This is a genomic window from Shimia sp. NS0008-38b (assembly GCF_040370365.1).
Taxonomy (GTDB): Bacteria; Pseudomonadota; Alphaproteobacteria; order Rhodobacterales; family Rhodobacteraceae; genus Shimia.
In genome coordinates, this window is sequence record NZ_BAABWQ010000003.1 from 114,827 (window position 1) to 171,636 (window position 56,810).

Genomic DNA, 56,810 nt, shown 5'->3' on the forward strand with positions numbered 1-56,810 from the left:
CAACAGGGTGATGCCATCATCACCGGGGAATGGCGCGTCCCAAGTACGGATATCGGTGAGCCACGTGCCTGACATCAGATCAGCGCCGATGGCAGGGATAACGGCAATGGGTGCGCCCGCAACCGGCACAATCAGGAACCATGGGCGGGCGGGACTTTCCCAAAAACGGGTGAGAAAGCCGGTGACATAGAAGATATCCGCAGCGGAGGTCAGAAGGAGCGCCGATTGATCGGCCTGTGCCATGGCCGCTTGCAAACGGGTGACGCGGGCTAAGAACTCTGTGTCCGGGAAACCGCGCTTAGGCATCTTCGGGGCCTTCGCTGACAAATGTGAGCACGCGCGCGTCAGGCCCCAGATTGGGGCGTTTGAGAAGGGCGGCGGCGACACCGGCAACACCCGAAGGGGTGCTGGCGATGCCTTGCGCCTTCAGGGTTTGCACAGCGTCGTGAGCCTCGTGTTCGGAGATGGTCACAAAGCTGTCAGCATCCATGGCCAAACCGTTGAGCGCCACCATTGAGGCGGTTTTGCAATCCAGCCGCCCCATGTCGGACACTGGTCCTGAGGTGTCGACCAACGCACCGGCACGGATGGCCTCGATGAGCGCCGGGGCGGCTTCGGGCTCCACCACAGTGATCTGCGGTGCATCCCCCCATGTGGCGCGCGCATAGGCGGCGACAGCGGCGGCAAGCCCCCCCACGCCCGCCTGCAAGAAAATATGTGTGGGCGGGCGTGGGATTTGGGAGGCGGCCTCAGATGCCATTTGAAGATAGCCCTCCATCACGCGAAAGCCTGACATTTCGTAGCCGTCCCATGTGCTGTCAGAAAGCAGCGTCCATGCGTTGTCAGCAGCCGCTTTTTGGGCGGCCACCATGCTGGCTTCGTAGTCGTCACCTGCCCAGGCAACCTGCGCGCCTTGCGCTTCCAACCGAGCCCCGAACGCCTTGGGCACCGTATGAGACAGGTAGATGACAGCCTTTGCACCAAAGACACGCGCACCGGCGGCGACAGACATGCCGTGGTTGCCAGCTGATGCGGTGACATAGGTGCGGCCTGTCAACGCCTGCGCCCAATCGTCAGGTTCTGTGCGGGCCGCGTCGTGCGCGATCGCATAGGCGGCACCGAGGGCTTTGAAAGAGCCGAGCCCCATACGGGAGCGCTCGTCTTTGATATGAAAGCTGGCGACACCCATTGTGGTGGCGAGCTCGGCCATGTCTCGCAGCGGCGTTTCGGCGTGTGCGGGACAAAGCGCAAGCAGTTTGGCAACGGCAGCGGCATCGCTGCTGGGCAGCGTGTCAGACAATCGGTTTGGCAGCCCGGTGCCGCGGTGGGGGTTTTGTAGCGTTTCAGTCATGGCTCGGATTGGCTCTCTAGTAAGGTTTTGAGGCGGGAGACTTCCCCCGCACGCATGCGTCCGTCACGCTGTTCAAACAGCGCTCGCACCTCCGTGCCCTCAAACGCCAGAGCGTCACCCACATAGCCGTGATGGATCAGCCGGTAGGATTTGGCCGACCAGCTGGTGATTTCCATGCGAATGGTGAGCGCGTCGCCATCCGTGAGCGGGCGGCGGTATTTGGCGTGGGTTTCCATCAGGCCAAGCCCCACGGCATCCAGCTTTGCACAGACTGCGGCGTGTCCGCCGTAGGACTGCAGAAACCTTTGAAAAGTGCCATCCATCCAGCGATAGATATTGGGATAGTAGACAATGCCCGCCGGGTCACAATCGCCAAAGACAACGTGGTGGTGATGCGTAAAGGTGAAGGACATAGCGTGGTTCCGTGTGTGGCTTTGGTGTGGGCCAGCTTGGGGGCGACGCGCGCAATTGGCAATGGGGCGCAGTGGGTTGACAGGTGAGGTTCACCCACACAGGGTAGCGCAAGGATTTGGGCAAAATGCTCTGATGTGACCCCAAGCCGTGCATTTTACCCTCAAACCAACTCAGGACGCCCACTATGATCAATGATTTGGATGATATTGACCGGCGGTTGTTGGCGGCGGTGCAAAAGAACAACCGGCTGACGGCGGATGAGTTGGGGGACATTGCGGGCGTGTCACGCTCTGCCGTACAACGTCGGTTGAAGCGGTTTCGCGAGGACGGGATTGTGGAGGCGGATATCTCTGTGGTCTCCGCCAAAGCGGTGGGGCGGCCGATGACCTTTGTGGTGGAGGTTGAGATGGAGCGGGAGCGCACAGATTTGCTCGACGAATTTCGCCGCTCCATGCTGCAGCTCGATGATGTACAGCAATGTTATTATGTGACTGGACAGGCCGATTTCATTCTGGTCGTCACCGCGCCGGACATGACGGCCTATGAGGAGTTCAGTCGGCGGGTTTTTAACGACAATCCCAACATTCGACGATTTCACAGCAATGTGGTGATTGATCGGGTGAAGGTGGGGTTGCAGGTGCCGGTGTAACTGGCTTGACCGCACCGATTGACGGTCCTTCTACGTGTCAAATCAGGGGCCAATGATCACCGTGTTTGGCACCGCCCTCAAAACAACAAAGGCGCCGCCTATGGCAATACCCATTAAAGTGGCTGCGACCCACAGGTCGCGACACCAGGCATGTTTGAGGCAGTAGTTTTTTAGGAATTCCATGGAGGTTCTCGCGTAAAAGATGCAGCTGACACATATGTCTTTGCGCAGAGAGCACTTTGAGAATTTCAGACAAGAACTTTGGTGTCCGCGCCAAAGAAACAGGCGCGCCATTTATGAGATGCTTTTGCCCAGCCGATCCATAAGGGAATTGCCTGAGCCGTTGGTGGAGAGCCCGTCGAATATGGTGTCCGATCACTGGTTTTGAATGCTTTTTGACAATAGACGCCATACAACATCCTCCCTCATGGGTCAGAGTTGGAAGAATGCGGGTTTGACTGGCGTCTTATGAGGTGCTTGCACGCCCCTGTCACACCGGATTGGTCGCAGTTTTCTTCTCTGGGAAGTTTTGCGAACCCGCCATTGGTGCGCTGTACAGCGTTGGCCCCCTGAGCTCGGGTCGGTCGCTGGCTCTGGATCAAAATACTCGGAACAAAAACGCCGCCCATTTCTGGACGGCGTTTAAGTTCTCGTGCGGTCTCAGCCTCAGCCGATGATCGCGTTCAATGTCGCGCTTGGGCGCATGACTTTGGCTTTCAGCTCGACACTTGGGCGGAAATAGCCTGCGATGTCGGCAGCTGGGCCTTGCACGGCGGCGAGTTCGGCGAGGATGGCCTCTTCACCCTCGGCCAGAGCTTTGGCCACTGGGGCAAACTCTGCGGCGAGGTCAGCGTCGTCGGACTGTGCTGCCAGCGCATCGGCCCAGTAGCGGGCAAACCAGTAGTGGCTGTCACGGTTGTCAGGCTCGCCAACTTTGCGTGATGGGCTGCGGTTGTCGTCCAGAATGCCTTGGGTTGCGGCTTCTGCTGCGACACCAAGAACACCCGCTTTGGCGTTGCCTTTGACGTCTGCAAGGAAGTTCAGGCTTTCGCCCAGTGCGCAGAATTCACCCATGGAGTCCCAACGCAGGTGGTTTTGCTCCACCAGCTGCTGCACGTGTTTTGGGGCAGAGCCACCCGCGCCGGTTTCAAACAGACCACCGCCCTGCATCAGCTTCACGATGGAGAGCATTTTGGCAGAGGTGCCAAGCTCGAGGATCGGGAAGAGATCGGTCAGATAGTCGCGCAGCACGTTGCCGGTGATGGCGATGCTGTCGTTGCCGGCGGTGATGGTTTTCAGCGACTGCGCCGTGGCCTCACGTGGGGCGAGGATTTGGAACAGATCTGCTTTGCCTGCGGCCTCAAGTGCCGGGGTGACGTATTTGATCAGCTCGGCGTCATGTGCACGGTTGGCGTCGAGCCAGAAAATCGCCTCAGAGCCGGTCAAACGCTGACGGTCCAGCGCCAGTTCGATCCAGTTCTCGATCGGGGCCTGTTTCACGGTGCAGGACCGCCAGATGTCGCCAGCTTCCACAGCATGGGAATGCAGTGTTTCGCCGTTTTCCAGCACGATGCGAATGGTGCCGTCGGCTGGAGCTTCAAACGTGGTTGGGTGAGAGCCGTATTCTTCGGCCTTTTGCGCCATCAGACCCACGTTGGCCACAGACCCGGCCGTTGCCACATTAAGGGCGCCATTGGCTTTGAAGAAGTTGATGCTTTCGTCATAGACAGTCGCGTAACAGCGATCCGGGATCACACAGTTGGTGTCCCCTTTGTTGCCAGCGGCATCCCAGCCTTTGCCGCCTGCGCGGATCACGGCAGGCATAGACGCGTCGATGATCACATCAGACGGCACGTGCAGGTTGGTAATACCTTTGTCGCTGTCCACCATGTACATGCCGGGGCGCTCCGCGGTCACAGCCTCGATGGCGGCCATGATGTCAGCGTTGCCGGACACGCGATCCAGCAGATCCCCCATGCCAGAGTTCGGGTTCACACCCAGCGCGGCCATTTCGGCGCCGAATTTTTCAAACACAGGCGCAAGCCAAGCTTTCACAGCGTGGCCAAAGATGATTGGGTCAGAGACCTTCATCATGGTGGCTTTCATGTGCAAAGAGAACATGGTGCCGTCGGCTTTGGTGTCTTCAATCGCAGCAGCAAGGAAGGCGCCCAGCGCTTTGGCAGACATGAAAGTCGCGTCAGCGATGGTGCCAGCGGCCAGCGGGTAGCTGTCTTTGAGAACCGTCACAGCCCCGTCGGCGGCGACAAATTCGATTTTTGCGTCACCGGCTTGCGTATCAGTGATGGTCGCGGATTTTTCATTGGCGTAGAAGTCATTGCCCGGCATGGAGCTGACTTTGGTTTTGCTGTCAGACGCCCAAGTGCCCATGGAGTGTGGGTTGTTCTGAGCAAAGTTTTTCACGGCACGGGCGGCGCGGCGGTCAGAGTTGCCTTCGCGCAGCACGGGGTTCACGGCGGAGCCTTTGATACCATCAAAACGTGCGCGGATCGCTTTCTCTTCGTCGGTTTTTGGCTCTTCGGGGTAGGATGGGATCGCGTAGCCCTGCCCTTGCAGCTCTTCAATTGCGGCAACAAGCTGTGGCACGGACGCCGAGATGTTTGGCAGCTTGATGACGTTGGCGTCTGGTGTTTTCACCAACTCACCCAACGCGGCCAGATCATCAGATTGGCGCTGTTCGGCGGTCAGGTTCTCTGGGAAGGTCGCAATGATGCGGCCTGCGAGGGAAATGTCTGGTGTGCCGACGGTGATTCCAGCTGCGGATACAAACTTGCGAATGATCGGCAGGAAAGACGCGGAGGCCAGCTCCGGCGCTTCGTCTACAATGGTATACAATATGTCGGGCGTTTTGTTCTCAGCCATTTTTCTCACAACCTTTTTTTGCGTCAGGGGTGTCTGTGACTTTCGGGGTCAGACCCGAAGGCCTGAGGAAATATGATGGTCCGTCTTTGCCATCGAAAGGACTCAAAAGCCTGCACGACGGCATCGTGCAGGCTCCCTATAGGCCGCTGAGGCCCAAAGATCAATTGTGGGTTCCGCCTCACACGGAGGCTTTTTGCCGCGCCTGTTGCATGTAGTCGCCGATGGCCGCAATTTGCGCAACGTTAAGGCGCAGACCCAGTTTAGAGCGACGCCACACCACGTCTTCGGCGGTGCGGGCGTATTCCTTGGCCATGAGCCAGTCCACCTCAGCGGCGCTCAAAGTTGCACCAAAGTCCACGCCGAGATCAGATGCGGATTTTGCTGTGCCCAAAATCGTTGGCGCCTCTGTTCCATACGCCCGGATCAATCGTTTGGCCCAAGCATCATTCAAGAACGGGTAGTCGCGCTGAAGGTTGACAATTTTCTCACCCACTTCATGCACCTCAAAATCACCGCCCGGCATCGCCACCCCTGCGGTCCATGGCGCGGTGGCTTGTGGGAAGAACGGAACGATCTTTGCCATCGCGGCCTCCGCCAGCTTGCGATACGTGGTGATCTTGCCGCCAAACACGTTGAGAACCGGCGCACCGGCATCCTCTAAATCCAGCACGTATTCACGGGTGGCCGCCTGCGCAGAAGACGCGCCGTCGTCATAGAGCGGACGCACACCAGAATAGCGCCACACGATGTCATCCATCGTGACAGCTTTATCAAAGTAGTTCGACGCAAAGTCACACAAGTATTGCGCCTCATCGTCGGTACAGACCGGGGCCACGTCCGCATCGGTGTGTTCCTGATCGGTGGTGCCGATGAGCGTGAAATCTTCCTGATAGGGAATCGCGAAAGTGATCCGGCCATCTTCACCTTGGAAGAAGTAGCAGCGGTCGTGGTCAAACAGGCGTTTGGTCACGATGTGACTGCCACGCACCAGACGCACCCCGGCGGAGGAGTTTTTCTGCATGACGCCACGAATGACGTCGGCCACCCAAGGCCCTGCTGCATTCACCAGCGCTTTGGCACGTGTCATGTGGCGCTCACCGGTTTCCACATCTTCCATTTCGATGTGCCACAGCCCGCCCTCGCGTTGGGCGGAGATCACTTTGGTGCGGGTGCGAATGGTTGCGCCACGGGCCTGCGCATCACGGGCGTTGAGAACAACCAGACGGCTGTCCTCAATCCAGCAGTCAGAATACTCGTAGGCCTTGGCGAATTTTGACTTAAGTGGCTTGCCCGCTTCATCTTGGGTCAAATCCACCGTGCGCGTGCCGGGCAGTATTTTGCGCCCGCCGAGATTGTCATACATGAAGAGCCCCAAACGGATCAGCCAGCTTGGGCGGCGGCCTTTCATCCAAGGCATCACAAAGCTCAGCACACGGGATGTGGGGGTTTCGCTGTCAAAGCGCATGTCTTTGTGCATCGGCAGCACAAAGCGCATCGGCCAGCTGATGTGCGGCATGGCACGCAACAAGGTTTCGCGCTCAATCAACGCCTCGCGCACAAGGCGGATTTCGAAGTACTCCAGATAGCGCAACCCGCCATGGAACAATTTGGTGGAGGCCGAAGACGTGGCCCAAGCCAGATCGTTCATTTCCGCCAATTCAACAGACAGACCTCGCCCCACCGCATCGCGAGCAATGCCACAGCCATTGATGCCCCCGCCGATCACAAAGACATCTACCGGATTTTCTGTTTGCGTTTCCATTGGAACACCTTCGAACATTTTCGCGCCTTTACGAACAAAATTTTGTTCGCAGGTCAAGGAAATTCGCCACAAACGCATAGGTTTTCATTGTAACTTCACAAAAATCCTGCCACGCCTTAGAGACCTGAAACGAAAAAATACGAACATGCGCAACAGTTTTCGAGAACGAGAAATCCTTGAAATTGCCCGCAGCAGCGGCAAGGTCACCGTTGATGGTTTGGCAGAACGGTTTGATGTGACCGTGCAAACCATCCGCCGAGATTTGACACAATTAGCCAACGCGGGCCGCTTGGAGCGGGTGCATGGCGGGGCGGTTTTGCCTTCAGGTGTGCGCAACATTGCTTATGAAGAGCGCAGCCGGGTCAATGCCGAGGCGAAAGCCGCGATGGCTGCGGCCTGTGCGGCTCAGATCCCAAATGGCTCCTCCCTCTTTATCAACATTGGCACCACCACCGAAGCATTGGCCAGCGCGCTTTTGGGCCACGATGGCCTGTTGGTGGTGACCAACAACCTCAATGTGGCGCAGATTTTAGCCGGCAATGCGCGCTGTGATGTCTTGGTGACCGGCGGACGTCCGCGCCCCGAGGACGGCGGCTTGGTGGGGCCCATTGCAGTGCGCATGGTGCAAGACTTCGCCTTTGACTTTGCGATTCTGGGATGCTCCGCGATCTCAAAAGATGGCGCGGCCTATGACTTTGCTATGGATGAAATTTCTGTATCGCGGGCCGCGCAAGGCTGCGCGCGCGAAACATGGCTTCTGGCGGATCACAGCAAATTTGCGCGCAACGCCCCGGCGCGCATTTTGGATTTTGAAGACGTTGACCGATTGTTCACCGATGTTTTGCCTGAGACGTTTGATGCGATTTGCACTCAGAAAGCCACGCGAGTTACGCACAGCGCAGAACGCCGCTAATTTTCGCACCCACGGCGTTGACAAGCGCAGTGCGCTGTATGAAAGGTGGCGGCGCAGGCCACGGCATGCAATGGCCATTTGGCGATGGCCCCTTAGCTCAACTGGATAGAGCAGCTGACTTCTAATCAGCAGGTTGAGGGTTCGAGTCCTTCAGGGGTCGCCATTCTTCCCCCCCCCTGACTCTTTGAACGTGCTTCGGACCGATCGCGCGCGTTACAGCGCAAATACCGCTTGGCCATTGGGAATGCCGCCTGATGGCAGAGCGCACCAAAGCCAGGGCTGGCGCACGCTCAGGCATTGCCAACGCACTGAGGCGTATCCTTGGAGGAGCAGGGTTTTGGTCGCCCATCGGGACGGAGTCGCCAGCAACTCAGCGGCAGGCCAGCCGCGAAACCTGCCATTGGTGTGACGCGCACTCTTCGAGAAAGGATTTCGCAGAAATCCTGTTTTTGGGTCTTGTGTCCCCTGTGCGCCGCAAATATACGGGTCGACGGAGACGTGGCCGAGTGGTCGAAGGCGCTCCCCTGCTAAGGGAGTATACCGGAAACGGTATCGAGGGTTCGAATCCCTTCGTCTCCGCCACTAGGCCTTGATTTTGATGAAAAAAACACGCAGCGCCGCCATTACCCGCCAAAAAACCCGCCAAAGCCAAAAAGGCTTCCATCTATGGCCTGTATCGCCACTTTCGGAACGGCCCAACTTCCATAAACGGACAGTTGTTTCCTGAGTAATCGGTCCGAACAATCTTGTCGTTCTGGTCCACTTGCAAAATTCGTTTACAGTTTACAAGATTTCCAAATCCATGGCTGTCGTCGTGCCAAGTATACAGCTTGCGCCCCGCTATTGTTTTCTCTTCAGCAGGAAACCCCCATTGGTCAATTGCTTGACCGAGGTTCGCTCCCAGCCAGGATTGCATAATGCTATCCATCAATCTGTTTGCGGAAGCCGGTTCTCCGAAACCCAAAAAGCTGGCGCACGCAGCAGCACATAAAATAGCTGGTTTAGCCATGGTCTCCCCTTTCAAATGAATTTAGGCCAATGCCTTCAGAAAATTCGGCCAAATGGGAACGCTACCCAGTTTTGCGGCGTACGGTATTAGGAACTAAGTCAATAACGGCAAGGTAAAGGCAAGGATAGCCCAGCAAAATAGTGTCGACATAGGTTGCGTCGTTTTCGCCGCACATATGTAACTATAGACCTCTTGCGGGGAGATAAGCGCAATTATTCTCTGAGCGGGCAATCAATCGTTGGGGCGCTAGCAGGCAAAAACCTTTGCCGTGTTTTGCAGCTCTGTGCGACTGCACCTGCTGAATCAGCCCGGCGTTTTCCAAGGTTCTTCTAGCAGCCAAAAACTTGCGCTCAGACAGATTGAGCAATCCGGCACCGCGCATCGCCACACCATTCAATCGAAAGACGGTTTCCGGCCTGTGACCATGAGCCTCGCACAAACAAGTGTACAAGGCCAACGCTTCGGCAAAATTGCGATATTGCCGCAGTGCCGCCATTGCCAATCGATTGATTTCAAACACACTGTTTTTTCTTTCAAAAAGGCGGTTTTCCAACCGAAGTTTCCAAGCCCAGCTTGAGATGCCCTCGACTTCCTTGATCGTTATCGTTTCTGGCGACGAGCATTCCTCAGTCCTGTCCCACTCAAGGTTTCCATTCAGTTCTTCTAGAGTATCAACTGACCGCGCATACATGAGGGCACGGCTGAGTAAGAATTCGTGCCTCTGCCCCATTGGTACCTTTGGGTGACCTTGTGGCGCGGTGCGAGACACCTGATCCGGCTGCTCAAGTGGATCTAGCCGTGTTTCACCAAGATACCCTGCAAGTTGCGAGTACTTTCCTCCATCCGCTCGAACCGAGGTTGGCCCCAACACATATTCATTGGGGCCGGTTTTCACGTCCACCGGCAAGCCCTCAGACTTCAGGTTCAGTCGGTACGGTAATTTTCCCCCGTAGTAGAGGTGCGCCCCTCTAGGGGACTTCACCGTGACTGTAGACCATCCAAATCTGTTCTGGAGTCGGTCAAGCAGGCTCTGGTCGTACACATCGCAATCCAGAACCGTAACTGCATCTAAGCGGACGCCATAGGCCGTCGAACCAACTCCGACCATTGGCCCCATGACTTGTGAAAGGGTAAGTCGCCTATCAGCCCAACCCTTTGTTATTGGAGCCTTCCCCGAAGCCCCTCCAACAGGCAAAAGCGAAAATCCTTTCCGCGACAGGAACGCAATTTGATCCGCGAGTTCGTCGCTTACTCTTTTTCTCTGCTTCATTTTGCGCCCCCAATCGAGAGGGCAAGGCACTTCAACACATACCGCGCATGAGTGCCGGGGAAGTCGCCTTTGTGCGGCTCGTGCCGTGTTTCAATTTCGACGCCCATGTTGCGCAAATTGTGAATATAGGCTGACCAGCGCACGGCGGGGTAGTCGAGGCTTGAACAGCCCACATCGCCAGCTTCGATCAGGCATTCGAGCGCCCATCGGTTCCGGCCTGACACAAAAACATCGATTTCGCGGCCATCGGTCAGAATGATTGCAAAGCCTTTTTGGTTCCATTGTTGTGTAGTCATAGCAAGGTCGTCCTCTTGCAAAGCCATGCAAGAGCGGTAAGCTCAATTCGTGCTGTGAATTTTGGAGCCGCCGCCCTTGTTGGGTGGCGGTTTCTTCTAAGTGGTGGTCGCGGCTTTGGCCGCTTCCCACGCTTCGATTTCAGAGAGTTTCCAGCGGGTACAACGCTCCGAAAGTTTTACCGGCTTCGGGAAAGTCCCAGCCTTAGCCCAAAGCCAAGGGGTGGTACGATGAACACTCAAGCGCGTGCTGATCTGTCGATCTGATAGGTAGGTCTCTGGCATTTCATTGCTCCAGTCGTTTCAACTGGTGTCAATGATGCGCGACAAGCTTCACATTCTCAGGTCTCACGTTAATCCGCTACGCGAGACCCAGAACCACCAGTTACTTCGTGTCTTTGAAAACATTGGCATGACCAAGGTTGTGAAAATACCTTTGCGCCCACTTCCTGACCTCCTTGTTCACCCAAGTCGATTTGACAGCTTTTGGCGTCACTTCGTGCCGACCAGCCTTTATGAAGGCTGCTGAGATTATGTCTTGCCCTCTTTTCTCACTGTCAGCGCAGCTGTGTTTCTTTTCATCATTTCGGGTGGGGCGAATATGAAAATTGTCTCTCAGTTCCACCAACAAGAGGACTATGAAAAAATTTCGGTCCCAGTTTTCTTCGAAAGCAGAACCCCTTTTTCGCTTAATTTTCGGCTCCCAATCGCCGCCTAAAACGCGAGTTATAAACCGCCGTTCCCACTCATTCAGAGGGTGCGCCAAATCAACTTTGGTCGAAACAACTTGCCGATAGAGGCGTTCAATATCCCAATGTTCTTCCGCCTCCCAATAGAAGGCTTCTGCATACCGCCCTTCATCATAGAATTGGGCACTCTGAGCGGCTTCCGGTGTAAGTCTAACTTTGAAGATTTGTTGGGCTAGAAGGTGTCGTGGTCCAAATTCAGACTGCTCTTTCGCTTCTTCCACATACTCCAAGACTTCACCGTCAATGTAGCGTTGGATATCAGCCAGTTTAGAGTTTGTCACAGGGTCACCACGTTGTTTTTGCCCTGCTCATTGCTAACCAAAACATCCGACCAACAATCCATCATGCGCCGCCGCTTTTCGATCATGTCACCGCGCCGATACGCAGCCTCCACCAAATTGCTGATTTTGTGCCCAAGCGCGACTTCAGCCATTTCACCCGGAAACTTGGTATGTTCGGCTACCCAATCCCGAAACGTCGAGCGCAAGCCGTGCGGCACCGCCGCCTTGCCGCTTCTGGCATCCACAAAACCGCCCTCTTCTGCTTCGTGTATACGCCGCATTGTCGCGGACAGTGTCATGTCCGACAGCTGCCCACCGCGAGAGGCAGGAAAGACAATCTCCTGCCCCTCAAATCGCGGCAAATCGCCCAAAAGCGCCAACGCGTTTTGAGACAGCGGAACGCGATGCTCTTTGCCAGTCTTGGTGCGCTGGGCCGGTATGGTCCAAATGGCGCGTTCAAGGTCTATCTCATTCCAGACTGCGCCGCGAACCTCGCCTGAACGCGTCGCGGTCAACGCCAAAAGCTCCAAAGCCCGCGCGCCCATACCTTTGCGCTTCCTTAGTGCTTCAAACCAGTGTGGCGCATCTTCGATTGAAAGAGCCGCATGGTTTGCCTGCCCCTTCACCTTGTTCGGTGCTGGCAAAAGCTCTTTGAGGTTGCCCGCCCAGCGCGCGGGATTGTCGCCAGATCGGTGCCCTGCCACGGTGGCCCACGACAGGACAGCCTCTATGCGACCTCTTAGCCTTGAGGCCGTTTCTGTCTTTGAAAGCCAGATCGGCTCTATGACCCGCAAAACGTCTTGAACGGCAATGTCGTTTACAAACGTAGAGCCTAACTCTGGCACCGCGTATGTTTTAAGTGTCGCGGCCCATTGCTTGCGGTGCTTATCGTTTTTGAATGCATCCAGCTTAGAAGCGAGGCAACGCTCAACCGCTTCCTCAAAGGTCAAATTCATGCGCTGGGCGGCTGTGATTGCGCTTTTGGCCGCTTTACGCTCCGCAACTGGGTCTATGCCGCCTTCGATGCCTAGTCGCACCTCACGCGCTTTCTCACGCGCCTGAGCAAGTGTAACGCTGGGATAGCCGCCCAAACCGATTTCTCTACGCTTGTCGCCCACCTTTGTTCGCAACACCCAAGACCGCCCACCGTTGGGTGTGATCTGCAACAACAACCCCGAAACACCGCCCACAGCAAAGGTCGCGTTTCGCCCCTTGCCGGGGTGTTCCAGCCGCTTCACTTCGAGCGAAGATAGCTCTTTTGCAAGTTTCGGCATGGCGTCGGCCTCCGCATACCCATCATCCTACCCGCCATAAGATATGCAACCCATCGCAACGCAATTCAACACCTTCCGAATGCAAATCCTCGTATTGCGTATAAATTCAAAGATTTGCAGACTTTTGGCGTCTCTGCGCAACAGCAGAATGGCGGCCTTCGTCTCCGCCACCCACCATTTTCATTCAATTCTGTTGGCACTCATTCAACCCCTTATGGGGCTGTTTTGGTTGATTTGTCTGCATTCATTGTTGCTATTGGATTTCTTCGATTAGACTTGCTCCTATGCAATACGTGGTATGATTTCTGGTGGTTTCGAGGATCAGAGACCTACAAGCAGACGGTAAATCGATCAGACATAGAGATGATGTTCTCGCCAGCAAGACATGCGGCTGCTTCTCCTGCCAGATTGTATTTGCACCTGAGAAGATAGAAGTGTGGTGTGACGATCAATGGCATCCTGTCGGCGCGACAGCTCTCTGCCCCCGCTCAACGCTGGATCGTGCGGGTTACTGTCAAAGGGCAGCGCTTGCGAAAAATTCTGAAATGGCCGCCGTTTGGGGGGAGAGAGGTCAGCGAACGATCAACATAAGGGAGAGTGTCCTTCGAAGACATCGGTCGGACCGGTCACGTTCATGGAGCGAGCTACGATTTCAAAGTGTCGCAGCGGCGCGGCTGGCCTGGTCGTAGTGGCCGGACAAGGCGCGTAGCATGCGAGCCAATTCACGCAGGTCTGCACCACTCATTTCCGTAGGTGACAGCCCGTCAAGCAAACACTGCCGCCGCACATCGCGGTAGGCTTCACACAGCGCAACCCCATCCTCCGACGTGCGATAGAACACTTCCTTGCCCCTTTTTTCTGACACCAGCAATCCGGCCTTGAGCAATTTGCGCAGGGCATAGTTTACCGTATGACTGTCTTCGATGTTCAGCAGAAAGCTGATGTCGGAGAGCCGCTTGTCCCTGTCCCGATGGTTGACGTTGTGCAGGATCAGAATTTCGAGAGGGCTGAGGTCGGGGTGACCCGCAGCGGCCATGCAGCGTGTCACCCATCGCGAAAAGGCGTTGAACCCAACGATCAAGCCAAACTCGAGCTCTGACAACTCCCAGCCGCCGCCTTCGGCCAGATGGCGAGAGGAGACGATTCGGCGGTCAGCGGGGGTTTTGTCGGTCATTTCCAGCTCTCTTCCTGCGCAATTCGCTGATATTTTCCGCATAAGATGCCGATATTTCCTCAACATTTCAATAGTCGCGACCAACTTTGGCACCCAACAATGATAAAACGTTGACGAAATGTAAGTGTAATGTAAGCCTAGTTCAATCTAACAAAACAGGGAGAGCACAATGCTCATTTCACGAATTATTGGCGGGACAACCGCTGCTCTTGCGGGTCTGGCCATCGGTGCACAGGCTGAAACATGGGACATGCCAACACCGTACCCAGACGCAACCTTCCACACGGTCAACATCTCCGAATTTGCCGCTGATGTGGCCACTGCAACAGAGGGCGCGCTTGACATCAAAGTTCATTCGGCAGCATCGCTCTTTAAACACCCCGAAATTAGCCGGGCTGTTCGCAGCGGTCAGGTGCCCATTGGCGAATTCTTCCTGTCACTTCTGGCCAATGAAGACCCCGCTTTTGGCGCGGATTCACTGCCTTTCCTCGCGACGAACTACGAAGATGCAGAACGGCTTTGGGCTGCACAGAAAGACGCGATTTCTGCGCTTCTGGAAGAACAGGGCATGATGGTTCTCTATTCGGTGCCATGGCCGCCGCAGGGACTTTATACCAACAACGAAATCACCTCGGTTGAAGATCTCGCAGGGTTGAAGTTCCGCACCTATAACGCCACCCTCGAAGAATTCGCAAACCTCGCAGGCGCCGCGCCAACACAGGTCGAAAATCCGGATATTCCGCAGGCTTTCAGCACCGGTCGTGTTGAGGCGATGATCACCTCGCCTTCGACCGGCGTGAATTCCAAAGCGTGGGACTTCCTGACCCATTACACCGACATTCAGGCCTGGATCCCGAAAAACGTCGTGGTGGTGAACACCCGTTCGTTCCGCCGTCTGGACGACGCGACACAGGCCGCGGTTCTTGAATCAGCCGCCGCTGCGGAAGCGCGTGGTTGGGAAATGAGCCGTGCCGAAACCAAGGCGCAGACTGCGGTTCTGGCGGAAAACGGCATCATCGTCGTCGAGCCTTCCGAAGAACTGATGACAGGGCTGCGCGAGATTGGTGCGCAAATGCTGGAAAACTGGACCGCCGAAGCAGGTGACGCCGGTGCCGCACTTCTGAGCGCCTACGGGCAGTAACCACGCGAGGCCGGGCGCGCACCACACCGCGCCCGGCCTAATACACACCTGACCTGTAAGGAGGCAGCCATGCGGCACGCCTTGAACACTATCTACCGATTGGCCGGCGGGCTGGCTGCGTCTTTCATTGTCGCCATCGTGGCCATAGTCTTCGTGCAGGTTTGCCTGAACCTAGCAGACAAAATCGCCGCCGCCTTCACTGGAACCGGTCTTGGGCTGACAATCCCGTCTTATGCGGATTTCACCGGCTTTTTTCTGGCTGCTTCTACCTTTCTTGCGCTGGCCTATGCGCTGCGGGCGGGCGGGCATATCCGCGTCACGCTCCTGCTCAGCCGCCTGCCGACGCGTGCGCAGCACGGCTTTGAAATCGCCGTCGTCGCAATTGCCTTGGCGATGAGCGCCTTTGCAAGTTGGTATATCATCCTGCTTGTCTATGAATCTTTTGAATATGGAGATCGGTCGTCTGGCATGGTCTCTGTTCCGCTTTGGTTGCCGCAACTGCCCGTCGCGTTTGGCCTGATCATTCTCACAATTGCCCTGCTCGACGAACTGGTCGGTCTTTTGCGCGGTCGCACCGCGTCTTGGGACGGCAAGGGCGAAAACTTGCTGAGCGAATAGGAGCCCAAGCCATGTCTATAGCCGTCCTTTCGATCATTCTCATTGTCCTTCTTTTTGCCTTCCTTGGTGCGGGGCTTTGGGTTGCCTTTTCGCTGCTGGGGGTGGGCATTGCCGCAATGGCATTGTTCAGCAACGCGCCCTTGGGCCTTGTTATGGCGACAACCATGTGGGGCCATTCGAACTCCTGGGCTTTGGCCGCGCTGCCGCTGTTCATATGGATGGGCGAAATCCTGTTCCGGTCGCGCCTCAGCGATGACATGTTCACTGGCCTTTCGCCATGGATGAACCGCCTGCCCGGGCAGCTGTTGCATGTCAATGTCTTCGCCTGCGGGATCTTCGCGGCGGTGTCCGGGTCGTCGGCGGCAACGGCTGCCACAATCGGCAAGCTTTCGATCCCTGAACTGTCGCGGCGCGGCTATCCCGAAAAGATGGTGATCGGGACGCTGGCCGGTTCGGCGACGCTGGGGCTGCTGATTCCGCCGTCGATCATCTTGATCGTTTATGGTGTGGCAACCGAGCAGTCCATTGCGCGGCTGTTCATCGCGGGGGTTCTGCCTGGACTTCTGCTGATGACCCTATTCGTGGGATATGTCGCTGTCTGGGCCATCTTGAACCGCGACAGTCTCCCTATGGAGGACATCTCTGCCACCTTCCGTGAGAAGCTGCGTCGTTCCCGTCGTTTGCTTCCGGTGATGTTGTTGATCGGCGGGGTGATCGGCTCGATCTATGCTGGCATCGCCTCGCCCACGGATGCTGCGGCGGTTGGGGTTGTTCTCGCGCTGATCCTGTCGTGGAGTTCCGGCACGCTGACCCGTGCGAGCTTTGTTGATGGCTTGATGGGTGCAACTGTGACGTCCTGCATGATCGGTTTCATCCTTGCGGGCGCGTCTTTCCTTACCGTCGCTATGGGCTTTACCGGCATCCCCCGCATCCTTGCCGAATGGATCGGCGGGCTTGGTCTGTCGACATTTACCCTCCTGGCGGCGCTGACGGTGTTTTTTGTGATCCTTGGCTGCTTCCTTGACGGGATTTCGGTTGTGGTGCTGACCGCCTCGGTCATTATGCCGATGGTGCAGCAGGCCGGAATTGATCCGCTGTGGTTTGGCATCTTTCTGGTGATCGTGGTTGAAATGAGCCAGATCACCCCGCCGGTGGGCTTCAACCTCTTCGTGCTGCAATCCCTGACCGGGCGCGATATTCTGACAGTTGCCTATGCCGCGCTTCCGTTCTTCTTTTTGATGATTGTTGCGTTGGTTCTTATCGTGATCTTCCCCTCAATCGTGACCTACCTGCCGGAGCAGATGTGACCCACCCCTCCCCTGAATTCCCCATGATCCGCACCGGAGGTGTGGACGGTCTTCTTGTCAGCTTTGGCGACAGATTAAGCGAAGCTGCCAACCGCGCTGCGCTTGCGTTTCGTGTTGCCGTCGAAGCCGAAGGCTGGGACGCGATTGAAGAAACGTCGTCCACCCTGGTGTCCTGCTTTATCCGCTTTGATCCTTTGCAGCTGCCGCATGAGATTGTGAAAGCGAAAGTCGAAACCTTGGTCAAAGGCCGCAACTGGTTTGACGCAGCCTTACCAACGGGGCGGCGGTTCTGGCGCATTCCAACAGTTTATGGCACCGAATTGGCCCCGCAACTTGCGCAGGCCGCCGCGGCAGCGGGGATGACCGAAGCTGAGGCGGTCACATCCCTATCAGGCGCGCGCGTGCGTGTGCAGGCGCTCGGTTTTGCGCCCGGTCAGCCCTATCTTGGGGAATTGCCGGAAGCGTGGGACATTCCCCGCCAAAGCCAATTGACGGACCGCGTCCCGCAAGGTGCGCTTGTCGTGGCGATCCGGCAATTCGTGCTGTTTGGCGTTTCGGCACCAACCGGCTGGCAGCATGTCGGCCAGACGGCAATCAATCTGTTCCAACCCAAGGCGGACGAACCGATCCTTTTGCGGCCCGGTGACGAGGTGCGCTTCATTGCCACTGATCCCGCGTCATTGAACAACATGCGCAGCGATCCCAATGGCGGCGCGACCTACGAGACAATCAAATGAACGCCAAACTGACGATCTTACGCGCAGGTCCCAGCATGACATTGCAGGACATGGGGCGCCCCGGCCATCTGGCGTTAGGCCTGTCGCGTGGGGGGGCAGCAGACCGGCTGGCGCTGGTCGAAGGCGCAGCGTTGCTGGGTCAGCCTGCTGATACGCTTGCGTTGGAAATGGCCGCGTTGGGTGGAGAATTTCAGGCCAACGAGGACGTTCGCATCGCCCTGACAGGCGCGCCGATGCGGGCCACAATCGACGGCGAGGCGGTGGTCTGGAATGCGTCGCACAGGCTGCCTGCTGGTGCGCGCTTGTCCATCGGCGCCGCCACCGCGGGCTGCTATGGCTATCTGCATGTGGGCGGTGGCATTGTTGCGGACCCTTTTTTGGGGGCTGCGTCCGCGCACCTTGCTGCCGGAATAGGCGCGTTGTTACAGGCTGGCGAAACGCTGAACATTGGCCACGACATTGGGCGTGAAACAAACATGATGATTGAACCCGAAGACCGCTTTCACGGCGGTGCGGTTCGTCTCACCCCCAGTTTTCAAACCGATCTTTTTGGCAAGGCCGAGCTGGACCGCCTCCAAGCCGAACCGCTGCGCCGTGCTGCGCGGGCAAACAGAATGGGTGTGGCCTTGACCCCTCAAGGCGGGGGATATCACGTCGAGGGCGGGCGCAACGTTGTGTCTGAAATCGTACTGCCCGGCGACATCCAGATCACCGGCGATGGCGTGCCCTTTGTGCTGATGGTCGAATGCCAAACCACCGGCGGATATCCTAGGATCGGCACAGTTTTGTCCTGCGATCTGCCACGGGTGGCACAGGCACCAGCAGGGGCGGAACTGCGGTTTCGCTTTGTCGATCTCCAAGAGGCCGTAGAGTTGGAGCGCACAGAAGCCAAACGGCGCACAGAGCTGGGCAAGCGCTGTCGCCCATTGATCCGCGATCCGCGTCTTATGCGCGATCTGCTGTCATACAATCTGATCGGCGGAGTGGTCGCCGGAAACGAAGACATTGAGGAAATATAGAATGACACAAACGGTCGATCTGAACGCCGATATGGGCGAAGGTTTTGGCGCTTGGAAAATGGGCGATGATGCGGCCTTGCTGGATATCGTGACCTCCGCCAATGTCGCCTGCGGGTTTCATGCGGGCGACTGGGACGTGATGGCCGCAACCATGAAGGCGGCGGCGCAAAAGAGCGTTGGCATCGGCGCGCATCCGGGTTTTCCTGATTTGCACGGCTTTGGTCGGCAGCGGATGACCTTTCCCACTGAATCCCTTCAAAATATTGTGCGGTATCAATTGGGTGCCGCTCAGGCGATGGCACGGGCCGCTGGCAGCTCGGTGCGCCATCTTAAACTACATGGCGCAATGGCAAATATGACATCCGAGAATGAGGCGATGGCCACGGCCTGTTATGAAGCCGCACTCGATATCGCTCCCGATATTATCATTATGGTTTTGGCTGGCACAGCCCAGCAGCGCGCCGCATCTGCGTTGGGCTGCAAGGTTGCTTGCGAAATTTTTGCGGATCGGGCCTATAATGATGACGCAACTCTGGTGGATCGCGCCTTGCCCGGTGCCGTGATCCATGACCCGGACATGGCAGGCCGCCGCATGGCTGACATGGTCCGTGAAGGTGCAATCATCACCGAAAGCGGCAAACGCATCCAAACACGTATTGATACGATTTGCCTGCACGGTGACACGCCTACAGCGGTCCGCATTGCTACCGAAGTTCGCCGTGCATTGCACGATAGCGGTGTCACCCTCGCGCAGTTTGAAGGACGGCCCGTCTAACCCTGAGGTATCACTCGCCGCCGCCGCCAACTGTGCCAAAAGACGCAGCAGTCTCATGCAGGACGGCCATGACCTTTTCACCATACGTGAAACAGGCTGAAATTTCGGCTGGGCGACCACATGGGTATAGCCCAGTTCGGGTGCGAACGAGCGGGTCACCACGTTGTTGCGCATTGGTGAATGCGTGGCAAAAGGCTCGATCCGTCCGAGGGCAAGGGTGTCTGTGATACGGGCATACCCGGAGCGAGGTCTCTGCAAGGCGAGATTTGACGAAAACTGGTGGCCAGTGCCCTTGAGCACACCAGTCGTTGCATGCCAGTCCACGGCTGCATCGGGCAGAGTGCGCACAGCATTCTTGTGCGAAGACTGAATTGTTGTCGGCTGAAACAAAACATCAACCGGTTCGAGGTTACTGGGAGCCGTGGGCCAAAAAAGAAGGTGATGGAGAGCGTGTATTCGCCAAGGAAATTTTCACGTTTTTCACAGGCTTGGCTCCTTTAGGCCATCGTTCCAACGTCGAAGATGCGAAGTTCGAACGCTGGTTACCAACGATTGCTCTTGATGATGCATGTCCGCTTCGACGGGCCGAACCGCAGTATCAGCCCCTTAGGCCCAAGGTCCATTGAGGGCCGGTCATGTCGGCGATATCTCGATCAATGCTCCATGATGCCATCAAGCGGAGAATGTTTGGAATGAGCCCGCTTCTCCAAATTCCACCGCTCAAGTGACTGTCTGTTTTCGGCGGTAGGCCTCGGAAACAAGATTGGATCAGCTTACATTGCTATTCACAAGCTAGTTGACTATGCTGGCTCTACAAACGTTGTGGTCTTCTGCGGCTCAGGCGCCTCGCCTGCCGAAGCGAACTGCAAACGCCATCATGAAAATTCAAATGTCACATGCCGCTAGCAGGGGCCTGATGCTTGGGAAGGTTGCCGATGTGATCGCGCACGACCACGTCGCCATGCAGAGTCCGCTTTTGCTTAGCGGTCCGCAAACTTGGGAATTGAAGCCGGCCTTGAACGACGACCAGTCGATCAGTCCGGCCCAAAAACGACCCTGACACGAAATCTTGTCAGGCAAAAATAGTGTGGCGGCGCTTTCTCCGTCAAAGGATCAAAAATGACTTTTCCAGAATGGACGAAACCCGGCATCTACGGTGCTTTGGGTGGCGCGATCGCGATTTCTATCATTGGCTTTACTTGGGGTGGTTGGACCACGAGCAGCAACGCTCAAGCCATGGCACAGAAAATGGCAAATGACGAAGTGACATTGGCATTGGTGCCGGTGTGTCTTGGTCTGTCAGCGGCGGATTCAGAACGCGTCGAAAAACTTGCCACTCTTCAAGATCTCTCTGGGTTTGGCCGCCGCAAGGCAATGATGGAGACGGGTTGGGCCACACATCCGGGTTCAGATAAGCCAGATCGCAACCTTGCAGACGCTTGTCTGGCGGAGCTTGCGTTAGATGAGTCATAATTCGCAAGCAACGCGGCAATTACCCTTAAAAGTCCGCAGCGCACGCTTGTTGAAAGACACCCGAGTGGTTTGGAAACTTTTCTTCGGTCCAATGTTGGCTCTGTTGCTTTTTTCAATGCCTGTTTTGGCCCAAGCCATTCCGGAAAATGCCAGCGCAAAGAAATACAGCGATGGTTGGGAATGTGATCTCGGATATCGACTCAACGGTGAAATCTGTGTAAGCGTTGAGGTGCCCGAAAACGCCTATGCGACCAACCATAGATATGGTCTCGGCTGGGATTGCCTTCGTGGTTTTCGCCGGGAGGATCGTAAGACTTGTGTTGCTGTCCGTGTCCCCGATGGCGGGTTTCTAGACCCTTCAGGAGAACGCTGGCAGTGTTTGCGTGGATTTATAAAAGTCGACGATACCTGCCAAGAGGTCGTCGTGCCTGAAAACGCCTATCTGATAGATGCAACCTATGGTTCCGACTGGGACTGTGAACGTGGGTTTGAGAAAGAGGGTGATCTTTGCAACGCAATTGCGGTTCCGATCAACGGGTATTTGAACGGATCCCGCCATGGTCAGCCGTGGACATGTGAACGCGGTTTTTTCCAGAAGGGCAGTCTTTGCGAGGAAGTTGTGGTCCCTGATTTCGCATTTTTTGACGATGCAACCTACGGCGTGGGGTGGAAATGCCAGAGGGGATACAGGGTCCACAATGGGGGCTGCGAAATCATCGATGTCCCAGAGAACGCCCATCTTGACAGAACCGGGAACCATTGGGAGTGCAACCGAAACTTCCAAAATTCCAAGGGTCTCTGCGTTCTGAACAACTAGGCAAATTGCATCCGGACTTCGGCTCCAATTGCCATTGGCGAAGCTCCGGGTGCTCTCGAAAGGAAAATGAGATGAAGACCGAACTTCGATCAGCAGAGACCATGCGCCCTCCCGTCAGAGGCGCCCAATCAGCGCAATTGACAGATGGCGCAGCAACACACTTATCTACCCTCACTCGGCTCGCTGTACTGCCAACAGCGACGGTCTATTGCGAAGGCAACTTCGCCAAAATTGACGGTAAGACTGCCAACGGCCTTGTGCGTCATTCCGAGGCTTACCGCGTTGTCTCAGTCATCGACAGTGACCACAGCGGCGCAGACAGTGGGGTTGTTCTGGATGGTGCACTCAACAACATACCAATCGTCGAAAGCCTCGATGCTGCTGTCACCCACGAAACCATCTTGCCTGATACTTTTATCTTTGGAATGGCGCCGTCAAGCCCCGGTGAAACCTAAAAAGGAGATTGCCACATGGTGAGACGGACAAAAGCAAACGTGTTCAAAGCGCAAAGCCCCAAAGCGGAAACACCGATGGACAAGACAACCCGCATCGTTCGAAAGATGGTCGAAGACGAGGCAGAGCAGAGACAGGCCAAAAACAACCGCCTCCGCAAAGCGCGCCTCGAACGAGAGGCAAGCCTGCCGAAGAAACCTTCGCGGTAGTGCATAAAACAGATCTAAGCTTGACCACCACATTGTGACACTACATTTGTCACCCGCGCCTTTGAAACGTCAGGGCCGCTGGAACACACACAAAGGATTTGCCTATGGCGCACGCGGACGAGAGCACAACAAAAGTTCATTACATTTGTCAAACGTACGTGGAACAAAAGCCCGGTCGTGGAGGGCAATCAGGCCTCAAGGTCGACAAACAATTCCAATACTCAACGGCGTCAGAAGCCCAGAACCGAGCTGAGCGGGAAGCCCTGTCCGAGGATTGTGCCGGTGCGGATGCCTATATGATTAGTGAAGACCCAAACAGCGGCGAAGTCGGATCACCCAGCTTCCTTGTCCGGCTCGGAAATGTCCCGGAATTTGACGAGTTCTAGAATTGGCAGCCGGCATAGAATCGGCCCAACACATTGGTTCATTGATCAATTTCCGCTTCCGAGACGCTACAGCGCAAGGCCCGGTGCAGGACGCTTGCCGATGGCGAAGGATGGTATGACACAGTCGACGGTTGTGACTGCGTCGAGGATGGTTTTGGCTTCTGTAAACAAATTGGAAATATGGACAGAACGTGCTTTAAGCTCGTCAAACAAGAAAGGATTTACGTATCAATAAGTTCGATCCAAAGACGCTATCCATAGCTCATCAAGACGTGGTTAAAAACACCCGTCGATGGCTTGAACAAATGGTAGTAGGACTAAATCTTTGCCCCTTTTCCCCGAGCGTCATAGCCCGAAACCAAGTCCATTTTGCCGTATGTGATGCCACTAAAGATGCACCACTAAAGCAGTTCTTTGTGAATGAACTACAGCGCTTGCTCGAGACTAACGAAAATGACGTTGCCACCAGCTTGCTCATGTTTACACAAGGAATAGAGGACTTCGATGATTACCTCACCTTGCTCGATTGGTTTCAGCAGCTATTGGAGCAAGCAGACCTGACGGAGCATGTGCAATTGGCATCATTTCACCCTCAATATCAATTTGAAGGTGTGGCTGCGGACGATCTCAGCCACTTTACCAATCGCTCCCCCTATCCAACCATACATCTTTTGCGTCAAGATCAGATGACCAAAGTCCTCGCTCACGTTTCGGATCCCGAGAAGATCTATTTAGATAACATAGAGACGTTGAATAAACTTGGTCGCCGACAGGTTGAAGCACTCTGCCCTTGGGGGAAATAAACGGTTTGCATTGACTTATTGCTGCGTCCGTCGTCCGGGTTTCGGGTGCGGGGGTAGCCTAAACTTTGAGGCGTCTAGGTCGAGCTTGGCCCATGTCGCCATGCGTGTCTCACCCAACCGCGCTGCAGTTAAGTCCGTAAAGCCCAGAGCACGCGCGGCGACGTCGCGACGCGTGCCCCGGTCAGGCATAAAACTTGCAATTGCGGCATGAGGCAATGCGAGGTGATGCTTGACCACCCGTACTTTTGTTGGCTCTGGCAAAAGGTGATCTAAAGGCCCCGCCAACGCGCTGGATTGTCTCCGACATGGATCCCAAAGGCGGTTGCGAAATCCAGTACTGCCTCAATTTGTTGGCGGACACGGTTGGCGGTTTCTGTTTTCGCAGACCAGATGCGTGTCAGCCACCCCAAAGCTATTCGAAATCGTCGTTGATCCGCACGCATTGACGCTCCATGCGACACACATTGCTGATATGGTTGTCGCTGCACAATATGGTCCAAACGTCGATGTGGCCAAGGTTCTGCGCTTTTGCGACCAGTTCGGCGACCGATGTGCAGGGTTTCGCAATATGGCGCGCGGTGTCGCGAAATCAGGGATGGCAGAAACTGTGCATAGTCCGCAGCCGCAAAGACATCCTTGTCGCCCGGGCCTCCCCCCCGCGGTCACACCATTTTCATGGAGGTTCGCATATACTCATTTCGGAGTGCGGTGCTGACAGGACCAGGAGCGCCGCCGCCTATTGCGTGGTTTTCAACGTTGACCACTGGGTTCACAAAGCCAGAGGCAGAGGTCGCGAAGGCTTCCTTTGCGGATAGGAGCTCTTCAATCGAAAACGCTCGTTCGATCACCTTCATCTGAAGACTTTCAGCGACCGCAAGGACCGCTCTGCGCGTGATACCATGCAACACCGTATCATTCAGCTGATGCGTGATGATCTCGCTCTGGTCATTCACAATGTACACATTGCTTGAAGAACCCTCTGTGATCAGCCCATCTCTGTGCATCCAAACATCGTCAAAACCAGCTTTGATAGCTCTGGTCTTGACCAAAGATGAATACAGGAGCTGAACGGTTTTAATGTCCGCACGAAGCCAGCGTTTGTCTTCGACAAGCTGCACCGATGCACCTATTTTTGCAGAAGGGTTTTCAACCAATTTCTTAACCTGAGAAAAAAGAACCACGGACGCCGACCCTGTCATCTCAGAAAAGTTGAAATCTCGATCCGCCGCACCGCGCGTCACCTGTAGATATATCACGCCTTCCGCGAGATCATTCTGGTCAATGATTTCTTGGTGCAACGACCTTAGTTCGTCATTGTCAAAACTGATTTCAAAATCAAGCTCGCGCATAGAGCGCTTCAAGCGCGCCATATGAGCTTCAAAATCAATCATCTTACCGTCTGCCACCGAGGTGACTTCATAAATTGCATCCGCAAATAGGAACCCACGATCAAAGACAGAAATTTTGGCCTCGTCCTCGGGGACGAAGTGACCGTTCACATAAACGATACGCATTTTTGTTTCCTTTTACAGAACTTGGCCTAAGAACGCCTGCGTTCGCGGGTCCTGTGGATTATCAAAAAGCGTCGCTGGCTTCCCGTGTTCGACAATCACACCTTTGTCCGTGAAGTAGACGTGGTCAGCGATTTCACGTGCAAAACCCATTTCATGAGTGACCAAAATGCACGTCATTCCATTGGCAGCCAGGTCTTTGATCGCGACCAAGACTTCCTTCACTGTCTCTGGATCAAGCGCGGCTGTCACTTCGTCAAAAAGCATGACATCCGGGTCCATTGCCAGCGAACGCGCGATTGCCACCCGTTGTTGCTGTCCTCCTGAAAGTTCGCCCGGATAGCTGCTTTCTTTGCCTTCCAGTTTCACACGCTTGATCAAAGCATGCGCCTTATCTTCAACCTCAGACTTGTTTTGTTTCAACACTTTGATGGGGGCCATCATGACGTTTTCCAACACGGTTTTGTGGGGAAAGAGGTTGTACTGTTGGAACACCATCCCAACCTTCTTGCGCAACGCGAGTTTGTCGAGTTTTGGTGCATGCACTTCCAAATCTTCAACTTTGATAGAGCCCTGCTGGATATCATTTAACCCGTTGATACAGCGGATCAGGGTGGATTTGCCCGAGCCAGATGGGCCGATGATACAGATCACTTCCCCTTTCATGACATCGAGAGACACACCTTTGAGCACTTCTAGCGAACCAAAGGATTTGTGGACGTCTTTCAGTGAGACAATGGGCTCTGCATCGCTCCAGTTTTTTGTGGTCATGACGGTTACCCCTTGAGTGCAAATTTGCGTTCCAGGCGCACGGTCAAGCGTGCGATTGGATAGCAGTAGACAAAGAAAATGAGCAGAGCGAAGCCAAAGAACGGCACCAGAAGCGAGGGGTTGTTCCCTTCGGCTTCCATCGCTTGGCGACTTAGTGTGACAAGTTCAGAAACGCCCAGAAGTGAAACCAACGGCGTGGCCATGGTCAGGATTGCAAACCAGTTCATCCAAGGCGGCAGCATCCTTTTGAAACACTGCGGCAGAATGATTTGCCACATCGTTTGGCGGCGGCTGAACGCAAGGCTTTCCGCGGCCTCCCACTGAGCGGACGGCACCGATTGGATCGCGCCGCGCACGATCTCGGCGATGTTCGCCATAATCGGCAAGCTGAGACCAAAGACTGCCTTCATCCAGTCAGGAATTGCAATGTATGATCCTCCAACCTGAATTTCGAAGGGTAAGGTCAACATCACGATAAAGAGCAGAACCAACCAAGGTGAGTTTCGAAAGACTTGGACCATAAGCCAGCTGAACTTGCGGATAATGCCGACGTCAGACACCCGGCCGAGCCCAAGCAAAACCCCAGACAGCGTGCCAAACAGCATCGTGAACAAACTGATAAGGATGTTTTGGGCGAACCCTTTTGTGACCAGAAGCGGCAGCCATTTCCACAGAATTCCGAGGGCGGCACTGGTGCTATAGGCCGTCTGCGCGGACGCGATTGTTGGCCAGATCACGATAAGCGACGCCATAACTGGGAAGGTCCACAGCGGCAAAGAGGCGAGCCAGCGCGAAAACCCGAGCGGGTCAGGTGTCTTGTAGGTCGGCTCTAGGATGACGGGAAGATCGGTTGAGCCGGTGTGAAGATGTCGGTCCATCAGCTGTTCTTTCCAAATCCGGGCACCATTAGCTTGTGCTCCCAGCGGTTCATGCCCAAGGCCAATATGCCCACGAGACCGATGTATGCGAAGAAGAGCACAGTCATTGCGGCGTTCTGTGCGGAGGAGTAGTCATTCCAGATTGAAACCATTTCGTACAAGAGCTCGGGTACAGCTATGGCAATCGCCTGCGTGGTGGTTTTGACAAGATTGATAAGATTGTTGTTGAGCGACGGGAGACTGACACGTAGCGCAAGCGGAAAGGTCACGTTGGTGTAGATTTGGGCCCGATTGAAGCCCAAAGCTTCGGCAGCTTCCTGTGTTGATTTCGGCACCGCTTCGATGCCCGCGCGAAAGATCTCTACGTTGAAGGCTCCCGCGAAAAAGGACAGCGAGATGATCGCCCAACCAACGTTTGAGATAATCGGCTGTTCTGTCCATCCGTCCGCGCCGGTCACCGTCGGTGTAAACTGGCCCAACGCGAAATAGAAAAACAGCAGTTGGATCATCGGTGGTGTGTTGCGAAAGATTTGAATGTAGCCTTGTACCAGCCATCGTACGAACCGGATAGGCGAGCTTTGTGCAAGCGCGCCGACAACGCCAATGATCACACTTAAGACCACGCAGACCACAGACAGCTGCAAAGTGACGATAAGCCCGCTTACAACGCGCTCCCATTGCCTGGGCTCGTAGAAGAAGATGAAGTTCCACTTTGGGTGGTTCTCCGCCATCGTGCGGAAATACTCCTGAATTAGCTCAATCATAGCGCCTCTGGACAGCAGATGAGGAGCGCCACCAAGAAATCTACGGCGGCGCTCGTTTAGAGGTGAAAGTGTTGGTTTGGCTTATTCAGAGAGCCAATCCACAAAGCGGTCTTGCTGATCAATCAAGAACTGGCTTTGCTGGATGCCCCATTTTTCCTCAAGTTCAAGGAGTTCGCCGGACTGTAGCCAGCCATACTGCATGCCCGACATGAACTTGCCAAAGACACAGCTTTCCTCTCCTTTTGGCACGGCCAGACCCCATGGGTTGTCGTCCTCGGTTTTCAGCGGCATCTCGTAGTCACCGTATTCACCAGATGCGAGATCCGCAGCGATGGAGCTGTCGTCATAGACCCAAGCCACACATTTTTTATCGCGTAGGGCTTGTTTGGCTTCTGCGTTGCCGGTGAATGCGATGACTTCAGCGCCATGACGTTCTTCGATGATTTTATTGTAAAACGCCCCCTGCTTGCCGCATACGGGTTTGTCTTTCAGTTGCGACCAATCCGTAAATCCAAGCGCCTTGGGGGCCATGATATTGGTGCCCGATGTATAGTAGTTGGGCTGTACCACGCCAACGATGTCGCGGCGGTCCGCACGATCCGACATGGTGGCAATCATCAAGTCAATTTTGCCCTGCTCTAGAAACTGCATTCGGTTCGATGATTGCACACCAACCAATTCCAGCTCCACTCCGAGGGTCTCGGCCACTTGCGCGGCCATGTCAGCTTCCATGCCAATCAAAGAGCCGTCGCTGTTTAGATACCCCCAAGGCTTGGTATCTGCTTTTACCCCAACAACAATTGTGCCCCGGTCCATAATCTTGTTCCAAGTATCGTTGGAACATTGGGCAAAAACGGACGAGGCGGTCGTTGCCAGCAGCGCGGCTGCGGTGGTCAATGTTGACAAAGTTTTCATTGGTATCTCCCGTTGGTGATATTTTTTGTTTCAGAAAAACTGGCACACTCCGAGATTTGCTTCCAATGCCAAGGCAGTATAGGTTATGCCGAAAAGGCATAACCTATGGATCTCGTCTGGTTAGAAGATCTCGTGGAGCTTGCAGCGGCGCGAAACTTCTCTGTGGCCGCCCAAGCGCGCGGCATTACACAACCGGCTTTTAGCCGCAGAATTCGCGCTCTTGAGCACTGGGTAGGCGCGCAGCTCATTGATCGCAGCACCTATCCTGTAAAACTAACCGTGGCTGGTGAAAACGTGCTCGAAGTCGGGCGTCCGATGATCCAAAATGCACATCGGGTGCGCGATGAGTGTCGGCAAATGACACTTCCAGAAAATGGGACGCTCAGCTTTAGCGTGCTTCACTCTATCGCTTTGAAATTGTGTCCCGATTTTCTGAAGCACATGGAAAAAACTGTCGGTCCGTTCCGCACTAGAATTGAAGCGTTGGACTACTACGAAACGATTGATGCGCTTTCGTCTGGCCGATGTGATTTGGCTTTTTGCTATTCTCATCCTTGGGGGCCACCAGTCCTTACGGCTGGCCACTTTCGGACCCTGACGCTTGGTCGCGATCCTTTGGTGCTTGCAGCGCCGCCAGAGGCTATTGAAGCGATCGAAAAACATCTTGCTCTTGGGGCGGGTAAACTGAACATGCCGCTGGTGGCGTATACGCCCGATTGTTTCTTGGGAAAAATGCAAGAAGTGCTTGCGCGACGTCTACAAGGCACCGGGATTTCGCTGCAGACTGTCTTTGAATGCTCGATGTCTGAGGTCATCAAGCGCATGATTCTGTCGGGAAGTGGCGTCGGCTGGCTCCCGAAAAGCGTCATCGAGCGAGAATTGAAGACACAAAGATTGGCCATACTGTCGACCGCGCAATCACAAGCTGAGCTCGACATCATCTTATTTCGCAGTCAATCACCGGGAAACTCTACCGTTGAACGTCTCTGGAACGCAGCCACCAAATCAGCAATGCTTCAACACAACTGACTGCTTTTTTCTGCCAAAAAGAGGGTCGCAAAATCGAATTCAGTGCGCGAAGTCGTTGGGTCGCAGGTAAGTTACATCGCCGCCCGAAATTTGAAACATCTTGTTTGCAAACCCGCCAGGACAAAATGGTCGAACTTAGTCTGGTGTGGTGAAACCTTTTGAGACCAGGTGGTGGGATTCAACGCCACACGCAATGGGAGTGCCCGGGACGCTCAAGTGTTGGGTAAAAAGAACGGTCGCCATGCTCATGTCGGAAAAGCGTCTACGGAGTTTGGTGTCGCTTTTGAAGATCAGAGCCGCATTATTGCACCAAGAACCGCGATGGCTGGGCACAAACCCAAGATCAGGGGTCTATCCTGTGTCAGCCGTGACATTGGTGAAGAGGTTAGGCGGAACTTACAAATTGGCTTGCCCATACCAAAGCTGTCAGCATGGGCAAGCACTTGCTATTGGGCTTAGTTTAGGGCCCCAACGAAATGAGTGTCTCCGAGGAGGACGAGAGTCTCGTCACCATCTTCCATTGCGTAGCCATCACCCAGAAGCTTCGACAATCCGGCTTTTGCGGGATGGTCTTTTGCCACACGCCAGATCAATGAATAGGACATCGACGCATTCTCCGGCAGCACTGGGAACTTCACATCCAATGTACCTTCGTAGTTAGCGGGAACTTCGAAATCAGCGACGATTTCCTGATCTTCCGCGGTCACCTCAGCGACGCTCTTCAGGTCTAGGCCGTCAACACTCATCGCAACCGTCTCACCAATGGGCACGTTCCGGCAGCGAGCGACGAACCGGAAGCTGGCTGGCGTGTCATCATTGTTGTAGAACACCAGTGGCTCTTCCCCGGTCGAGGAGACGTTCACATTGTGCCAACCCGCAGCACCATTGTAGGTGATCCAATGGACGGAACTGCTGTTGTTCCACTGGGTCCCACTGATCGAGGCCGGATCGTTTGTAAAGAACTCCGTCTGGGCACAAACAATCAAGCAATAGTGGCCCGCACCCACCGGTTCGAAGCCAAATGACGTGTCACAGGCAGACCGTTCACCAGGGCGGATCACTTTCTGATTGTTTATATTCACCAGATCCGCGGTTTGCTTGCTCCCATCATAGGTGAACAATTGGGTCCAAGAACTGGGTGGCTGATTAAACCCATTTGACGTGTAGTAGATTTTGATTTCACCTTGCTTGATAGGCACCTGCAGATTTTTGTTCTGCCCACGCCCATAGGTATTATTTTTCAAGCCAGGCGCCGGACCCCAAGTTGTTTGATCCCACTTCGTGATCATGTCGTAGGGGTCAAGTGTCGTGATACCGTTTAGCAGCACGTCTGGGCTGGCTGTGAAGGAACCCGTCTTGGGGATCAGGCCATCGTTGGAGGTGTTGCAACGTACCAACATACCGTACCAAAGACGGTAACCATAATTGGCCGCTCTCAGGCAGTCCGACAGGTTTATGCCCGTGGCAGCATTCATGTATTCTGCAAGATGGTTCGCATCCATCTGAAGTTTTTCATCGCTCCAGAACGTGTCGCCATACAAATTCCCAACAATAGCGGCCAGCAAGTTTAGATCACCGGGAGGTGGCAATCGGCGCCAAACCGTTTTTAGAGCCGTTTGAGCATTGTCGCCTTGGGTGAAACACTTCAATCCCAGATCCCAATATTGTTGGTTTGGGCCTACTGCGAGTTCGGGCACTGCATACATATTCATAACACTTCTCCTGAATGTCTCCGGCACCGGATAGGGACCAGCGCCGAAGCGGCAATCACATTGCTCTATGGTCTTAATTGAAAGGACACCGACCCGGACACTGTTGTCCGGGTCAGGCTGAATTGCTTCGGCTCAGCACTTACCGAATGATTTGGAGACAATAACCTTGCCGGCCACGCTGATGGTGACACGTACACCGGTGGGAATGCCCCAAGTGGTGCAGATGCTCAAGCAAGCCTCCGCCGCTGTTCCGTCGGGAATGATGCTTGGGATCGGAAAACAATATTTGCCAAATCCCAGGGGCAGGTTCAGACAGACTTTGCCATCTTCAACGGTGACAGAAATACAGCCACCAGCGAGTGACAGATGTCCGTCTTCCGCGGAATCGATCGATGAAGGGCTAATTTTGTTTTCAAAGTGACCCTGAGCGGCATCAAGGGCAGCCTGAATGGCCTTGTCGTCAAAGCTGTGGAAATCGTTCGCCATAGTCATTCTCCATGTCAAAATTTATTTTGCCGTTGTGAACCGGCTGGATTGTGCAGAAGGACACCCTTGCTGCACCTTCAAGACTTGCCGAAAAACCGCAGCATGTCCTGAAAGCGGCCTGAAACCATTCCGAAATTTCTTGCCCGAACATGAAATCTTGGAAGAGCGGAATTTCAGATAGATTTCAGAAAAAATTCAGGACTTCCGGTGGGATCGAGGCCACACTCGAGCAATAGCGCGCGTCCGTTTTGACACTTGGTAAACCTCTGGAACTAATCACTTTTCGCGTGTGATTGCTGTGAGTGAACTCAGGTGGAAGCAAAAAGAAAGACAATATGGAGTTGAGAGTAGCCCGAATGACAGGCATCCAAGTTTTTCCTTATTTCGGCTCATTATCGCTCGAAGTGTTTCCCTGTGTGGAAGCTTCGGAAGGCCAGCATGCCTCCGGCGGGCTTCAGGGCATGGCTTACGAGGCGCTGGAGCTGCGCAACGCCCGCTTGATGGGCGAGCTAAATATTGGAGCAACTTATATCGGGATTGGGAAGAACGAAGCTGGCGAACACATCCAAACGCACTGGATGTACTGTACGCAAGTCACTCCGCATCCGACTTTCGGGATTTCCCGGAACCACCGCATTCCGGGTGTGTACGGGCCTGCCCCGTTTTTGGGCACCTCGCTTTTTGTCACTCAAGAGCCGTTGCGAAACATTGTCGGACTGAATGGCGCAACCCCAACCAACCTTGGCGTGGCCGAGTTTCGTCTAGGCGATAGCGGTGATCTGGTCGCGACCGCCTTCGGTGTGCCCCACACAGTGGGAATTCGAATTGACCGTCCCTTCCTTCCGCCCCACTTCCTGACAGGGGCAAACAACCTAGTAATCACGGGTGAATCCGTGCGAACCGGTCAGACAGTTGTGCTACAGCGGCTGACCTGTCTCCGTGCGAGCGCCCCCGCTCTATTTGTGCAGGAAGATCCGCTGTGAAGGTTTGCTTTGCGCCTCACTCGGAATCCAAAGGCGGATCAGTCGCGCTCTTTGAGGGCAAAATATCGCCTCTTGTACCAGATCCAAAAATCGTGGGGTCAAGATTGGCTGCCACACCCGTTAACTTTTCTGTTGAACATAACCCGCCCATGTACAATCTTAAGCTTACGGGCAAGATCGCAGATCCGAGGAGGTTGTTCTGCGTGGACGCTGAGAAAAAGCAAAATGCGCAGATAATTATCGGAGAAACGTTTTACGTTCCCGAAAGCGGACAGCTGTTTGAGAAAAACGGAGCGCCGATCCATTTGCGTGCGCAATCGTTTACGGTCCTTAGGTATCTGGCCAAACGATTGGGCATTCTGGTCACGCGGGATGAGCTTGTCAGCCACGTGTGGCGTGATTTGGCGGTGACCGACGACAGTTTGACGCAATGTATATCGGATCTACGACGCGCCATTGGGGACACTGATCGCAAAGTCTTGAAAACACTCCCCAAACGAGGTTTCGTCCTAAATGGTCAGATCGTACCGGCCACCAACCCGGCCGTGATTTCTGATGATGTTTCTGCGCATGTGGAACAAACCAACAGAGACGTGGTGGCATACATCCGGCATTGGGAAAGGATTGTCTCTTCGGAGTTTCAGACAGAGGCCGTTTCGGTACCTGGCTTGGCACCCCAATCCCCCCCGCCATTTGTCAAACAGGTCCTCTTTAAAGATGTCAGCGAGGCGGCAATCACATGTAGACGTTGGGCCCGCAAGCATGGCGCGGCGATAGCATTGTCGACACCGGATGGACCGTATGGCGACATTCTGGCAACCGCACGTCCTGGCGAGGTTCTGGCAAGCTTCGATGTGCATGGGCTGGCCCAGCAACACCCGGCTCTTTCCTTTGAGGACTTGGGATATGTTGATGGGCAGACCGAGTCCCGGGCTTTCCGACTGTTGCATCAGGAGGTCGAGCAAACCGTTGAGCCACTATTTCTGGATCAACCGATGCTTCCAACGGTGGCTGTATTGCCTTTGCATAACATTCACACCAACGAACCAGAGGTGCTCGGCACAGTGTTTGCGGATCTGGTATCCAGCAAATTGGGGGCTGCTGAGGAGATTAACGTGATTTCCCGGCTCTCCACCGCCGCCTTTGCGCGTGGAACGTCAAACTTGGCAGACATTGGTCGCTTCCTGAAAGCTGAGTTCGTGCTGTCTGGGTTTTTCATCCGTCATGACAACAACCTGCAGCTGAACTTGGAATTTGCAGAGACCAAGACGCAGCATGTGCTCTGGTCCTATCGCCTCGAAGTGTCTGTTGCTGAGCTTGTAGGTGATTTTGAAGCGGCCCAAGAGTTGGTTGCCAAAATCCGCCACGCCATTTTGATCAATGAAATCCGCAGCGCCAATATAATGCCGTTGGGAAGCTTACAGAACTATTCCCTGATGCTTGGAGCGGTTGGGCTAATGCATCGGTTGTCGCCGCATGAATTTACCAAGGCACGCAAGCTGTTAGACACATTGACCGACCGCGCGCCCAACCACCCTGTCCCGCTGGCATGGACGGCTCGCTGGCATCTGTTGCGCGTGGTTCAAGGCTGGTCCGAAGATCCAGACAAAGACGCCCAAGCGGCCTTGGGATGCACCGGACGTGCTTTGGATATGGATCCAGAAAACGTGCTCGCTCTGGCTTGTGAGGGGCATATTCTGACCAATCTTTTGCATCGATTTGACGATGCTGAAGACAGATATAATTTGGCCCTGGAGATGAACCCCAGTGACGCCAACGCCCGTGCTTTGCGCGGCATGCTATTGGCGTTTCAAGAGCGGGGAGATGAAGGGGTGCGGGACACGGAACGCGCGTTGCGCCTGTCCCCGCTAGACCCGCATCGGTTCTTTTATCTTGCAATGGCAGCTGGAGCTTGGCTGACACCTGGTGATTTCGAAAAGGTCGAACAATACGCCAGAGCTTCGCTGCGATTGAACCGCACCCATTTGTCGACCCTACGAATGCTCGCGGTTGCCCAGCAGAAAGCAGGAAAACACTTAGCCGCTCGGGAAACAGTTTCAGATCTAATGCGTCTCCAACCCGGACTGCGGGTAAGTGCGTGGTTGAGATCGTCACCGAGCGCAGAGTTCAAAACCGGACGCCTCTTTGCCCAAGCACTACGAGAAGCTGGTGTACCCGATTGACCAAAAGGAGATTCTAACATGACCGCAGAATTTTACGGGACCCCTCAGGGGGCCTATGGAGCGTATGGTGCATATGGAGCCTACGGCGCCTATGGGGCATACAGTGCAAACGGGGCATATGGCGCGTATGGGGCTTATGGCGCCTACGGCTTGCCTGAAAGTCCGGTATCCGCTGGGGCTTTTATTTCAACACGAGATGGCATCGTTGGAAGCCCGCTCGAACATATTTCGCCCGCCCGCCCCGGCGTGCCCAACGACACACAGAATCTAAAACGTCTGTCGCGTGAAGTGCGGGCGGCCATCTTTGCCTTTGAGCTCGACTCCAAAGTAGAGATGTCCGTTTCTACTGGCGAAACCGCAACCGCTACTTTGTGGCGGCGGACAGGCGACATAGAAATCCACAAAGCAGATCGCCCCAATGTCAAATACCGAGAATTGGTCGAGATGACTGCCCCGCGACAAGAGGTCTTCGAAAAGCAACTGGCGTTTCTCGCAGGATACGCAGATATCCGGCAAGACAGAGCCAGTGAAATTCTTTCGCAAGTTGCGGCACCGGTTCCATTTTATCAGACACTTTCGTTCATTGATCCGGCACGCACCCCCTTCACATTGGAACTTCTGGCAACCGCGCTGCGGTTCACAAACAGCTGCGAACAGCAATTCAAATATGCTTTGGCGGTGAAGCGGCCCATTGAGCTTTCGCCTCAAGTTCAACCGATGATCCAGACCCCGACCCATGGTTCCCTGCCAAGTGGTCATGCGACTGAGGCCTTTGTGATGGCGCGCCTGATTTGGAAGCTATTGCTGAATTCCGGGACACCTCAATATCAGTCCGGCGGGCATTGGGGGGAGATGCAGATGCGGCTGGCTGCGCGTATCGCAATCAACCGGACCGTTGCTGGTGTTCATTTCCCTGTGGACAGTGCTGCGGGTGCAATGCTGGGTCTGACCCTTGCCGAGTTCATATTTAGCCAATGCACAGGTGCAAGCTGGACCTCTGCCAAGTTTAACGGACTGCACTATAGCCCTTCCAGTGATTTTGACTGGCATGGTCTCTATGAGGCGGCCGCAGACACGCAAAAAGCGGAGACAAAAGGCCCCGACGGCATATGGGCCAAAGCCAAAACGCGGAAACCTGACGGGAACAAGATGCCGGCGCTCGCTTGGTTGTGGGACAAAGCGCAAGAGGAATGGACCGACTTTGACCCACTGTGCACGTAGGAGACAGTTGCATGGCTTACGAATGGAAAACAGCTTTGGCAACCGGGCAAACGCCGATTGATGCTGTCACTTATACCCGGCTTGCTTTTGGCACACCACCTGTCAACGGCGACGCGTGGTGGTCCGCCATGGTTGAACTGGAACACACATCTATTGATATGTTTGCCCACTTCGTACGCCCTGATTTCCCACAGGGTTTGTTGATCCCCGCCGCTTATGACACCCGCGACAGGGCTGCGCTTCTAGATCGGCAATTCGTGGCAATATTTGCGCGAAGGTCATTGATTGAGGCGTTGAATGAAAATGGTAACACGTATGGCGTGGGCAACATTCACCTTGGTATGGTGACGCCCGACAAGTGGCTGAATTTGGACGCGCAACCCGCACCTACCCCGGTTATGGAAGTGTCCGATGACACCGTGGTGAGCGGCGTCATTGACGACGGGTTTGGTTTCGCTCACGAATTGTTTCGCACGGATGAAATGACCACGCGCGTGGACTATTGCGCGGTTTTGCCATCGCCCCCTGATCCGAAACATAAACACGCGTCACAAGGGCGGGTTTTGGAAGGCGACCAAATCGACGCATACCTGCGTGATTTCACGTGGTCAGATTTACTCGACGAAGAATTGTTCTACAGTCACACAGGGCAAGTTGCGTTTGGTGAAGGTAAGTTCTCGCCCGTCTCCCTACAGCGGTCACACGGCACACACATAATGGGATTGAGCACCGGATTTGCACCGATTGTGGATGTGACGTCCAGACCGATTGTTTGTGCGGTCCTGCCGCCTCGCGTCGTGGAAGACACTTCTGGTATCAGTCTGCTGCCCTCTCTTTGTCTGGCGCTGCAGATGCTGAGCAAACGCGCCTCCCGTTTTCAGTCTGGTGGGCAACCCGTGCCATTTATCCTGAACTTTTCGTATGGAAATTTCTCTGGCCCGCACGACGGAACCGATGAGGTTTCACGTTTGTTCGAACAATTCCTTGCCGCCGATCCACGGCAAAAGCGCTGGATGACCTTGCCTGCCGGCAATGGCAATCTGGCACGCGCACATGGGGTTTTCGATTTTTCAGACCCGCAAACCTGCCCGCCACACTTGTTTCTAAGAGTTTTGCCTGATGATCGGACCGCCAGCCATGTGGAGCTTTGGATGCCCTTTTCGGACGCACCAACGCCTCCAGATTTTGTGTCCATAACCGTCACGCCACCGTTTGGGACGGAAAGCGCCACTATCGACGCGCGAGAAGGACAACAGCAAACACTGTGTGACAGCCAAGGGCGTGTGGTTGCAACGCTGCTTTACACATACGAACCGGCGCCAACCGCCCGCGGCGTGATAACCCTTGCGATTGAGCCAACCGCAAGCTTGTCTGAAGGCAAAGCGATTGCACCGTCAGGGCGCTGGAAGATCAGCGCGAAACCCAAAGACATATCTCCGGATCAACAGATTGAGGTCTGGATTCGTCGCGATCAGACACTACCAGGTTATCGCCCTGGCGGGCGCCAATCCTATTTCGACAACGGCGACTACAAACGCTTCGGACCCTTCGGCAGACCCCTTGCAGTGGACCCTCAAAATGACACCAGCCCAGTGCGACGCGCAGGCACACTCAGTGGGTTTGCCGATGGCAGTTCACCGATGGTTGTAGCGGCTTTCACGAGAAAATCTCACGAGATTTCGGACTATTCTGCGGCGGGGCCGCTGACGCAGACACCGATGTCACCCACCCCGTTTCGCGACGGTCCAGATGCCACAGCGGAGGCAGATCAATCCCTTGTTGTTTGGGGGGTATTAAGCGCCGGGTCCCGCTGCGGGTCTTATGTACGTCTTAACGGGACCAGTGTCGCAGCTCCGCGTGTTGCACGCTTGGCTGCCGATCACATCTTGTCTACAGCTGAACCGGCACGACATTGGCTGGCCCACGCCGTGCAAGAGGCCCCCTTTGAGCTCCCACCCGACACAAGTCAAACGCGAATGGGAGTTGGAGGCATCGATATCCCGGTCGATTGGAGCGACCCTCCAGAGCGATAAACGAGGACTCTTAAGGATCGAACTCCACCCATTCGAGTCCCAATGGCTCGAATTTGCCCCAAGATGCTCTAAAATCTTATGTCAGGCACTCTGGATCCCGTTCAGAGGCCTGACTTGCTATTGGCGGACCTAAGTCATCGATGCTTTTCAGCCGTCGGGCCCAAAACGGGCTTTCACACCATCTGGCTTCTTGAGCATAGACTCTTTCACGGGCCCGCAAATAGTCGTGCACCCCCTTTGACACTGAGTCGGCGTAGGCTTGCATGCGTTTGCGGTCCTGCGCCACATAGGCGTCACTGACTTCAATCGCCGACCAAAGCGCGGTGGTCATGCCGTGTGAGGATAAAGGGTCAAAGGCGGCTGAGGCATCGCCAATTGCAGCCCATCCAGCGCCAATCGCCGGCGCGATCCAGCTGCTGTTGGTGGTCAAGCGTGTCGCCGGTGTTGCAATGTGCAAAGCATTGTCAGAAAGGAACGCCGCAATCGCATTTGTTTGGAACACATGGGCTTCAAACTCAGCAGGATCAAACCCCGGCAAATCCGCGTCGGTATAGAAATTCACAACAACACGTTGATCGGCAAGCACCGAAAGGTACCACCAGCCATTGGGGACACTTTCAATCAGGGTGACCGGACGCAAAGGGGACCGGTCAGGACGATCAAAAAGTGCATATTGGCAGCAAAGCTTATCCGCTTGGAATCGTGTGGCATACTTTGACCCGATCAGCGCTTTACGGCCCGTTGCATCGATCAGAAACCCCGCATCCAAGCTTTGCGATCCCACTTGCAAACGCCAATGCTCGTCACAAACCTGCACCTTCGACACAGGTTGCGAAATCCGTTCGGCACCCGCCAAAACCGCCGCCTCCGTCAGGGCCTGCTCAAAAGCTGCACGATCCAAAACCGTTGGCGGGCCTTCCAGATGCACAATGGCATTGCGCTCCAACAGAACGTCGCTGCCCCATGCGGAATAGGTGCTATGGGCATGGCGATGCACCTCAGCACGCAACATGGCGTCTGAGCCAAGCGTTTTTAGCAGCGGGGTGGCGGCGGGGCCGAGATGTTCACCCGGTTTAAACGCACCTTGGAGATCAGGCGCGATCCAAAGCGGCGCTCGTCCGCCCTGCGCCAAACGCAGGGCTGCGGCGGCACCGGAGATTCCGCCTCCGATGACAGCAACGGGATGGATCAATTTGGCAGCATCCCTTGGTCTGGGTGCCAGTCAAATCGTGTTTCCATGTTGTCCGCATGCTGCATTTCCACAAACACATCCCCTTGTGGCGCAGGCATGCGCACCACAAACCCCATGCGCTCCCACACCGTAATCATATTGGTGATCCCATCCCAGTAGCTGCCGTTGGCATGATAGCCGATGCCCGCGACGCCGCGCGACCAGCTCACCCGGTTGGCGAAAAACTTCTCGCGGGTTTCATCACTCAACCCTGCGTCCAATCCAGCGGTGTAATACGGTTCTGGCAGAACATCGATGGGCAGCAGAGCTGGCCACCAGACCGCTGTAGGATAGTTTTGCTGCATCAAAACCTGTTGGCAACTGAAAGCGTCACATTGCCATGGCAGGCCCATCCAGCGGGTCAGATCACCTGCCATTTGCGGGCCAATCGGTGGTGGTGTGTCACCAAACCCGTCAAACGCCACCGCGGGCGTTAGCAAGCGCCCGAGGTTCTGGTTCAGGCTTGAGCGATTGCCATGGGCGATCCGAAAGGGCTCCGCAGTGGGGTCGTAGTCGCGGGCATACATCTGTCTGAGACGCAAATAGTAGGTCAACTCCACCCCCGGATGGAAGGCTCCGCCGGACAGGGGCTCCAAGGCGGCCTGTGTCAATGCGCCCGGCTGAAACTCAAGCGGGATATCCTCAAATGAGGGATACTCTGCCACCGGGTCCTCGGCGGTTTGGCCGTCGTAGTCATTGACAAAGTCGCCCGCCGCCCAGACGCGCAGATACTCGTATTGCAGTTTGGGAAACTGGAACCATTGCAATGGGCTACCATCATAATTTACCCCATCACCAAGCATGTAGGGTATTTTCAGTCTTTCCTCTAAGTAGGCCTCATCGCTGAGGTTGTAGGGATCACGAAACAAGTCAAAGATCTGCGCGCGCAGGGCCGCATTCTCAGGGCTTGGGTCCGCCAACTGAGCCACATAATCGGGATCGCTGAGATCACCAATGGCCAACCACCCTTGCCGCAGATTTGCGGCTTGGGTAACCCATTCCATCAGCGCCACGCGACGGAATGTGGGATAGATATATTTCATGAAAGACAGCGGCAACTGAGGCAGTTGAGACCAGCCTGCTTGCATATTCATGTCTTCGATCACGTCATACATCGTCGTGATCGGCGGGATTTCCGGCGCAAAGTTGGGCCCCACACAGGCCACCCATGACGGCTCTGCCACAAAGGTCTGACCGTCAATTGTGACATCCGCGGTTACCGGACCATCACACCAATCATCGTGCCATGCGTTGTTGTCTGCAAAGCTGGTGATCGCGGCACCGCTTGGCGAGTTGGACACCCCATCAGGGGGCACGACCATCAGACGCCCGGCGTCATCGGTCCGCAATTGGCCAAGGCCAACCTGCTGCGCCGTTGGCTGACCACCCCAGAAAGTGCCCTCAAATTGGTACGCTGGATCAGTGCCCGCAGCGTTTGTGCCCTGCCCCGTAATCCCCAGCAGTCCTCCGTCGATGATCAGATTTTCCTCTCGGTCGGCGTCAGACACAAAATACTGATTGCGCTTTTGAGACGGCAAACCGGGCGCTAAATCACCGTTATCAAGAGGGTTGTTGAAGCCATACCAATTGGCCTTGGTATTTGCGAGATGCACACCCCACGAAATGGAATCCCCCGTCACCTCACCAATGATATTGTCTTCCGCATCAAAGGCATAAACCCGAAAGCGCTGGACCTGTTTCTTGACCTTTTCCAGCCCATCTTTGAATAAGCCATCCGCGGGCATTGGTGGCAAACCAGGCACCTCGGGGGCGTAAAACCAGCTGTCTGCGCCGCCAACCCGACAAATACCAAGCGCGGGATAAATCCGCACTTTGGCCACCGCCGCGCCCGCATCAGCCGAAGTATACGCATGGCTTGGATCGATGTTGGCCCGCGCCGGCCATGGTGCACCTGCGATCAATGCGGCGCTAGAGGCCATGCCCAGAAATTGGCGGCGGGATTTGGGGGAAGACGCATCTGACATTTTAAACACCTAAAATCACTAAAATTGAAGCAAGGGTCTACGTAATGGCATTCAAAATCAACCATTGGCTGCAAAAAACTGTCTAAGATTTCAGCTTTTTTGAGACGGGCGGGCGGCCAATTTCAGCGCGGGTTCCAATATCCCGCGTCAATCTTGTGACAAAATGAAATCCGGCGAAGCACTGTTTTGCAAGACAAAGCGGGCATTTGGCAGGTCGTTGTTGTCCGCCTTAGCAATGGCCTGCGCCTGCGTGAAGTTCAAGTCTGTCCACCGCTTGAGCAGACGCTCGCGGATTGTGTCAAGGTCCACATCAATCATTACGGTCATGGCAAAAAACGACCGTAACGTGTCCCATGGAGGTTGATCAACAAGAAGATAGTTGCCTTCCACCAGCAAGATTTTGGTGTGTTTGGTCACGAGACGCGCGCTGGCGCGGGACAAGTCCAAGGTGCGGTCAAAAACCGGCAAGGCAATGTCTTCGCCGCCAAACGCAGTGCGCAAACGCTGAAGAACCATGTGCAGAGCGGCCACGTCAAACGTGTCTGGGGCGCCTTTGTGAGCAGTGCGGCCCCTCTCTCTTAGCACCGCATTGTCAAAGTGAAACCCATCCATAGGAACGATGGCAGTGGACTCCGGCACCGTCGCATTCAGCATGTTTTGAAGTTGCTTGGCCACGGTTGATTTGCCGCTGCCCGGTGGGCCAACGATGGCCACCATGAAGCGTGTGTCACAGGTTTGTCCCTGAATGTGTTGAATGAGCGCGCTCAGGGACAAATTTCTGGCGTCTTTGGACAGCGATTTCACGGCCTCGTGCCCCCCAAACTAGGCGATGTACGTTTTGAGAGCCGCTTGACAGCCTTCGCGCCAGATCATGTTTAACCAATGTTCAAAGGCGTCACTGAAGGCCGTGTTTTCTGACAGATACCCATATGTGCTGCGCATCTCCAGCCATGCTTTTGGGGTGGTTTTCGCCTGTGCAGCAACCTGTGTCAGCTGGTCCCAATTCGGATCATTTGGTGCAATATGAGAGCCGTCTTCGCGCGTGCCAAAACACATGCGCGCCCAAAGCGCCTCAACCAACGCAAGACCCTGGATCGGGCCATTTGCGCCCAACGCATCCTTAAGGATGGGCAAGACAAATCCCGGATGGCGGGACGTGCCATCAAAGGCCACACGGCGGGTTGTGTCGTGAATCTTTGAATTCGAAAAGCGTCGGGCGATCAATTCAAGATAGGATTCTGGAGACATGTCAGGCACAGGTGGCAAGTAAGGAAGGACTTCGTCGCTCTGAACCTTGTTGAAGAAAGCGGCAATGGTTGGTTGCGCCATGCAATCAGCAATCGTTGCGAGATTGAGTATCTCCCCCACGTTTGCCAGCATTTGGTGGCCTGCATTTAGGACACGGATTTTCATGCTTTCATAGGCGTGCACATTGTCCGTTATCGTGACACCGGCCTTTTCCCACGGGGGTCGGCCCGCACAAAAGGCGTCTTCCAACACCCACTGGCGGAAGTTTTCATGGGTGACGGGGGCGGCATCATTGATGCCAAGGTCATGCACAAAACCAAGTTCCGCCGCGCCCGTTGCCGGCACAATGCAATCCACCATCGCGTTGGGGAAGCTGGCGTTTTGATCAATCCACTCAGCCAGAGACGGATCAGATAGGCGCGCCAGACCGGTCACGGTGCGGTGCAGCACGTCACCATTGCCCTGCAAGTTGTCACAACTTTGACCAGTAAAGGCTGCTTGCCCCGCTACTCGCCTTGCATGGTAGGCCGCGACCATAGCACCAAATGCGGTTATGGGCCTGTCGGGGTGCGCCACATCATGGAGGATATCTGGATGGGTTACATCCAGTGTACCGGTTTCCGTTTGATAATACCCCCCTTCGGTCACCGTCAGAGAGACAATGCGAATGCGTGGATCCATCATCGCGGCGATCAACGCACCGTTGTGTTCTTGCACTTCCACGAAGTCAATCATGGGGCCGACGACCTCAACCAGAGCGCTGTTTGGATCAAGTTCGACCAACGTGGTCAGGCAATCCTGTGCCAACAGGCGTGTGCGCATCGCAGCGTCGCCCGGCCGCACCCCCGCGCCGATAATGCCCCAATCCATTGCCAAGCCCTGCTGCATCAACTGATGCAGAAACCACGCCTGATGGGCACGATGGAAATTACCCAACCCGATGTGCAGAATACCGGGTGCTATTTTGCTGCGGTCGTAGCTGGGCGTTTTAACCTCGGCAGGGAGGTCATTCAGCGTCTGATTGCGCAGTAGTGTCGTAGGGATATCAAGAGGATCCGACATCAGCTCATCCAATTCCCACCGTCAACGTTATAGGTTTGTGCCACGATGTATGCGGCGTCCTCGCTGGCCAGAAATACCGCCATACCGGTGAGATCTTCCGCGGTGCCCATGCGGCCAAAAGGCACGGCCGCGCCAACCTCTTTTTTCTTTTGTCCTGAGGGCTTGCCCTCGTATTTGGCAAAAAACGCATCCACGCCATCCCAGTGATCCCCGTCAACCACGCCCGGGGCGATTGCGTTGACGTTGATGCCATGGCTGATCAAATTTAGGCCCGCGGATTGGGTCAGCGAGATCACGGCCGCTTTGCTGGCACAGTACACCCCAACAAGGCTTTCGCCGCGGCGTCCTGCTTGACTGGCCATGTTGATAATGTGGCCTTTGATCTCATTGTCGATCATGTGTTTGGCCACGGCTTGAAGCGTGAACAGCGTGCCCGCAACATTCACATCGAAAATGCGCGCGTAGTCCGCACGGGTGATCTCCGTGATCGGTGCGGCCGTGAACAGCGCCGCGTTATTGATCAGCACATCGATTTGCCCAAGGGCCGCAACGGTGGTGCTCACTCCGGCATCAATGCTTGCTTGACTGGTCACATCCATCTCAACCGCAATGGCATTGCTGCCAAGTTTACGGGCCGCTGCTTCGGCCTTTGACCTATTGATGTCAGCGATAGCCACCTGTGCACCTTCGGCCAGAAAAGCTTTTGCAAAGGCCAATCCTATGCCCTGAGCGGCCCCCGTAATCAGTGCGGTTTTGCCGGATAGTCTCATTGTGCGATCCGCAGTCCAGCATCGTCAAAGCGATGAATTTCTTGCGCACGAGGGGTCAGGTGAATGGTGTCGCCATGCTTAAGACTGACATCGCCAATTGCGCGGACAGTCAAAGTGTCAGCCAGCCCCGTGTTGTGGATATGAAAAAACGTGTCAGACCCCAAGTGTTCTGCAACGCCCACGGTGCCTTGCCACGTACCACCGCTTTCAACAACATCGATATGTTCTGGGCGCACACCAATGGTATGTGCATTGTGTTTGGCGGCCTCTTCACCCGTTATGAGGTTCATTTTCGGCGATCCAATGAAACCAGCAACAAATGTATTGCGTGGGGTCCGGTAGAGTTCCAGCGGCGTGCCGACTTGTTCGATCACACCCGCATGCAGGACGACAATTTTGTCTGCCATGGTCATGGCTTCGACCTGATCATGGGTCACATAGATCATCGTGGTCTCAAGCCGTTTGTGCAGCTCGCTGATTTCTAACCGCATCCCCACCCGCAGAGCGGCATCAAGGTTGGACAGGGGTTCATCAAACAAGAAGGCAGCAGGTTCACGCACAATCGCACGTCCGATGGCAACCCGTTGGCGTTGACCACCAGACAGCTGGCCAGGGCGTCGATCGAGATAGTCTGTGAGGTTGAGAACCGATGCCGCACCTTCGACTTTTTTGTCGATCTCAGCCTGCTCCAACTTCGCCATTTTCAACGGGAAGGCAATATTTTTGCGCACGGACATATGTGGATAGAGCGCGTAGGACTGAAACACCATCGCGAGGCCGCGTTTGGCTGGCACCACGCCAGTGGCGTCTTGTCCATCGATCTCGATGTGACCAGTGGTGATGTCCTCCAAGCCGGCAATCAGCCGCAGCAACGTCGATTTACCACACCCTGAAGGGCCAACGAAAACCGTGAACTCTCCATCGTGAATCGTGAGGTCGAGGGGCGGGATCACCTGGGTGTTGCCGAAGCTTTTGGTGACCTGTTTGAGTTGAATTTGTCCCATATGTCAGCTTCCTTATTTCACCGCGCCAAAGGTCAGGCCGCGTACAAGTTGTTTTTGGCTGAACCAGCCAAGAATGAGGATTGGGGCGATGGCCATAGTCGAGGCCGCGCTAAGTTTGGCAAAGAACAGGCCTTCAGGGCTGGAGTAGCTTGCGATAAAGGCCGTCAGTGGGGCCGCGTTCGCCGCTGTCAGGTTCAGCGTCCAGAAGGCTTCGTTCCAAGCGAGAATGAAGTTCAACAGAAGCGTAGAGGCAATGCCCGGAACGGCCATCGGGGTCAGCACATAAAGCAGTTCTTCCTTCAGTGTTGCACCATCCATCCGCGCGGCTTCCAATATTTCGCCCGGAATTTCTTTGAAGTAGGTGTAGAGCATCCAGACAATGATCGGCAGGTTGATCAGCATCAGCACAATCATCAGGCCACCACGTGTATCCAAAAGGTTGAACTCTACAAAGATCAACGAGATCGGGTATAGAACACCCACAGCTGGAAGCATCTTGGTGGAGAGCATCCACAACAGGATGTCTTTGGTTCGAGTGGACGGCACAAAGGCCATGGACCAAGCCGCAGGAATGGCGATGAAAATGCCAAGTATTGTAGAGCCCCCTGCTATGATCACCGAATTCCAGAGGAATTTCATGTAGTCAGAGCGTTCCTGAACGACCGCGTAGTTCTCCAAGGTCCAATTAAACGCAAAGAACAGAGGGGGGTCATTGATCGCCTGAGCTTCGGTTTTGAAGCTGGTAAGAATGGTCCAATAAATTGGAAAGAAGATGATCAAACCTATGGTCCAAGCGGCGGCTGTGGTGAGTATTTTGCGCTGTGTGGTCACGTTGCGTGCCATATCTCAGCCTCCTTATGCGTCCAGGTTTTTGCCGACGATGCGCATCAGGAAGATGGCAACGATGTTGGCGAGAATGATGGCGTAAACACCGCCTGCTGATCCAAGCCCGATATTCTGGCTGTCAATGACCCGCTGGAAAATCAGGTAGGTCAATGTCCGGGTGCCAAATGCACCGCCTGTGGTCACAAATATCTCGGCAAAGATCGACAACAAGAAGATCGTCTGGATCAAGATCACGATGGTTATGGCGCGCGCCAGATGTGGCAGCACAATGTGCCAGAAGCGCTTCAAAGACGGGGCACCATCCATTTCAGCGGCTTCAAGTTGCTCGCTGTCCAGAGATTGAATGGCGGTCAGCAGGATCAAGGTTGCAAACGGCAGCCATTGCCAGGACACAATCATGATAATCGAGCTCAGCGAGGCGTCTTGCAGCCAGGCGACAGGCTCAGCCCCAAAGAAGCGCCACAGATGGGCAAAAATACCGTTGATCGGGTCCATCAACATGTTCTTCCAAACCAGCGCTGAAACTGTTGGCATCACAAAGAACGGTGCGATCACCAGTATGCGGACAACCCCCTGCCCCCACATCGGTTGATCCAACAACATCGCCAACAAGATGCCAAAGACAATGGTAATCACCAGCACACCGCCCACCATCACAAGAGTGGTTTGGACCGCAGGCCAGAAAGAACTGGAGGAAATGAACCGGCTGTAGTTTGCGAAGCCGACCCAATCTAGTCCTCTTTGGATACTGTCGCCACGCAGCGGCAGGTACTTTGTAAATGAGAACCACAAAGTCATGATGAGGGGCACGAGCATCCACCCCAAAAGCAGAACCACGGCGGGTGCCATCATCATGCGGGCTGCGGATCTTGACGCTTTGGTGGACATTGGATGCACCTCTCCTGTTGGCGTAACGAACGGCTTGGATCGTAACAAAGATGTGGGAAAAGTCAGGGGTCAGGAGACAGCGCACGGGCTGCCTCCCGACAGGGGAGTTAGCGGTAGCCCGCAGCTTCCATCGCCTCGTTGGTGATTGCCTGAGCCTTCTCAAGCGCCTCTGCAATGGACTGTTGCCCAGCATAAGCGGCCGAGAACTCTTGGCTGACTTCCGTTGCGATGCCGGCGAACTCTGGAATGGCTGCGAACTGAACGCCAACGTATGGGCTTGGTTCAACAGTAGAGTCGTTCGGGTTTGCAGACAGGATCGAGTCCAGCGTCATCTGAGCAAATGGAACCGCTTGGTAGTTCGGGTTCTCATACAGCGACGTACGTGCGCCTGGAGGCACGTTGGCCCAGCCTTCGTTTGCAGCAACCAGCTCGATGTAGTCTTTGGAGGTTGCCCACTCGATGAATTGCTTGGCTTCTGCTTCCTGCTGTGTGCCGGCAGGGATCGCGAGCGCCCAAGCCCATAGCCAGTTGGAGCGTTTGCCCATACCGGTGTCAGGTGCCAGTGCAAATCCAACACTGTCCGCTACAGTGGAGTCGTTGGGGTTGGTCACAAAGCTTGCCGCAACAGTGGCGTCAATCCACATGCCGCATTTGCCTTGCTGGAACAGCGACAGGTTTTCGTTGAACCCGTTTGTCGCATAACCGGTTGGGCCAGACGCATCCATCATGTCTTTGTAGAAATTGAGCGTGTTGGCCCAAGCTTCTGTGTCAAACTGAGCGTTCCAGTCCATGTCAAACCAACGAGCGCCAAAGGAATTGGACATCGCGGTGATAAACGCACCACCTTCGCCCCAACCCGCTTTGCCGCGCAGGCAAATACCGTTGATTTCGTTATCACGATCCGTCATCGCTGCGGCTGCTTGTGCGATGAACTCCCATGTTGGTGCCGCAGGCATTTCCATGCCAGCCTTCTCCATCAGATCAGAACGATACATGATCATGGAGCTTTCGCCATAAAACGGTGCGGCATACAGCGTACCGTCATGAGACAAGCCACCTGACATCGCAGGAAGAATGTCATCCACGTCATATTCCGCGGAGAGATCATCCAGCGCAACCAGCCAGCCGTTTGCACCCCAGATTGGGGTTTCGTACATGCCGATGGTCATAATGTCGAATGCGCCGCCTTTGGTGGTGATGTCGGTGGTCACACGCTGGCGCAGAACGTTTTCTTCGAGTGTCACCCACTCGACGGCAACGCCAGTAGCTTCAGTAAAGGTGTCAGTGTAGCCTTGCATGCGGATCATGTCGCCGTTGTTCACGGTGGCGATGGTGATCGTTTTGGAATGGCCGTCTGCGAAGGCGCCGCCCGCTGTAATCAGCGATAGCGCGGTCGCAGCACAAAGAGTGCTCTTAAAAGACATCCGGTATCCTCCCTATTGGATGTGGAGTTAAAGCTACCCTTAAGCACTACGCGGCGTCAATATAAATTTTACGCGCGTAAATTTTATGCCGCTACGCAGAATCCCTCAAAATCAAGCGCCCTTCCAAACGTGTGCTTTTCCATGGGGTTACCTGCCCCTCGATGGCAGCAAAAAGCGCGTCAGCGGCGGTCTGGGAAACCGCGTCGTAGTCATGTGAAATGGTTGTGAGAGGGGGGCAAGTGTACCGAGAATGGGGATGACCATCCTGTCCGGCCACTCGAATCGCACAGTCGGAGCCTCGTCCCACATGCACGCCCTTTTCATAACACGCCGTCAGCAATCCTATCGCCAAACGGTCGTTGCTGCACAGGATGGTGTTGGTGGAAAACCACCCTTTGTCAAAAGCCTCATGACCGCCAAGGCGGCCAATCTCTTCAAAGCTCCACCCTTCCCCCTCAACCGACACCACAACCGGCTCGTGCCCGAAACGCTCCATCGCAGCGATATAGGCCTGACGACGCCGATGTGCGTTTGGGTTGGCGGGAGTTTTCATCTCATAAAAACAAGGTGGCTCGCCCGTTCGGCACAAATAGTCGGTGATATGCGTTGTAAACTGCACGTTATCGGACCCGACAAAAGCCAGACCAATTTCTTCAACGCTGCTGTCAAAGATCAGCGTAGGTACATCCTTGCAAAAGGTTTCTAGGGCGTGCGGATCAGATGCCCGCCCCAAAGGTGCAAGCAAGACACCTGCGGGTTTGAGCGAGCGCAGCGTATCCAGCACTTCCGTTTCCAACGCCGCATCGCCGTGCGAGCTGAACAATGTGGGCCGATAGCCCGCCGCAAGACAGCGTTGTTCCAGATTGCGCGCAATCTCTGCAAAATAAGGATCTGACAGAAGCGGCACCACAATACCGACATTTTTGGTCAGCTTCCGGTTTTGGTTCATCGCATAGATGTTTGGGCGATAGTCATATTGCTCCAGCGCCGCCTCGATTTTTGAGCGAGTACTGTCTCTGACGCTGCTGGGATCGTTGAAGAACTTCGACAGGGTTGGTCGAGATATGCCGCTGATGCGCGCAAACTCTTCCATGTTCTTTATTTTATCGCCCGCCATGTTTGAACGCTCCGCAAAGTTTGTACTACAAAATACAAATATTTGCATGTTGCACAAACGAATTAGCGCGCGACAACTTTAGGTCTTTATGTCACCGCTCAACACACGTCAAAAAAGAGAGTTTGTCAGACCGACTTGAAGGCGCGCAGAACGCGGCGGGCGGCGGCCACAACCGGATCATGAGTCTCTTTTAGAATCTGAACACGATCAAACCGATCCGGATCGGCAGCTGCTGCCTCTTTCAACGCTTGGCCAAATGCCATGCGCAGTTCCGTGCCAATGTTAAATTTGCAAATACTAGACCCGCGCGCCAGCGCTTCGCGCTGTGCCACCGGCACCCCAGATCCACCGTGGATGACCAAGGGCACCTCTGTGATAGCCTCAATCGCACGGATACGCACTTCGTCTAATCCACCTTCTTTGTCTTGTTGCAGGTGCACGTTGCCCACCGATATCGCCATAGCATCAACGCCTGTTTCTTTCGCGAACTGCGCAGCTTCATCCGGGTCAGTGCCCGCCGAGTTTGCGCCGCCCGAATAGCCAACAAAGCCAATCTCACCTTCGCAAGACACGCCAGCGGCATGGGCCATCTGCGCAATCTCGGCTGTCTCGTCGATGTTCTGGGCCAAAGCTTTCTGAGAACCATCAAACATCACCGAGGTGAAGCCGCTTTCTATTGCAATTTTGCAGTCCTGAAGAGTGTATCCATGATCAAGATGCGCCACGACGGGAACGGAGGCGTTTTCCGCCAGATAGGTGAACATCTTACCCAGCACCGGCAAAGGTGTATGTTCGCGACACGATGGCCCAGCCTGCAAGATCACGGGCACATTCTCAGCTTCTGCTGCGGCCACGTAGGCCCGCATGTCCTCCCAACCAAGTGTCACGAGGCCGGCCACTGCGTAGCCTCGCTTCAGCGCAGGCTGAAGCACGTCAGATAATGTCACAAGGGTCATTTGAACTTGGCCACCATGTCCATGATGCCGGGAATTGTGTGGAGTTGCTCGGCATGAGTTGGTTGAAAATACTGCTTAAGGCTACGCTGGCTGAGACCGCCTAAGATGGTAAAATAGTACATCTCGTACCCTGGCAGCACCGCACAGGGATGATAGCCTTTGTCGATCATGACCGTGGAACCATCCACAATGTGGTAGGCATCCCCCGGTTCACCATCCTCGCGCTGCAACATTTGCAAACCAGATCCGTAGTTTGGTTTGAAACGGAAATTGTAGGTTTCATCGTGGCGGGTCTCTTCGGGCAAACGATCCGTGTCGTGTTTATGACTTGGGAAACCTGACCAGCCACCTGCACCAACAGTGTAAAGCTCGCTCACCAAAAGGCGACCCACTTTGTCATGGTGATGGGCGCCAAGGATATGCTTGATTTTGCGATGGGTCTTCGTGTCATCAGAGCCATATTGCACAATATCCAGATCGTCAGCACGAACATCAAACGGCTCGAGAACTTTGTCGTATTTGGCACCCGCAATGAAGGTTTCGGTGGTGTCGCTCACGCAGGTAATGCGCACCTTTGCGCCCACAGGGACGTAGACGCCTTCCGGCTCACCATCCCACACATCAACGGTACGGGTGCCGAGGTTTTCATAGCTGGCACCATCCACATCTACATGCACGGTCCCAGTGGCAGGCGCGATACAGGTTTCATACCCGGGCACAGCATATTCGAAGGTTTCACCCTTCTTAAGCTTGACGATATTGAAGTAATTCAACGGAACAAGATCGTGGTCGACGTCCACAATCGCTTTGTTTTCATTGTTGTAGGGGGCGATATGCATTGGACTTTCCTTTAAGGATGAGTGGCGCCGGAGTGCGAGGCAAGAAAGGCGTCAAGCTCGGCGGATGTGGGCATGGCAGGCGCGCAGCCAGGTTGGGACACAACAATTGATGCGCAGGCAGAGCCGCGCAAAACGGCCTCCTTAAGTGAGAGGCCGTCGGCGACCCCCGCAAGAAGACCGGCCATAAAACTGTCACCTGCTCCGTTGGGTTTGACCGCGGTAACGGGGTAAATTCCGGTGCGTACCTCTTGGCCTTGATAGAGTGTGATCGCGCCCTCGTGCCCCATTTTGTAGATAACCATTTTGCCGCTGGCGGCCAGTTCGCGCGCCTTAGCAAGACCTTTGTCAAGACCGCCAGCCATGAAGCCAAACTCTTCATCATTGCCGACGATCAGATCGCTGGCGTCTCCCGCAGAGGACAACACGTCAGCCGCCACATCCGCTGAAGGCCAAGAGTAGGGTCGATAGTCAATATCAAACAAGACCGGGATGCCGACAGCCTTGGCATTTTCAAAGGCACGAAAAGTGGCGCTGCGCGAAGGTTCGGATGCGAACACGGTTCCTGCCGTAATCAGCGCTCCAAAACGGCCATAGTCAACGAGATCGACGTCAGCCTCGGTCACCTGAAAATCGACAGCGCCGTTTCGGTAGATCACGTTTTGAAAATCGTCGATACAACTCTCATAGACCGCAAGCGAGAGCCGAAACTCACCGCCCACCGTTTTCAGATACTGTGTGTCTACGCCGTAGTGTTCCAATCGGTTTGCCGCAAACCGCCCAACGGCATCATCAGAAATCGAGGTCACCAAAGCCGCTTCACACCCTAACTTCACCAAGCCTGCGCAGATGTTGGCGGACGATCCACCAAGGTCCGCCCGAAACACTTCGGCGTGTTCAGATTTCACGTCGACAGGGTCGGCGAACATATCCATCCCCGCGCGGCCAAACACCACAAATTTACGTGTCTTAATGGCGTCAATAAGGGCGTTCATCACACACCCCGGCGCTGTTTGGCGCGTGTTGCTTCGATTTCAAGATGTTTTTCGCGCACGCTCTCGTTGTCGGTGACATGAGGCGTGCCGACCTCCCACCACGTGTGGCCTTCGGTGGTCCAACCCTCATATGGGTCCACGTCCATAACAATCACGTAGGTTTTATCGCTTGATTTGGCACGCTGAAACGCCATCCCCAGCTCTGTGGGGTTGGCGACTTTTTCGGCCGTGGCCCCCATGGCGGACGCGTGTGCCACAAAATCCACTCCAAACGCTTGTGGTATTGTTGGGCAGTCTTCCAGAAGGTTGTTGAAACTGTCGTTGCCGGTGTTGTTCTGTAGTTTGTTGATCACCGCAAAACCACCGTTGTCCAGCACCAGCACAATCATCTTTTTCTGACTTAGCACCGATGAATAAATGTCGGAGTTCAGCATCATATATGAGCCGTCTCCACAGAAGGTGATGGTGTCTTGATCTGGCTCTTGTTCTGCTTGTGCGATGCGCGCGCCCCAAGCGCCGGCAATCTCATAACCCATGCAGGAGAAACCAAACTCCACATCCACGGTGCCGACATCGAGCGTCCGCCAATTTGCTGTCACCTCTGCCGGTAAGCCACCTGCAGCGGCAACCACACGATCGCGGGGTTCACAGAGCTCATTCACAACGCCAATCGCCTGCGCATAGGAATTAGGGCGGTTGCCGTGAGAAACATTGTCTGCGACGTAGGCATCCCATTTGGTGCGCGCTTGTTGTGCAGACTCAAGCCATGTTTTGGGTGCAGTCATTGTAAGTGTCGCGTCCAAAGCCGCGAGCGACAACTTGGCATCCCCCACTACGGGCAGAGACATATGTTTGCCCGCGTCATGGCGCGCGGCGTTAATCGAGACGAACTGCGCATCTTTCGCAAAAGCCGTCCAGCTGCCGGTGGTGAAATCCTGAAGTCGTGTACCCACGGCAAGAACAACATCTGCTTTTTCGGCAATTGCATTGGCGCTGTCAGAGCCCGTAACCCCGACCGGCCCAATGTTAAGTGGATGGGTGGCCAACATATTGGCCCGCCCGGCTATGGTTTCCACCACAGGGATTTGGTGCTTCTCCGCGAAGGCCGTAAGCTCTTCGGCCGCTTTCGAATATTGAACTCCTCCCCCCGCAATAATCATCGGGCGCGAAGCATTTGAAAGCGCAGCGACCGCATCAGAGATTTCTGCAATGTCGGGTGTTTGACGGCGAATACGGTGAACTCTTTTCTCAAAGAATGTCGCGGGGTAGTCGTAGGTCCATCCCTGCACGTCTTGAGGCAACCCCAAGAAAGCTGGACCACAATCCGCAGGGTCCAGCATAGTGGCAAGCGCATTGGGCAACGATTGGATGATTTGAGCGGGGTGGCAAATGCGATCCCAATACCGCACCACAGGTTTGAATGCGTCATTCACACCAAATGTCGGGTCGTTGAAATTCTCCATCTGCTGCAGCACGGGGTCGGGCAGCCGTGTCAGAAAGGTGTCGCCACATAACATCAACATGGGCAAACGGTTGGCGTGGGCGAGACCGGCAGCAGTCAGCAAGTTGGCGGTGCCCGGCCCGGCAGATGCTGTGCAAAACATGAAACGCTGCCGCAACCACTGCTTGGCGTAACCAGCCGCCGCAAATCCCATACTTTGCTCGTTTTGCCCTCGGTACAACGGAAGCTCATCTTGCACCGTGTGCAACGCCTCACCCAAGCAAGTGACGTTACCGTGTCCGAAGATGCCAAAGCCACCACCGCAGACACGCAGTTCCTGCCCGTCGATTTCGATAAATTGGTTCGAAAGCCACCGTATAATCGCCTGAGCGGTCGTGAGCTGAATGGTATTTGTTTCTGTCGTCATAAGAGCACGGACCTTCTGAGGCATTCGGCGGAAATTGGAAGCATCAGCCGAATGCAGCTTGCGAGTTTTCGAATCTCAGGATACAAGTTTTGCAACCGGTTGCAAACTGAATTTCAAAACGGAGACCTCAACGTGACCCAGATTGGCATTGGCATCTGTGGCGGCGGCTATATGGGCAAGGCACACGCAGTGGCCATGGCGTCCGTCGGTGCGGTCTTCAATACGGCCCTGCGCCCTCGGCTAGAAATGGTCTGCGCGTCTCGCCCAGAGAGCGCTGAGAGATATCGTGCAGCTTATGGCTTCCAACGCGCCACGGCGGACTGGCATGCCCTTGTGTCAGACCCGAAAGTTGAGGCTATTGTCATTGCAACACCGCAAGAAACACACCGTGAAATCGCGGAAGCGGCCTTTGCCCTTGGCAAGCCGGTCCTGTGCGAGAAGCCGCTTGGCGCATCAATCGAAGATGGCGCCGCCATGGCCACGGCTGCAGAACGTGCGGGCGTGGCGAATATGGTTGGTTTTAACTACGTGCGCACGCCTGCCACGCAATTTGCCCGCCAGCTGATCGCCAATGGGGACATCGGCGATGTCACTTGGTTTCGCGGGGAACATACTGAGGATTTCTACGCGGATCCGCAGGCTCCAGCCACATGGCGGACAGATGGCATGGCCAACGGCACCATGGGGGATTTGGCACCACATATGGTCAATTGTGCATTGGCACTGATGGGACCAATTGCCAAAGTCATGGGCGAAGTTGAGACGGTCCATCGAGATCGTCCGGGCGGAACAGTCACCAACGACGACCACGCTCAATTGATGTGCCGCTTTGAAAGCGGTGCAATGGGCCACATGTATTTCTCTCGCATCGCGACCGGGCGAAAAATGGGCTATGTCTATGAGATTACAGGTACAAAAGGTGCAATCCGTTTTGATCAAGAGGATCAAAATGCGATCTGGCTCTACCGGATGGACGACCCTGAGGCGACGCGCGGGTTTGTAAAAATCCTCACAGGACCGGCCCATCCTGACTATGAACCCTTTTGCCAGGGGCCAGGACACGGCACTGGCTATCAGGATCAGATCATCATCGAGGCGCGGGACTTCCTGCGTGCGATTGAAACCGGCGAGGCGGTGTGGCCGACTTTCCGGGATGGACATGAGGTCAACCGGGTGATCGCCGCGGGTTTGGCCTCAGATCAGGCGAAGTCCTGGCAAGATATCAACAGCTTCTGATTTTCGGAGTGAACAGAACATGACAATTCGGATTGGCAATGCCCCTTGCTCTTGGGGTGTGGAGTTTGCGGATGACGACCGCAATCCAACGTGGAAAACCGTTCTAAAGCAATGCGCTGAGGCGGGTTATACGGGCATCGAACTGGGCCCAGTTAGCTTTATGCCAGAAGATCCAGAGGTCCTCGGTGAGGCTTTGGCCGAATACAAATTGGACCTCATCGGCGGGGTTGTCTTCCGCGCCTATCACGATCCAGACGCATGGGATGATGTGCTGGATGCGACCCATCGAACAGCCAAAGCACTCAAAGCGCATGGCGCCCAACATCTTGTTTTAATTGACTCAATCTCCCCTCGGCGCGCACCTACTGCCGGGCGCTCTGGGGAGGCTGAACAGATGGATAAGGCTGAGTGGACCGCTTATCGTGACCGTATTGCCGAGAGCGCACGCATCGGCGCTGAAGAATATGGGCTCACTGTTGGCATTCACGCACATGCTGCGGGGTTCATGGACTTTGAGCCAGAGCTTGAGCGGCTGTTGAGTGAAGTTGATGAAAGCATCCTGAAAATCTGCTTTGATACTGGGCACCACTCTTATGCAGGCTTTGACCCTGTGGCCTTTATGAAGACCCACATTGATCGCATTTCCTACATGCACTTCAAAGACATAGACCCAAAGGTCAAAGCCGAAGTCATTGCAAACCGCACCGGTTTTTATGACGCCTGCGGCCAAGGAATCTTCTGCAATTTGGGTGACGGCGATGTGGATTTCGCCGCCGTCAGACAGGTGCTGCTCGACGCCAACTTCGAAGGATGGTGCACCGTTGAACAAGATTGCGACCCACTGCTGGATCCCGATCCGGTGGGCGATGCGCGTAAAAACCGAGAGTATCTGGAATCCATCGGATTCACCTAAATTTGGACGTCGGTATCGCGTCTGTATCACGACTGTAATGCGGAGGTGCCAATCTGACGGCACCTGAGGAGGAAAAGAGCCATGAACAAGCTGAAATGGGGCATGATTGGCGGCGGCGAAGGCAGCCAAATTGGACCTGCGCACCGCTTGGGTGCATTGGCAGATGGGCGGTTTACATTTAGCGCGGG

The 56,810-nt window shown here is 55.0% G+C and carries 57 protein-coding genes, 2 tRNA genes and 1 pseudogene (2 of these 60 running past the window's edge); 24 read left to right on the plus strand and 36 right to left on the minus strand.

Annotated elements, in window-relative coordinates:
* The 3 genes in view from ABWV47_RS12555 to ABWV47_RS12565 are tightly spaced (each overlapping or abutting the next) and all read right to left on the minus strand, a layout consistent with a single transcriptional unit that may run on beyond the window.
* Positions 1-306, minus strand: the 5' end (the start) of a protein-coding gene (locus ABWV47_RS12555; RefSeq protein WP_353312308.1) for a M24 family metallopeptidase. Its footprint begins 852 nt before the window's first position; the window shows 306 of its 1,158 coding nt (coding positions 1-306); it begins with the start codon at positions 304-306; its stop codon lies off the left edge, out of view.
* The gene (locus ABWV47_RS12560) at positions 299-1,351 is read right to left on the minus strand and encodes a pyridoxal-phosphate dependent enzyme (protein WP_353312309.1); all 1,053 of its coding nucleotides are present in this window, start codon (positions 1,349-1,351) and stop codon (positions 299-301) included. The genes ABWV47_RS12555 and ABWV47_RS12560 overlap by 8 nt, the downstream gene beginning before the upstream one ends.
* Entirely contained in the window at positions 1,348-1,764 is a 417-nt protein-coding gene (locus ABWV47_RS12565; protein WP_353312311.1) for an acyl-CoA thioesterase, read from the minus strand. The genes ABWV47_RS12560 and ABWV47_RS12565 overlap by 4 nt, the downstream gene beginning before the upstream one ends.
* A gap of 185 nt (positions 1,765-1,949) precedes the next feature.
* On the opposite strand from ABWV47_RS12565, the gene ABWV47_RS12570 reads away from it, so the two are divergent.
* Positions 1,950-2,414 carry an Lrp/AsnC family transcriptional regulator gene (locus ABWV47_RS12570; RefSeq protein WP_353312313.1) on the plus strand — a complete coding sequence of 155 codons (465 nt, stop codon included), beginning with the start codon at positions 1,950-1,952 and terminating at the stop codon, positions 2,412-2,414.
* A gap of 666 nt (positions 2,415-3,080) precedes the next feature.
* Here the strand turns inward: ABWV47_RS12570 and ABWV47_RS12575 are convergent.
* Positions 3,081-5,294, minus strand: a complete 2,214-nt coding sequence (locus ABWV47_RS12575) for an NADP-dependent isocitrate dehydrogenase (RefSeq protein WP_353312315.1) — start codon at positions 5,292-5,294, stop codon at positions 3,081-3,083.
* 178 nt (positions 5,295-5,472) lie between these two features.
* Positions 5,473-7,056 (minus strand): glycerol-3-phosphate dehydrogenase, encoded by a 1,584-nt coding sequence (glpD, locus tag ABWV47_RS12580; RefSeq protein WP_353312317.1) that lies wholly within the window; start codon positions 7,054-7,056, stop codon positions 5,473-5,475.
* Positions 7,057-7,201: 145 nt separating this feature from the next.
* On the opposite strand from glpD, the gene ABWV47_RS12585 reads away from it, so the two are divergent.
* From ABWV47_RS12585 to ABWV47_RS12595, 3 genes are all read left to right on the plus strand, one after another.
* Complete coding sequence (locus ABWV47_RS12585) at positions 7,202-7,969, plus strand: DeoR/GlpR family DNA-binding transcription regulator (protein WP_353312319.1); 768 nt, start codon at positions 7,202-7,204, stop codon at positions 7,967-7,969.
* 86 nt (positions 7,970-8,055) lie between these two features.
* Positions 8,056-8,132 (plus strand) — tRNA-Arg (locus tag ABWV47_RS12590).
* 329 nt (positions 8,133-8,461) lie between these two features.
* Positions 8,462-8,551, plus strand: a tRNA-Ser gene (locus ABWV47_RS12595).
* An 82-nt stretch (positions 8,552-8,633) separates the two neighbouring features.
* Here ABWV47_RS12595 and ABWV47_RS12600 read toward each other — a convergent pair.
* From ABWV47_RS12600 to ABWV47_RS12635, 8 genes and pseudogenes are all read right to left on the minus strand, one after another.
* Entirely contained in the window at positions 8,634-8,978 is a 345-nt protein-coding gene (locus ABWV47_RS12600; RefSeq protein WP_353312321.1) for a hypothetical protein, read from the minus strand.
* A gap of 181 nt (positions 8,979-9,159) precedes the next feature.
* Positions 9,160-9,669 carry a hypothetical protein gene (locus ABWV47_RS12605; RefSeq protein WP_353313922.1) on the minus strand — a complete coding sequence of 170 codons (510 nt, stop codon included), beginning with the start codon at positions 9,667-9,669 and terminating at the stop codon, positions 9,160-9,162.
* 132 nt (positions 9,670-9,801) lie between these two features.
* Positions 9,802-10,248: pseudogene (locus tag ABWV47_RS12610) on the minus strand (bifunctional DNA primase/polymerase); the annotation flags it as partial.
* Positions 10,245-10,544: a winged helix domain-containing protein gene (locus tag ABWV47_RS12615; RefSeq protein WP_353312323.1), complete on the minus strand. Its 300-nt coding sequence runs from the start codon at positions 10,542-10,544 to the stop codon at positions 10,245-10,247. The gene ABWV47_RS12615 and the pseudogene ABWV47_RS12610, both read right to left, overlap by 4 nt.
* Positions 10,545-10,640: 96 nt before the next feature.
* Positions 10,641-10,826, minus strand: coding sequence for a helix-turn-helix transcriptional regulator (locus ABWV47_RS12620; RefSeq protein ID WP_353312325.1), 186 nt, complete (start codon positions 10,824-10,826; stop codon positions 10,641-10,643).
* Positions 10,827-10,926: 100 nt separating this feature from the next.
* Positions 10,927-11,571, minus strand: coding sequence for a hypothetical protein (locus ABWV47_RS12625; RefSeq protein ID WP_353312327.1), 645 nt, complete (start codon positions 11,569-11,571; stop codon positions 10,927-10,929).
* Positions 11,568-12,845 (minus strand): tyrosine-type recombinase/integrase, encoded by a 1,278-nt coding sequence (locus tag ABWV47_RS12630; RefSeq protein WP_353312329.1) that lies wholly within the window; start codon positions 12,843-12,845, stop codon positions 11,568-11,570. Before ABWV47_RS12630 ends, ABWV47_RS12625 begins: the two co-directional genes overlap by 4 nt.
* Before the next feature lie 652 nt (positions 12,846-13,497).
* Positions 13,498-14,019, minus strand: a complete 522-nt coding sequence (locus ABWV47_RS12635; RefSeq protein ID WP_353312331.1) for a winged helix DNA-binding protein — start codon at positions 14,017-14,019, stop codon at positions 13,498-13,500.
* A gap of 169 nt (positions 14,020-14,188) precedes the next feature.
* Here ABWV47_RS12635 and ABWV47_RS12640 point away from each other — a divergent pair, with 169 nt between their 5' ends.
* The 12 genes from ABWV47_RS12640 (at position 14,189) to ABWV47_RS12695 (ending at position 23,757) form a co-directional block, all read left to right on the plus strand.
* On the plus strand, positions 14,189-15,160 hold the full coding sequence (locus ABWV47_RS12640) for a TRAP transporter substrate-binding protein (RefSeq protein WP_353312333.1): 972 nt from the start codon (positions 14,189-14,191) through the stop codon (positions 15,158-15,160).
* Between the two features lie 69 nt (positions 15,161-15,229).
* Positions 15,230-15,778, plus strand: coding sequence for a TRAP transporter small permease (locus ABWV47_RS12645; protein WP_353312335.1), 549 nt, complete (start codon positions 15,230-15,232; stop codon positions 15,776-15,778).
* 11 nt (positions 15,779-15,789) lie between these two features.
* On the plus strand, positions 15,790-17,085 hold the full coding sequence (locus ABWV47_RS12650; RefSeq protein WP_502959704.1) for a TRAP transporter large permease: 1,296 nt from the start codon (positions 15,790-15,792) through the stop codon (positions 17,083-17,085).
* Positions 17,086-17,108: 23 nt separating this feature from the next.
* Positions 17,109-17,822 (plus strand): 5-oxoprolinase subunit B family protein, encoded by a 714-nt coding sequence (locus tag ABWV47_RS12655; protein ID WP_353313866.1) that lies wholly within the window; start codon positions 17,109-17,111, stop codon positions 17,820-17,822.
* Positions 17,819-18,841 (plus strand): 5-oxoprolinase subunit C family protein, encoded by a 1,023-nt coding sequence (locus tag ABWV47_RS12660; protein ID WP_353312339.1) that lies wholly within the window; start codon positions 17,819-17,821, stop codon positions 18,839-18,841. The genes ABWV47_RS12655 and ABWV47_RS12660 overlap by 4 nt, the downstream gene beginning before the upstream one ends.
* 1 nt (position 18,842) lies before the next feature.
* Entirely contained in the window at positions 18,843-19,616 is a 774-nt protein-coding gene (locus ABWV47_RS12665) for a LamB/YcsF family protein (protein WP_353312341.1), read from the plus strand.
* Positions 19,617-20,735: 1,119 nt separating this feature from the next.
* Positions 20,736-21,089 (plus strand): hypothetical protein, encoded by a 354-nt coding sequence (locus tag ABWV47_RS12670; protein WP_353312343.1) that lies wholly within the window; start codon positions 20,736-20,738, stop codon positions 21,087-21,089.
* 115 nt (positions 21,090-21,204) lie between these two features.
* The gene (locus ABWV47_RS12675) at positions 21,205-21,906 is read left to right on the plus strand and encodes a hypothetical protein (RefSeq protein ID WP_353312345.1); all 702 of its coding nucleotides are present in this window, start codon (positions 21,205-21,207) and stop codon (positions 21,904-21,906) included.
* Positions 21,907-21,977: 71 nt separating this feature from the next.
* A complete protein-coding gene (locus ABWV47_RS12680) occupies positions 21,978-22,361 on the plus strand; it encodes an N-acetyltransferase DgcN family protein (protein WP_353312347.1) in 384 nt (127 codons plus the stop codon).
* Positions 22,362-22,376: 15 nt separating this feature from the next.
* A complete protein-coding gene (locus ABWV47_RS12685; RefSeq protein WP_353312349.1) occupies positions 22,377-22,568 on the plus strand; it encodes a hypothetical protein in 192 nt (63 codons plus the stop codon).
* 158 nt (positions 22,569-22,726) lie between these two features.
* Positions 22,727-22,954: a hypothetical protein gene (locus ABWV47_RS12690; RefSeq protein WP_353312351.1), complete on the plus strand. Its 228-nt coding sequence runs from the start codon at positions 22,727-22,729 to the stop codon at positions 22,952-22,954.
* Positions 22,955-23,226: 272 nt separating this feature from the next.
* Positions 23,227-23,757, plus strand: coding sequence for a DUF1415 domain-containing protein (locus ABWV47_RS12695; protein WP_353312353.1), 531 nt, complete (start codon positions 23,227-23,229; stop codon positions 23,755-23,757).
* 15 nt (positions 23,758-23,772) lie between these two features.
* Here ABWV47_RS12695 and ABWV47_RS12700 read toward each other — a convergent pair whose 3' ends face one another.
* From ABWV47_RS12700 to ABWV47_RS12725, 7 genes are all read right to left on the minus strand, one after another.
* Positions 23,773-23,994, minus strand: a complete 222-nt coding sequence (locus ABWV47_RS12700; RefSeq protein WP_353312355.1) for a hypothetical protein — start codon at positions 23,992-23,994, stop codon at positions 23,773-23,775.
* 32 nt (positions 23,995-24,026) lie between these two features.
* Positions 24,027-24,200: a phage integrase central domain-containing protein gene (locus ABWV47_RS21055; RefSeq protein WP_502959705.1), complete on the minus strand. Its 174-nt coding sequence runs from the start codon at positions 24,198-24,200 to the stop codon at positions 24,027-24,029.
* A gap of 219 nt (positions 24,201-24,419) precedes the next feature.
* Positions 24,420-25,271 (minus strand): D-amino acid aminotransferase, encoded by an 852-nt coding sequence (locus ABWV47_RS12705; protein WP_353312357.1) that lies wholly within the window; start codon positions 25,269-25,271, stop codon positions 24,420-24,422.
* Between the two features lie 12 nt (positions 25,272-25,283).
* A complete protein-coding gene (locus ABWV47_RS12710; protein ID WP_353312359.1) occupies positions 25,284-26,039 on the minus strand; it encodes an amino acid ABC transporter ATP-binding protein in 756 nt (251 codons plus the stop codon).
* Positions 26,040-26,044: 5 nt separating this feature from the next.
* Entirely contained in the window at positions 26,045-26,917 is an 873-nt protein-coding gene (locus ABWV47_RS12715; protein WP_353312361.1) for an amino acid ABC transporter permease, read from the minus strand.
* Complete coding sequence (locus ABWV47_RS12720; protein ID WP_353312363.1) at positions 26,917-27,681, minus strand: amino acid ABC transporter permease; 765 nt, start codon at positions 27,679-27,681, stop codon at positions 26,917-26,919. The genes ABWV47_RS12715 and ABWV47_RS12720 overlap by 1 nt, the downstream gene beginning before the upstream one ends.
* An 81-nt stretch (positions 27,682-27,762) precedes the next feature.
* Positions 27,763-28,596 carry a transporter substrate-binding domain-containing protein gene (locus ABWV47_RS12725; RefSeq protein WP_353312365.1) on the minus strand — a complete coding sequence of 278 codons (834 nt, stop codon included), beginning with the start codon at positions 28,594-28,596 and terminating at the stop codon, positions 27,763-27,765.
* 105 nt (positions 28,597-28,701) lie between these two features.
* On the opposite strand from ABWV47_RS12725, the gene ABWV47_RS12730 reads away from it, so the two are divergent.
* Positions 28,702-29,625 carry a LysR family transcriptional regulator gene (locus tag ABWV47_RS12730; protein WP_353312367.1) on the plus strand — a complete coding sequence of 308 codons (924 nt, stop codon included), beginning with the start codon at positions 28,702-28,704 and terminating at the stop codon, positions 29,623-29,625.
* A gap of 455 nt (positions 29,626-30,080) precedes the next feature.
* Here ABWV47_RS12730 and ABWV47_RS12735 read toward each other — a convergent pair whose 3' ends face one another.
* Positions 30,081-31,337: a hypothetical protein gene (locus ABWV47_RS12735; RefSeq protein WP_353312369.1), complete on the minus strand. Its 1,257-nt coding sequence runs from the start codon at positions 31,335-31,337 to the stop codon at positions 30,081-30,083.
* A 132-nt stretch (positions 31,338-31,469) separates the two neighbouring features.
* Positions 31,470-31,823 carry a hypothetical protein gene (locus ABWV47_RS12740; RefSeq protein WP_353312371.1) on the minus strand — a complete coding sequence of 118 codons (354 nt, stop codon included), beginning with the start codon at positions 31,821-31,823 and terminating at the stop codon, positions 31,470-31,472.
* Between the two features lie 335 nt (positions 31,824-32,158).
* Between ABWV47_RS12740 and ABWV47_RS12745 the strand changes: the two genes are divergently transcribed.
* The 4 genes from ABWV47_RS12745 to ABWV47_RS12760 all read left to right on the plus strand — a co-directional run bounded on the left by ABWV47_RS12745 (position 32,159) and on the right by ABWV47_RS12760 (position 38,243).
* Positions 32,159-32,806: a hypothetical protein gene (locus ABWV47_RS12745; protein ID WP_353312373.1), complete on the plus strand. Its 648-nt coding sequence runs from the start codon at positions 32,159-32,161 to the stop codon at positions 32,804-32,806.
* A gap of 203 nt (positions 32,807-33,009) precedes the next feature.
* The gene (locus ABWV47_RS12750; protein ID WP_353312375.1) at positions 33,010-34,989 is read left to right on the plus strand and encodes a winged helix-turn-helix domain-containing tetratricopeptide repeat protein; all 1,980 of its coding nucleotides are present in this window, start codon (positions 33,010-33,012) and stop codon (positions 34,987-34,989) included.
* Between the two features lie 18 nt (positions 34,990-35,007).
* Entirely contained in the window at positions 35,008-36,210 is a 1,203-nt protein-coding gene (locus ABWV47_RS12755; protein WP_353312377.1) for a phosphatase PAP2 family protein, read from the plus strand.
* Positions 36,211-36,221: 11 nt separating this feature from the next.
* A complete protein-coding gene (locus ABWV47_RS12760) occupies positions 36,222-38,243 on the plus strand; it encodes a S8/S53 family peptidase (RefSeq protein ID WP_353312379.1) in 2,022 nt (673 codons plus the stop codon).
* Positions 38,244-38,319: 76 nt separating this feature from the next.
* On the opposite strand, the gene goxB is transcribed toward ABWV47_RS12760, so the two are convergent.
* From goxB to iolD, 14 genes are all read right to left on the minus strand, one after another.
* Positions 38,320-39,435, minus strand: a complete 1,116-nt coding sequence (gene goxB / locus ABWV47_RS12765) for a glycine oxidase maturase GoxB (RefSeq protein ID WP_353312381.1) — start codon at positions 39,433-39,435, stop codon at positions 38,320-38,322.
* A complete protein-coding gene (goxA, locus tag ABWV47_RS12770) occupies positions 39,432-41,459 on the minus strand; it encodes a CTQ-dependent glycine oxidase GoxA (RefSeq protein ID WP_353312383.1) in 2,028 nt (675 codons plus the stop codon). The genes goxB and goxA overlap by 4 nt, the downstream gene beginning before the upstream one ends.
* A 147-nt stretch (positions 41,460-41,606) precedes the next feature.
* On the minus strand, positions 41,607-42,263 hold the full coding sequence (locus ABWV47_RS12775; RefSeq protein WP_353312385.1) for a nucleoside/nucleotide kinase family protein: 657 nt from the start codon (positions 42,261-42,263) through the stop codon (positions 41,607-41,609).
* Between the two features lie 18 nt (positions 42,264-42,281).
* The gene (locus ABWV47_RS12780) at positions 42,282-43,769 is read right to left on the minus strand and encodes a mannitol dehydrogenase family protein (protein WP_353312387.1); all 1,488 of its coding nucleotides are present in this window, start codon (positions 43,767-43,769) and stop codon (positions 42,282-42,284) included.
* Complete coding sequence (locus ABWV47_RS12785) at positions 43,769-44,539, minus strand: L-iditol 2-dehydrogenase (RefSeq protein ID WP_353312389.1); 771 nt, start codon at positions 44,537-44,539, stop codon at positions 43,769-43,771. Before ABWV47_RS12785 ends, ABWV47_RS12780 begins: the two co-directional genes overlap by 1 nt.
* Positions 44,536-45,543, minus strand: coding sequence for an ABC transporter ATP-binding protein (locus ABWV47_RS12790; RefSeq protein ID WP_353312391.1), 1,008 nt, complete (start codon positions 45,541-45,543; stop codon positions 44,536-44,538). Before ABWV47_RS12790 ends, ABWV47_RS12785 begins: the two co-directional genes overlap by 4 nt.
* Positions 45,544-45,555: 12 nt before the next feature.
* On the minus strand, positions 45,556-46,386 hold the full coding sequence (locus ABWV47_RS12795; RefSeq protein ID WP_353312393.1) for a carbohydrate ABC transporter permease: 831 nt from the start codon (positions 46,384-46,386) through the stop codon (positions 45,556-45,558).
* Positions 46,387-46,398: 12 nt separating this feature from the next.
* A complete protein-coding gene (locus ABWV47_RS12800) occupies positions 46,399-47,277 on the minus strand; it encodes a carbohydrate ABC transporter permease (protein ID WP_353312395.1) in 879 nt (292 codons plus the stop codon).
* A 107-nt stretch (positions 47,278-47,384) separates the two neighbouring features.
* Positions 47,385-48,701 carry an ABC transporter substrate-binding protein gene (locus tag ABWV47_RS12805; protein WP_353312397.1) on the minus strand — a complete coding sequence of 439 codons (1,317 nt, stop codon included), beginning with the start codon at positions 48,699-48,701 and terminating at the stop codon, positions 47,385-47,387.
* A gap of 91 nt (positions 48,702-48,792) precedes the next feature.
* Positions 48,793-49,818, minus strand: coding sequence for a LacI family DNA-binding transcriptional regulator (locus ABWV47_RS12810; RefSeq protein WP_353312399.1), 1,026 nt, complete (start codon positions 49,816-49,818; stop codon positions 48,793-48,795).
* A gap of 125 nt (positions 49,819-49,943) precedes the next feature.
* Positions 49,944-50,774, minus strand: a complete 831-nt coding sequence (locus ABWV47_RS12815) for a class II fructose-bisphosphate aldolase (RefSeq protein ID WP_353312401.1) — start codon at positions 50,772-50,774, stop codon at positions 49,944-49,946.
* The gene (locus ABWV47_RS12820) at positions 50,771-51,613 is read right to left on the minus strand and encodes a 5-deoxy-glucuronate isomerase (RefSeq protein WP_353312403.1); all 843 of its coding nucleotides are present in this window, start codon (positions 51,611-51,613) and stop codon (positions 50,771-50,773) included. Before ABWV47_RS12820 ends, ABWV47_RS12815 begins: the two co-directional genes overlap by 4 nt.
* Positions 51,614-51,624: 11 nt before the next feature.
* Positions 51,625-52,605: a PfkB family carbohydrate kinase gene (locus tag ABWV47_RS12825; RefSeq protein ID WP_353312405.1), complete on the minus strand. Its 981-nt coding sequence runs from the start codon at positions 52,603-52,605 to the stop codon at positions 51,625-51,627.
* Positions 52,605-54,473, minus strand: a complete 1,869-nt coding sequence (gene iolD / locus ABWV47_RS12830) for a 3D-(3,5/4)-trihydroxycyclohexane-1,2-dione acylhydrolase (decyclizing) (RefSeq protein WP_353312407.1) — start codon at positions 54,471-54,473, stop codon at positions 52,605-52,607. Before iolD ends, ABWV47_RS12825 begins: the two co-directional genes overlap by 1 nt.
* 132 nt (positions 54,474-54,605) lie before the next feature.
* On the opposite strand from iolD, the gene ABWV47_RS12835 reads away from it, so the two are divergent.
* The 3 genes from ABWV47_RS12835 to ABWV47_RS12845 form a co-directional block, all read left to right on the plus strand.
* Positions 54,606-55,709: a Gfo/Idh/MocA family protein gene (locus ABWV47_RS12835; RefSeq protein ID WP_353312409.1), complete on the plus strand. Its 1,104-nt coding sequence runs from the start codon at positions 54,606-54,608 to the stop codon at positions 55,707-55,709.
* Between the two features lie 19 nt (positions 55,710-55,728).
* Positions 55,729-56,622 carry a TIM barrel protein gene (locus tag ABWV47_RS12840; protein WP_353312411.1) on the plus strand — a complete coding sequence of 298 codons (894 nt, stop codon included), beginning with the start codon at positions 55,729-55,731 and terminating at the stop codon, positions 56,620-56,622.
* A gap of 81 nt (positions 56,623-56,703) precedes the next feature.
* On the plus strand, positions 56,704-56,810 hold the 5' end (the start) of the coding sequence (locus tag ABWV47_RS12845) for a Gfo/Idh/MocA family protein (RefSeq protein WP_353312413.1). It continues 1,027 nt past the right edge of the window; the window shows 107 of its 1,134 coding nt (coding positions 1-107); its start codon is at positions 56,704-56,706; its stop codon lies off the right edge, out of view.

Bases quoted from the DNA above. Each gene is read 5' to 3' on its own strand.
- ABWV47_RS12560 (WP_353312309.1), bottom strand. From the start codon at position 1,351: ATGACTGAAACGCTACAAAACCCCCACCGCGGCACCGGGCTGCCAAAC.
- ABWV47_RS12565 (WP_353312311.1), bottom strand. From the start codon at position 1,764: ATGTCCTTCACCTTTACGCATCACCACCACGTTGTCTTTGGCGATTGT.
- ABWV47_RS12570 (WP_353312313.1), top strand. From the start codon at position 1,950: ATGATCAATGATTTGGATGATATTGACCGGCGGTTGTTGGCGGCGGTG.
- ABWV47_RS12575 (WP_353312315.1), bottom strand. From the start codon at position 5,294: ATGGCTGAGAACAAAACGCCCGACATATTGTATACCATTGTAGACGAA.
- glpD (WP_353312317.1), bottom strand. From the start codon at position 7,056: ATGGAAACGCAAACAGAAAATCCGGTAGATGTCTTTGTGATCGGCGGG.
- ABWV47_RS12585 (WP_353312319.1), top strand. From the start codon at position 7,202: ATGCGCAACAGTTTTCGAGAACGAGAAATCCTTGAAATTGCCCGCAGC.
- ABWV47_RS12600 (WP_353312321.1), bottom strand. From the start codon at position 8,978: ATGGCTAAACCAGCTATTTTATGTGCTGCTGCGTGCGCCAGCTTTTTG.
- ABWV47_RS12605 (WP_353313922.1), bottom strand. From the start codon at position 9,669: ATGTATGCGCGGTCAGTTGATACTCTAGAAGAACTGAATGGAAACCTT.
- ABWV47_RS12615 (WP_353312323.1), bottom strand. From the start codon at position 10,544: ATGACTACACAACAATGGAACCAAAAAGGCTTTGCAATCATTCTGACC.
- ABWV47_RS12620 (WP_353312325.1), bottom strand. From the start codon at position 10,826: ATGCCAGAGACCTACCTATCAGATCGACAGATCAGCACGCGCTTGAGT.
- ABWV47_RS12630 (WP_353312329.1), bottom strand. From the start codon at position 12,845: ATGCCGAAACTTGCAAAAGAGCTATCTTCGCTCGAAGTGAAGCGGCTG.
- ABWV47_RS12635 (WP_353312331.1), bottom strand. From the start codon at position 14,019: ATGACCGACAAAACCCCCGCTGACCGCCGAATCGTCTCCTCTCGCCAT.
- ABWV47_RS12640 (WP_353312333.1), top strand. From the start codon at position 14,189: ATGCTCATTTCACGAATTATTGGCGGGACAACCGCTGCTCTTGCGGGT.
- ABWV47_RS12645 (WP_353312335.1), top strand. From the start codon at position 15,230: ATGCGGCACGCCTTGAACACTATCTACCGATTGGCCGGCGGGCTGGCT.
- ABWV47_RS12650 (WP_502959704.1), top strand. From the start codon at position 15,790: ATGTCTATAGCCGTCCTTTCGATCATTCTCATTGTCCTTCTTTTTGCC.
- ABWV47_RS12655 (WP_353313866.1), top strand. From the start codon at position 17,109: ATGATCCGCACCGGAGGTGTGGACGGTCTTCTTGTCAGCTTTGGCGAC.
- ABWV47_RS12660 (WP_353312339.1), top strand. From the start codon at position 17,819: ATGAACGCCAAACTGACGATCTTACGCGCAGGTCCCAGCATGACATTG.
- ABWV47_RS12665 (WP_353312341.1), top strand. From the start codon at position 18,843: ATGACACAAACGGTCGATCTGAACGCCGATATGGGCGAAGGTTTTGGC.
- ABWV47_RS12670 (WP_353312343.1), top strand. From the start codon at position 20,736: ATGACTTTTCCAGAATGGACGAAACCCGGCATCTACGGTGCTTTGGGT.
- ABWV47_RS12675 (WP_353312345.1), top strand. From the start codon at position 21,205: ATGCCTGTTTTGGCCCAAGCCATTCCGGAAAATGCCAGCGCAAAGAAA.
- ABWV47_RS12680 (WP_353312347.1), top strand. From the start codon at position 21,978: ATGAAGACCGAACTTCGATCAGCAGAGACCATGCGCCCTCCCGTCAGA.
- ABWV47_RS12685 (WP_353312349.1), top strand. From the start codon at position 22,377: ATGGTGAGACGGACAAAAGCAAACGTGTTCAAAGCGCAAAGCCCCAAA.
- ABWV47_RS21055 (WP_502959705.1), bottom strand. From the start codon at position 24,200: ATGCGTGCGGATCAACGACGATTTCGAATAGCTTTGGGGTGGCTGACA.
- ABWV47_RS12705 (WP_353312357.1), bottom strand. From the start codon at position 25,271: ATGCGTATCGTTTATGTGAACGGTCACTTCGTCCCCGAGGACGAGGCC.
- ABWV47_RS12710 (WP_353312359.1), bottom strand. From the start codon at position 26,039: ATGACCACAAAAAACTGGAGCGATGCAGAGCCCATTGTCTCACTGAAA.
- ABWV47_RS12715 (WP_353312361.1), bottom strand. From the start codon at position 26,917: ATGGACCGACATCTTCACACCGGCTCAACCGATCTTCCCGTCATCCTA.
- ABWV47_RS12720 (WP_353312363.1), bottom strand. From the start codon at position 27,681: ATGATTGAGCTAATTCAGGAGTATTTCCGCACGATGGCGGAGAACCAC.
- ABWV47_RS12725 (WP_353312365.1), bottom strand. From the start codon at position 28,596: ATGAAAACTTTGTCAACATTGACCACCGCAGCCGCGCTGCTGGCAACG.
- ABWV47_RS12730 (WP_353312367.1), top strand. From the start codon at position 28,702: ATGGATCTCGTCTGGTTAGAAGATCTCGTGGAGCTTGCAGCGGCGCGA.
- ABWV47_RS12735 (WP_353312369.1), bottom strand. From the start codon at position 31,337: ATGAATATGTATGCAGTGCCCGAACTCGCAGTAGGCCCAAACCAACAA.
- ABWV47_RS12740 (WP_353312371.1), bottom strand. From the start codon at position 31,823: ATGGCGAACGATTTCCACAGCTTTGACGACAAGGCCATTCAGGCTGCC.
- ABWV47_RS12745 (WP_353312373.1), top strand. From the start codon at position 32,159: ATGGAGTTGAGAGTAGCCCGAATGACAGGCATCCAAGTTTTTCCTTAT.
- ABWV47_RS12755 (WP_353312377.1), top strand. From the start codon at position 35,008: ATGACCGCAGAATTTTACGGGACCCCTCAGGGGGCCTATGGAGCGTAT.
- ABWV47_RS12760 (WP_353312379.1), top strand. From the start codon at position 36,222: ATGGCTTACGAATGGAAAACAGCTTTGGCAACCGGGCAAACGCCGATT.
- goxA (WP_353312383.1), bottom strand. From the start codon at position 41,459: ATGTCAGATGCGTCTTCCCCCAAATCCCGCCGCCAATTTCTGGGCATG.
- ABWV47_RS12780 (WP_353312387.1), bottom strand. From the start codon at position 43,769: ATGTCGGATCCTCTTGATATCCCTACGACACTACTGCGCAATCAGACG.
- ABWV47_RS12785 (WP_353312389.1), bottom strand. From the start codon at position 44,539: ATGAGACTATCCGGCAAAACCGCACTGATTACGGGGGCCGCTCAGGGC.
- ABWV47_RS12790 (WP_353312391.1), bottom strand. From the start codon at position 45,543: ATGGGACAAATTCAACTCAAACAGGTCACCAAAAGCTTCGGCAACACC.
- ABWV47_RS12795 (WP_353312393.1), bottom strand. From the start codon at position 46,386: ATGGCACGCAACGTGACCACACAGCGCAAAATACTCACCACAGCCGCC.
- ABWV47_RS12800 (WP_353312395.1), bottom strand. From the start codon at position 47,277: ATGTCCACCAAAGCGTCAAGATCCGCAGCCCGCATGATGATGGCACCC.
- ABWV47_RS12805 (WP_353312397.1), bottom strand. From the start codon at position 48,701: ATGTCTTTTAAGAGCACTCTTTGTGCTGCGACCGCGCTATCGCTGATT.
- ABWV47_RS12810 (WP_353312399.1), bottom strand. From the start codon at position 49,818: ATGGCGGGCGATAAAATAAAGAACATGGAAGAGTTTGCGCGCATCAGC.
- ABWV47_RS12815 (WP_353312401.1), bottom strand. From the start codon at position 50,774: ATGACCCTTGTGACATTATCTGACGTGCTTCAGCCTGCGCTGAAGCGA.
- ABWV47_RS12820 (WP_353312403.1), bottom strand. From the start codon at position 51,613: ATGCATATCGCCCCCTACAACAATGAAAACAAAGCGATTGTGGACGTC.
- ABWV47_RS12825 (WP_353312405.1), bottom strand. From the start codon at position 52,605: ATGAACGCCCTTATTGACGCCATTAAGACACGTAAATTTGTGGTGTTT.
- iolD (WP_353312407.1), bottom strand. From the start codon at position 54,473: ATGACGACAGAAACAAATACCATTCAGCTCACGACCGCTCAGGCGATT.
- ABWV47_RS12840 (WP_353312411.1), top strand. From the start codon at position 55,729: ATGACAATTCGGATTGGCAATGCCCCTTGCTCTTGGGGTGTGGAGTTT.